This window comes from Thalassospira sp. TSL5-1, assembly GCF_001907695.1.
Lineage (GTDB): Bacteria > Pseudomonadota > Alphaproteobacteria > Rhodospirillales > Thalassospiraceae > Thalassospira.
Genome location: NZ_KV880642.1, coordinates 1 through 57,671 on the forward strand (window position 1 = coordinate 1; position 57,671 = coordinate 57,671).

At 54.5% G+C, this 57,671-nt stretch carries 44 protein-coding genes (1 of these 44 running past the window's edge); 23 read left to right on the forward strand and 21 right to left on the reverse strand.

The window, feature by feature from the left end:
* Positions 1-248: 248 nt before the first annotated feature.
* Genes LF95_RS20875 through LF95_RS20885 form a run of 3 tightly spaced genes read right to left on the reverse strand, consistent with a single transcriptional unit; the run spans position 249 to position 3,114 of the window.
* Positions 249-548, reverse strand: coding sequence for an antibiotic biosynthesis monooxygenase (locus LF95_RS20875; RefSeq protein ID WP_073957147.1), 300 nt, complete (start codon positions 546-548; stop codon positions 249-251).
* 54 nt (positions 549-602) lie between these two features.
* Positions 603-2,168, reverse strand: a complete 1,566-nt coding sequence (lsrK, locus tag LF95_RS20880) for an autoinducer-2 kinase (RefSeq protein WP_073957148.1) — start codon at positions 2,166-2,168, stop codon at positions 603-605.
* Between the two features lies 1 nt (position 2,169).
* Positions 2,170-3,114 carry a sugar-binding transcriptional regulator gene (locus LF95_RS20885; protein ID WP_073957257.1) on the reverse strand — a complete coding sequence of 315 codons (945 nt, stop codon included), beginning with the start codon at positions 3,112-3,114 and terminating at the stop codon, positions 2,170-2,172.
* A gap of 232 nt (positions 3,115-3,346) precedes the next feature.
* Between LF95_RS20885 and lsrA the strand changes: the two genes are divergently transcribed.
* The 5 genes from lsrA (at position 3,347) to LF95_RS20910 (ending at position 9,305) form a co-directional block, all read left to right on the forward strand.
* Positions 3,347-4,861, forward strand: coding sequence for an autoinducer 2 ABC transporter ATP-binding protein LsrA (gene lsrA / locus LF95_RS20890; RefSeq protein WP_073957149.1), 1,515 nt, complete (start codon positions 3,347-3,349; stop codon positions 4,859-4,861).
* Positions 4,854-5,921: an autoinducer 2 ABC transporter permease LsrC gene (gene lsrC / locus LF95_RS20895; RefSeq protein ID WP_073957150.1), complete on the forward strand. Its 1,068-nt coding sequence runs from the start codon at positions 4,854-4,856 to the stop codon at positions 5,919-5,921. The genes lsrA and lsrC overlap by 8 nt, the downstream gene beginning before the upstream one ends.
* Positions 5,918-6,919: an ABC transporter permease subunit gene (locus LF95_RS20900; RefSeq protein ID WP_073957151.1), complete on the forward strand. Its 1,002-nt coding sequence runs from the start codon at positions 5,918-5,920 to the stop codon at positions 6,917-6,919. The genes lsrC and LF95_RS20900 overlap by 4 nt, the downstream gene beginning before the upstream one ends.
* A gap of 11 nt (positions 6,920-6,930) precedes the next feature.
* On the forward strand, positions 6,931-7,959 hold the full coding sequence (gene lsrB / locus LF95_RS20905; protein ID WP_143182133.1) for an autoinducer 2 ABC transporter substrate-binding protein LsrB: 1,029 nt from the start codon (positions 6,931-6,933) through the stop codon (positions 7,957-7,959).
* 98 nt (positions 7,960-8,057) lie between these two features.
* Positions 8,058-9,305, forward strand: coding sequence for a class II aldolase (locus LF95_RS20910; RefSeq protein ID WP_073957153.1), 1,248 nt, complete (start codon positions 8,058-8,060; stop codon positions 9,303-9,305).
* A gap of 151 nt (positions 9,306-9,456) precedes the next feature.
* Here the strand turns inward: LF95_RS20910 and LF95_RS20915 are convergent, their stop codons facing one another.
* From LF95_RS20915 to LF95_RS20930, 4 genes are all read right to left on the reverse strand, one after another.
* Positions 9,457-10,233 carry an ATP-binding cassette domain-containing protein gene (locus LF95_RS20915; protein ID WP_073957154.1) on the reverse strand — a complete coding sequence of 259 codons (777 nt, stop codon included), beginning with the start codon at positions 10,231-10,233 and terminating at the stop codon, positions 9,457-9,459.
* A 72-nt stretch (positions 10,234-10,305) separates the two neighbouring features.
* Positions 10,306-11,247: an ABC transporter substrate-binding protein gene (locus LF95_RS20920; protein ID WP_073957155.1), complete on the reverse strand. Its 942-nt coding sequence runs from the start codon at positions 11,245-11,247 to the stop codon at positions 10,306-10,308.
* A gap of 43 nt (positions 11,248-11,290) precedes the next feature.
* Positions 11,291-12,277: an ABC transporter permease gene (locus LF95_RS20925; protein WP_252509852.1), complete on the reverse strand. Its 987-nt coding sequence runs from the start codon at positions 12,275-12,277 to the stop codon at positions 11,291-11,293.
* Positions 12,278-12,682: 405 nt separating this feature from the next.
* Entirely contained in the window at positions 12,683-13,576 is an 894-nt protein-coding gene (locus LF95_RS20930) for a GntR family transcriptional regulator (protein ID WP_073957157.1), read from the reverse strand.
* Between the two features lie 199 nt (positions 13,577-13,775).
* Between LF95_RS20930 and LF95_RS20935 the strand changes: the two genes are divergently transcribed.
* From LF95_RS20935 to LF95_RS20945, 3 genes are read left to right on the forward strand one after another with little or no spacing between them, the layout of a single operon-like run.
* Entirely contained in the window at positions 13,776-14,783 is a 1,008-nt protein-coding gene (locus LF95_RS20935) for a zinc-binding alcohol dehydrogenase family protein (RefSeq protein WP_073957158.1), read from the forward strand.
* Positions 14,773-15,897: a mannitol dehydrogenase family protein gene (locus LF95_RS20940; protein ID WP_073957159.1), complete on the forward strand. Its 1,125-nt coding sequence runs from the start codon at positions 14,773-14,775 to the stop codon at positions 15,895-15,897. The genes LF95_RS20935 and LF95_RS20940 overlap by 11 nt, the downstream gene beginning before the upstream one ends.
* Positions 15,894-17,396 carry a UxaA family hydrolase gene (locus LF95_RS20945; protein ID WP_073957160.1) on the forward strand — a complete coding sequence of 501 codons (1,503 nt, stop codon included), beginning with the start codon at positions 15,894-15,896 and terminating at the stop codon, positions 17,394-17,396. The genes LF95_RS20940 and LF95_RS20945 overlap by 4 nt, the downstream gene beginning before the upstream one ends.
* 110 nt (positions 17,397-17,506) lie before the next feature.
* Here the strand turns inward: LF95_RS20945 and LF95_RS20950 are convergent, their stop codons facing one another.
* The 6 genes from LF95_RS20950 to LF95_RS20975 all read right to left on the reverse strand — a co-directional run bounded on the left by LF95_RS20950 (position 17,507) and on the right by LF95_RS20975 (position 23,605).
* Positions 17,507-18,400, reverse strand: coding sequence for an HpcH/HpaI aldolase/citrate lyase family protein (locus LF95_RS20950; RefSeq protein ID WP_073957161.1), 894 nt, complete (start codon positions 18,398-18,400; stop codon positions 17,507-17,509).
* On the reverse strand, positions 18,397-19,644 hold the full coding sequence (locus LF95_RS20955) for a CaiB/BaiF CoA transferase family protein (protein WP_073957162.1): 1,248 nt from the start codon (positions 19,642-19,644) through the stop codon (positions 18,397-18,399). The genes LF95_RS20950 and LF95_RS20955 overlap by 4 nt, the downstream gene beginning before the upstream one ends.
* 108 nt (positions 19,645-19,752) lie before the next feature.
* The gene (locus LF95_RS20960; RefSeq protein ID WP_073957163.1) at positions 19,753-21,258 is read right to left on the reverse strand and encodes a tripartite tricarboxylate transporter permease; all 1,506 of its coding nucleotides are present in this window, start codon (positions 21,256-21,258) and stop codon (positions 19,753-19,755) included.
* Between the two features lie 36 nt (positions 21,259-21,294).
* Positions 21,295-21,774, reverse strand: coding sequence for a tripartite tricarboxylate transporter TctB family protein (locus LF95_RS20965; protein ID WP_073957164.1), 480 nt, complete (start codon positions 21,772-21,774; stop codon positions 21,295-21,297).
* Between the two features lie 27 nt (positions 21,775-21,801).
* Positions 21,802-22,761, reverse strand: a complete 960-nt coding sequence (locus LF95_RS20970; RefSeq protein WP_073957165.1) for a Bug family tripartite tricarboxylate transporter substrate binding protein — start codon at positions 22,759-22,761, stop codon at positions 21,802-21,804.
* Positions 22,762-22,852: 91 nt separating this feature from the next.
* Complete coding sequence (locus LF95_RS20975) at positions 22,853-23,605, reverse strand: IclR family transcriptional regulator (RefSeq protein WP_073957166.1); 753 nt, start codon at positions 23,603-23,605, stop codon at positions 22,853-22,855.
* A 311-nt stretch (positions 23,606-23,916) separates the two neighbouring features.
* On the opposite strand from LF95_RS20975, the gene LF95_RS20980 reads away from it, so the two are divergent.
* From LF95_RS20980 to LF95_RS21010, 7 genes are all read left to right on the forward strand, one after another.
* Entirely contained in the window at positions 23,917-24,996 is a 1,080-nt protein-coding gene (locus LF95_RS20980; RefSeq protein ID WP_073957258.1) for a LacI family DNA-binding transcriptional regulator, read from the forward strand.
* Positions 24,993-26,012 (forward strand): ABC transporter substrate-binding protein, encoded by a 1,020-nt coding sequence (locus LF95_RS20985; RefSeq protein ID WP_073957167.1) that lies wholly within the window; start codon positions 24,993-24,995, stop codon positions 26,010-26,012. The genes LF95_RS20980 and LF95_RS20985 overlap by 4 nt, the downstream gene beginning before the upstream one ends.
* A 131-nt stretch (positions 26,013-26,143) precedes the next feature.
* Complete coding sequence (locus tag LF95_RS20990; protein ID WP_073957168.1) at positions 26,144-26,971, forward strand: ABC transporter permease; 828 nt, start codon at positions 26,144-26,146, stop codon at positions 26,969-26,971.
* A complete protein-coding gene (locus LF95_RS20995; RefSeq protein WP_073957169.1) occupies positions 26,968-27,747 on the forward strand; it encodes an ABC transporter permease in 780 nt (259 codons plus the stop codon). Before LF95_RS20990 ends, LF95_RS20995 begins: the two co-directional genes overlap by 4 nt.
* The gene (locus tag LF95_RS21000; RefSeq protein ID WP_073957170.1) at positions 27,740-28,774 is read left to right on the forward strand and encodes an ABC transporter ATP-binding protein; all 1,035 of its coding nucleotides are present in this window, start codon (positions 27,740-27,742) and stop codon (positions 28,772-28,774) included. Before LF95_RS20995 ends, LF95_RS21000 begins: the two co-directional genes overlap by 8 nt.
* Positions 28,774-29,703: a nucleoside hydrolase gene (locus tag LF95_RS21005; RefSeq protein ID WP_073957171.1), complete on the forward strand. Its 930-nt coding sequence runs from the start codon at positions 28,774-28,776 to the stop codon at positions 29,701-29,703. Before LF95_RS21000 ends, LF95_RS21005 begins: the two co-directional genes overlap by 1 nt.
* Positions 29,700-31,487, forward strand: coding sequence for an adenine deaminase (locus LF95_RS21010; RefSeq protein WP_073957172.1), 1,788 nt, complete (start codon positions 29,700-29,702; stop codon positions 31,485-31,487). Before LF95_RS21005 ends, LF95_RS21010 begins: the two co-directional genes overlap by 4 nt.
* Before the next feature lie 59 nt (positions 31,488-31,546).
* Here the strand turns inward: LF95_RS21010 and LF95_RS21015 are convergent, their stop codons facing one another.
* Together LF95_RS21015 and LF95_RS21020 are read right to left on the reverse strand one after the other, a co-directional pair.
* On the reverse strand, positions 31,547-32,014 hold the full coding sequence (locus LF95_RS21015) for a GNAT family N-acetyltransferase (RefSeq protein WP_073957173.1): 468 nt from the start codon (positions 32,012-32,014) through the stop codon (positions 31,547-31,549).
* Positions 32,007-32,951 carry an alpha/beta hydrolase family protein gene (locus tag LF95_RS21020; RefSeq protein WP_073957174.1) on the reverse strand — a complete coding sequence of 315 codons (945 nt, stop codon included), beginning with the start codon at positions 32,949-32,951 and terminating at the stop codon, positions 32,007-32,009. The genes LF95_RS21015 and LF95_RS21020 overlap by 8 nt, the downstream gene beginning before the upstream one ends.
* Positions 32,952-33,112: 161 nt before the next feature.
* Between LF95_RS21020 and LF95_RS21025 the strand changes: the two genes are divergently transcribed.
* Complete coding sequence (locus LF95_RS21025) at positions 33,113-33,628, forward strand: cupin domain-containing protein (protein WP_073957175.1); 516 nt, start codon at positions 33,113-33,115, stop codon at positions 33,626-33,628.
* Here LF95_RS21025 and LF95_RS21030 read toward each other — a convergent pair.
* Together LF95_RS21030 and LF95_RS21035 are read right to left on the reverse strand one after the other, a co-directional pair.
* Positions 33,607-34,527, reverse strand: coding sequence for a LysR substrate-binding domain-containing protein (locus LF95_RS21030; RefSeq protein ID WP_215905722.1), 921 nt, complete (start codon positions 34,525-34,527; stop codon positions 33,607-33,609). The two genes, LF95_RS21025 and LF95_RS21030, sit on opposite strands and share 22 nt — an antisense overlap.
* Before the next feature lie 58 nt (positions 34,528-34,585).
* Positions 34,586-35,179, reverse strand: a complete 594-nt coding sequence (locus LF95_RS21035) for an RBBP9/YdeN family alpha/beta hydrolase (RefSeq protein WP_073957177.1) — start codon at positions 35,177-35,179, stop codon at positions 34,586-34,588.
* A gap of 132 nt (positions 35,180-35,311) precedes the next feature.
* Here LF95_RS21035 and LF95_RS21040 point away from each other — a divergent pair, with 132 nt between their 5' ends.
* Positions 35,312-35,782, forward strand: a complete 471-nt coding sequence (locus tag LF95_RS21040) for an Lrp/AsnC family transcriptional regulator (protein WP_073957178.1) — start codon at positions 35,312-35,314, stop codon at positions 35,780-35,782.
* 46 nt (positions 35,783-35,828) lie between these two features.
* Here LF95_RS21040 and LF95_RS21045 read toward each other — a convergent pair whose 3' ends face one another.
* The 4 genes from LF95_RS21045 to LF95_RS23575 form a co-directional block, all read right to left on the reverse strand.
* A complete protein-coding gene (locus LF95_RS21045; RefSeq protein ID WP_073957179.1) occupies positions 35,829-37,142 on the reverse strand; it encodes an HlyD family type I secretion periplasmic adaptor subunit in 1,314 nt (437 codons plus the stop codon).
* The gene (locus tag LF95_RS21050; protein ID WP_073957180.1) at positions 37,129-39,588 is read right to left on the reverse strand and encodes a type I secretion system permease/ATPase; all 2,460 of its coding nucleotides are present in this window, start codon (positions 39,586-39,588) and stop codon (positions 37,129-37,131) included. Before LF95_RS21050 ends, LF95_RS21045 begins: the two co-directional genes overlap by 14 nt.
* A complete protein-coding gene (locus tag LF95_RS21055) occupies positions 39,585-41,117 on the reverse strand; it encodes a TolC family outer membrane protein (RefSeq protein WP_073957181.1) in 1,533 nt (510 codons plus the stop codon). The genes LF95_RS21050 and LF95_RS21055 overlap by 4 nt, the downstream gene beginning before the upstream one ends.
* 108 nt (positions 41,118-41,225) lie before the next feature.
* Positions 41,226-50,924, reverse strand: a complete 9,699-nt coding sequence (locus LF95_RS23575; RefSeq protein ID WP_073957182.1) for a bluetail domain-containing putative surface protein — start codon at positions 50,922-50,924, stop codon at positions 41,226-41,228.
* Between the two features lie 380 nt (positions 50,925-51,304).
* Between LF95_RS23575 and LF95_RS23580 the strand changes: the two genes are divergently transcribed.
* From LF95_RS23580 to LF95_RS21090, 6 genes are all read left to right on the forward strand, one after another.
* Positions 51,305-52,075: a helix-turn-helix transcriptional regulator gene (locus LF95_RS23580; RefSeq protein WP_073957183.1), complete on the forward strand. Its 771-nt coding sequence runs from the start codon at positions 51,305-51,307 to the stop codon at positions 52,073-52,075.
* Between the two features lie 86 nt (positions 52,076-52,161).
* Positions 52,162-52,932 carry a helix-turn-helix transcriptional regulator gene (locus LF95_RS23585; protein ID WP_073957184.1) on the forward strand — a complete coding sequence of 257 codons (771 nt, stop codon included), beginning with the start codon at positions 52,162-52,164 and terminating at the stop codon, positions 52,930-52,932.
* Between the two features lie 41 nt (positions 52,933-52,973).
* On the forward strand, positions 52,974-53,744 hold the full coding sequence (locus LF95_RS23590) for a LuxR C-terminal-related transcriptional regulator (RefSeq protein WP_073957185.1): 771 nt from the start codon (positions 52,974-52,976) through the stop codon (positions 53,742-53,744).
* Between the two features lie 110 nt (positions 53,745-53,854).
* Entirely contained in the window at positions 53,855-54,637 is a 783-nt protein-coding gene (locus LF95_RS21080; protein WP_073957186.1) for an ImuA family protein, read from the forward strand.
* A complete protein-coding gene (locus LF95_RS21085) occupies positions 54,537-56,252 on the forward strand; it encodes a Y-family DNA polymerase (protein ID WP_073957187.1) in 1,716 nt (571 codons plus the stop codon). The genes LF95_RS21080 and LF95_RS21085 overlap by 101 nt, the downstream gene beginning before the upstream one ends.
* A 7-nt stretch (positions 56,253-56,259) precedes the next feature.
* Positions 56,260-57,671, forward strand: the start of a protein-coding gene (locus LF95_RS21090; protein WP_083607879.1) for an error-prone DNA polymerase. Its footprint extends 2,068 nt past the window's final position; the window shows 1,412 of its 3,480 coding nt (coding positions 1-1,412); its start codon is at positions 56,260-56,262; its stop codon lies beyond the right edge, outside the window.

Sequence of the window (57,671 nt, forward strand, 5' to 3'; positions counted from 1 at the left end):
CTGTAAACACCTTTTTTGAAGAAAATGTGATTTTTTATAAAAACGGCCAAATTCCGCCATTTTTCATCGCGCGTTATCCTGGATTTTGAGAACACCTCCCCCACACGCCGTATAAAAAAAGACCCCGGAAGAAACGGGCAGTAAGATGGAGGACGGACAGCCACAGACAGACACGTCAAAAGCGAAAAAGGCCCTGCCGCGCAGAACGGCAAGGACCTTTTGACATATATATGGCAAGGACCGGCAGATTAGAGGTAATCGGCCATCTCGGCATTATAATAAGTTTTGGTGCGCGGGCCGGTGATGATCGGGTCAATCCGGCGGACACATTCCTTGTAATGCGGGGTGTTGCGATGCACATCTAGGGCCGCATCATCGCGGAAGACTTCATAGATGGTGAATTTATGCGGATTTTCGGGATCGCGCAGAACATCAAAGCGCAGATTGCCCTCTTCCTTGCGCGAGCCTTCGTAATTGATCCGGAAGGCTTCGATGAATTCATCGACATGGCCTTCTTTAACATCAATATGAACCATTTGTACGAGCATAGTGTTTCCTGTGGTTATGAAGATTGATTTCAAGACAATAAGAAGAATGAGCGCTTAAAGCCCCGGCGCCTTCCACATTGAGGTGGTGACACCCTGATCAACAAGGGCCAGTTGCGCGGCATAGGCTGCGGCCCAGCGATCACCAAGGGCGTCGTATGAAGGCTTTAAGGCAAGATCGGGCTCAAAGGTACGGTCCCAGTTCACCCATTCACGACCAAGACCCGCAAGGTCCTTGTAAAACCCGGCCCCCACGGCAGCCGCACTGGCACACCCCAAGGCGGTTGCTTCCTTAACCTTCGGCGTTTTCACCACCAGCCCGGTCACATCGGCCAGCATTTGGGCCCAATGCGGACTTTTGGCCGCCCCGGCCGCAAAAACAATATGGTTGGGCACCGTCCCGGCAAGATCGAAGATCGATTTGAGATTGCGTGCCGCAACCACGCAGGCATTTTCCTGCAAGGCCCGAAACAAAACGGCCTTGCCGGATTTCTCGGGATCGAGGCTGAGATTAAGGAAAGACGGTGCCGCGTGATACCAGGCCCCATAGCGCATGACATCGGAAAAAATCGGGATCACACCATAAGAGCCCAGCGGCACATTGGCCGATTTCTGTTCGAGCAGGGTGTAAGCCTGACCGGGATCATCGACAGCGGCGAGTTCTTCCTGGCCGAACGTATCGCGGAACCAGCGCATAACCGCGCCGACAAAGAAACTGATCGCCTCAGCCTGGTTAAGCCCGGTGATAACATGCGGATTAATGCGCACATTCATTTCCGGGTCGATCAAACTGGACTCGACATTGACAATTTGCTGCCAGAAGGTGCCCCCCATAACGGCGCAATCGCCAATCGCAGTAACACCCAGCCCGACGGTGCCCATCTGGCAGTCCCCGCCGCCGACCACAACCGTTACATCGGTTGAAAGGCCGGTTTCGGCACTGGCCTTTGCCGTAACCGTGCCCACAGCCGTACCGGTTTCGCAGGCTGGCGGGAAAATATCGTCACGCAAGCCCAAACGAGACATGGCCGATGGCAGCCAGTCGCGTTCGCGCAAACCAAAAATGCCCGTGGTCCCCGCATTGGAGGGATCAGACGCAATCACCCCGGAAAGGCGGGCCACAACCCAGTCCGACAACATACAGATTTTGTCGATGCGGTCGTAAATATCGGGCATTTGCTGGCGCAGCCATAACAGGCGCGGCAAGGCCCCCAGGGCAAAGGTTTGACCGGTTTGGTTGTACAGATCCTGCTCGACGCCGGGGAAATCGGTTTTAAGCTGGCGCACCTGATCAACCGCACGGCCATCGACATTGGCGCAAGCCCAGATTTCGCGACCCTCGCGATCAAAGGCGACAAAGGCTTCGCGCATACTCGTCGCGCTGACGGCGGCAATATGTGAACCCGAAATACCGGCAGCTTCCAAGGCGCCCTGAATGCAGCTACATATAAGTGCCCAGTTGCCTTCAACATCAAAATCCATCGAACCGGGATAGCGCGGGTCGGTTTTATGCCACCATTCGCGCTGCATAGCGCCCAGCTGATTGCCATCGCGGTCAAACACCACCGCACGGCCACTGCCGGTTCCGGCATCAATTGCCAGAAGATAATCACCTTTTGTCATGTCAGTTTTCCTCCAGCAACTTTTCGGCGGTTTTTTCATCGGTAATCAGGATATCGACATATTTGCCCGTCAATGCGGACTGAATAGCCCGCACCTTGCTTAGCCCGCCGGCAGCCGCAATGACATTTTCAGAATTTGACAGGGCAGCAAGACGCGCGCCCACCACACGATGATGCAGCGGCAGATCAAGTGCCTGGCCGTTATCATCAAAAAACTGACAAAGGATATCACCAACCGCCCCTTTGCGGCGCAAGGGTTCGACCTCGACCGGGGTGATATAGCCACTGCGCACCACGGTGGAGTCGACATTCAGCTCGCCAATACCAACCAGCTGATAAGCCGCATTCAGCGCCATTTCCAGGACAGCCGAAATCGCGGGTTCCGCCATCAGAGCAGAGGCCACACTCTGATCAGAGACAAGCAGAGGCGCAGGCACAAGATGCACACTGCTGCCCCAGTTTGCTGTGCGCATGCCATCAACATAGGTGGCAACACCACCGGTTAAACTGACAAGCGAGACATTGCGTTCATTGGCCATGTGCCCGAGGCGCTGGATGGTGTGACTGACCGTTGCCCCCCAGCCCACTGCAAGCAAATCATCGGGACGCAACCGCTGCATGAGAAATTGTGCTGCCGCCTGACCGAGGCGTTCGCTAAGATCCCCGCCTTCCAGATGGGGAATAACGCGGACTTCACGCAGGCCCCAGTGATCCTGAAGACGCTGTTCATATTCAAGGCAACCCTGATGGCGGGAATTGATGCGCACCTGAATAATACCGGTTCGACGGCCACTTTCCAGCAGGCGCGAAACCTTGATCCGCGAAAGCCCCAGCTTGTCGCCGATTTCGCCCTGGGTCAAACCATCATTATAATAGTACCACGCAATACGGGTAAGCGTTTCCTCCTCCGCGTCCGCGTAGCTCCGGTCCGTATTATCTGACACCATGAACGCCATCCCAAATTCGTGTTATTTGTTCAGATGATTATCCAATAAACAAATGATCACGTCAACTGCCCCGAATTGCAAATTTCGCAAAAACTCGAAAATCTAATGAAACCCATACTAATCAGACAAAAATGACGCATTGCACAATAAAAATGGGCAATAATTCATATTGACGCCCCTGCCTTGTTGTGATCACATGTTTACCAGAAAAACAAATGAACAGGCTCCAGGGATGGAACGGAACAACCAAGACGTAGCAGCCGTTCGCGTAAACGACATATGGAAATCATATGGCGGAACGGCAGTTCTCAAAGGTGTGGACATCACCCTTCTGCCCGGTCAGGTCCATGCCCTGCTCGGTGGTAATGGCGCAGGCAAATCCACATTAATGAAATCCATCGCCGGGTTGGTGACCCCGGAATCGGGCAGTATCGAGATCAATGGTCAGGTGCTGAGTAATCCGTCTCCGGCAGCAGCCCAGGCATTGGGGCTTTATCTGGTGCCGCAGGAAGCACAAATCCTTCCCAACCAGTCGGTGCTGGAAAATATCTGCCTTGGCCTCCGATCATCGGCAAAAAACCTGCGCAGCGATATTGAAAAGCTGGTCGATGACCTTTCGGTCCGTCTGGACCTGGATGCCCAGGCAGCCACCCTTGAAATTGCGGACCGGCAGATTGTTGAAATTCTGCGCGGTCTTGTGCGCAAGGCACGGGTTCTGATTCTGGATGAGCCAACATCGGCCCTGACCCCGCATGAAGCCAATGCCCTGTTTGACCGCGTCCGCCAGCTTCAGGCGCAGGGGGTGGGAATTTTCTTTATTTCGCACAAATTACGCGAAATTCGCGAAATTTGTGACGTCATCAGCGTGTTGCGTGATGGCGCCATTGTTCTTTATGGCACGCTGGATGACTATGACGACCACCAGATCGTCGAAGCCATGACCAAATCAGGCGGCGGCGAAACCGCATCCGTCCACGACCCGATACGCCAGCGCAACACCGATTTCAACCTTGCCAGCAATGTGCTGGAAGTTGCGGGTTTCTGCGGCGAAGGTTTTCGCGATATTACGTTTGATGTTCGCGCAGGCGAGATTGTCGGCCTGGCGGGCGTTGTGGGTGCCGGGCGGTCCGAACTGGCCGAGACCCTGTTTGGCTTGCGTCCGTCGAGCAGTGGAACGGTAAAACTTCAGGGCCAAGACCTTGTTGATCGTTCGCCGCGCAAATGTGTGGATGCCGGGCTGGTGTACCTGCCCGAGGATCGCCAGCAAAACGGCCTGTTCCTTGAGGCATCACTGGCATGGAATATGTCGGGCTACACCATGCACCGCATGGGATTTTTCCCCAAAGGCAAACGCGAAACCGGTGAATTTTCCGAATTTCGCGATGCCCTTGGCATCAAATGCGAAGGGCCGGGGCAGGCTGCCGGGCGTCTTTCTGGTGGGAACCAGCAAAAGGTCCTGCTGGCCAAATGCCTTGCCGCCAACCCGCAGCTTTTGATTTTGGATGAGCCGACACGCGGCGTTGACGTGGCCGCCCGCAACGACATTTATCGCCTGATCCATCAATTGGCGGAAAAAGGCCTGGGCGTGGTGCTGATTTCGTCGGATTTCGATGAAATTGAACAACTGGCAGACCGCGTGATCGTGATGGCGCACGGCCATCAATGCGGTGAACTGGCAAGCCAGGCCATCAATGTTGATGCCATCGCCCATTTAGCCTTTGACTCCGGAGCGGCCAGCCATGCTTGATTTCTTTGCCCGCAACCGTGTTGCCACCCTGTTTGGCGTGACCGTTCTGGCCTTTGTCCTGATCGGGATGGCGGCCCCTGGCTATCTGTCGCTGTCCACGGCATCGGTCATTATGTCCAACAGCCTGGTGCTGATGACGGTCGCCCTGGGGACCATGCTGGTGATTTTGACCCGCAATATTGATGTATCGAGCGGGTCTGTCCTGGGTTTAAGTGCCGTTATTTTGGGCCTTTTGCTTAATGACGGTATGGGCCTCGCCCCCGCCATTATCATCTGCCTGTTGTGCGGGGCGCTGGCCGGCCTGTTTAACGGTATTCTTGTTACCTTGTTCAATGTGCCATCGATTATTGCAACCTTGGGCACGCTGGGCCTGTTTCGCGGCATCATGCTGATCCTGACGGGCGGCAAATGGATCGAGGAATTACCACAATCCCTTAAATTTCTGGCCGAAAATGGCAGCCTCGGCATTTCGGTTTTAACCGTAGCAGTGCTGCTGGCCCTAGCTGTGGTGTGGGTCATCACCCGCCATACGCGCTTTGGTCGCTATTTTTATGCTGTCGGGGACAACCGCCAGGCCGCCCGCCATCTTGGCATTCGCGTTCATCTGGTTCAAATCAGCGCCTTTGTTGCCGCTGGTACGCTCGCCGCGCTGGCCGGAATCATTTTTGCCGCCCAAATCGGGTTCATTCCCAATCAGGCTGGCAATGGCGTGGAGCTTAAGGCGATTGCGGCCAATGTTTTGGGCGGGGTCAGCCTTCTGGGTGGCAGCGGGACGGTACCTGGTGTGTTTGTTGGCGTGATTTTCATGACCTCAATCGACAGTGCCCTCGTCTTTTTAAAAATTCCAGCCTTCTGGAACGACTTTATCGCAGGTGCGGTTCTGTTGCTGGTGTTGTTGCTTGATGGCCGGGTCCGCATTGCGGTTGAAAAAGCCATTCGCGCCAAACGTTATGCCGTGCACGCCCCCAATACCGCGCAAGGCGCAACCAACACTGCCAATACTGCCAAAACACCCTCGCCCACCCCATCGACACCCGGCCCGCAGGAGCACGCACAATGAAACGTTTCTTTCTGCGCTGGGAAATGGCGCTGTTTGGGATGCTGGTTGCCGAATTTGCCATTTTCGGCGCCCTCAATCCGAATTTTTTAAACCTGTCCAACCTGCTTTACAGCACCAGTGACTTTGCCCAGATCGGCATTATCGCCCTGCCGCTGACGATTGTGATTATTGCAGGCGGGATTGACGTCTCCTTTGCCTCCACCATTGGTTTATGCGCCATCATTTTCGGCATCGCCAATTTCTTTGGCCTGCCGCTAGCGTTGTGTATCGCTGCCGCCCTTGGGGCAGGTGCGCTGGCCGGGCTGTTCAATGCCGGGATCATTCATCTGTCGCGCATCCAGCCACTGGTGGTGACACTGGGCAGCCTTTATCTGTTTAGCGGGGCGGCAACCGTGCTTTCGGGTGTTGTTGGTGCGGGGGGTTATGAAGGTATTGGCAATTTCCCCGACAGCTTTACCGGCTTTGCCTATATCGATGTTACAGGATTACCCGCACCGTTCCTGGTTTTGCTGGCCGAGGCGATTATTCTGTTTGTCATTTTACATTTCTCGCGCTTTGGCCGGTCGGTTTTCCTGTGCGGTCTAAGCGAACATGCCGCCCGTTACAGCGGGCTACCCATTCGCACCATTCAAACCATCACCTATATGATGACCGGCATTTTTGCCGGCGTCGCCGGGCTGGTTTTATCGGCCTATTTCGGATCAGCCCGTGTCGACCTTGGTACCGCAACCCTGTTACCTGCCATTACGGCAGCAGTTTTGGGTGGGGCCTCCATTTATGGCGGGCAAGGGTCTATCATCGGCACATTTCTGGCAACGCTTGTTATTGGTTACCTGCAACAGGGCCTGCAAATGAGCGGTGTCCCCAGTCAGATTTCCAGCGCGCTCTCTGGTGCGTTGCTGGTGGTTGCGGTCGCATTGCGCCACGGAAGCGCCTTGCTGACCAGCTTTGTCGCTGCGCGAATAATGGCGACGAACCGGAAACGCGCAGCATCATGAGGAGGAACGACATGTTTGGACGTCACTTTAAATGGACTATCGCTGCTGCGGTTACAGGGTCCTTGCTTGCTGCCGCATCGCCTGCCCTGGCCGAAAGCCAGATTGCCTTTATTCCGAAACTTGTTGGCGTGGGCTTTTTCACCAGCGGCGGCAATGGTGCGCTGGCAGCCGGTAAGGAACTGAACGACAAGGTCACCTATGACGGCCCGACGGAACCGAGTGTTTCCGGTCAGGTGCAGTTTGTGAACAACTTTGTCAATCAGGGCTATAATGCCATCATCCTGTCGTCGGTTTCGCCCGATGGTTTGTGCCCGGCGCTAAAACGCGCCATGCAGCGCGATGTGCTGGTCATGACCTGGGACAGCGACGTGAAGCCGGAATGCCGCAGCTATTATGTTAACCAGGGGACCCCGGAACAGTTGGGCGGCCTGCTGGTCGATATGGCAAATGACGGCATCAAAAAAGAAAAGGCCAAGGTCGCCTTTTTCTATTCCAGCCCGACCGTGACCGACCAGAACGCCTGGGCGAATGCTGCCAAGGCCAAAATTGCCAAGGAACATCCGGGCTGGGAAATTGTCACCACCCAGTATGGCTATAACGATGCGCAGAAATCCCTGCAAACCGCCGAAAGCATTCTGAAAGCCTATCCGGACCTGGATGCCATTATTGCCCCGGATGCAAATGCCCTGCCCGCATCGGCACAGGCCGCCGAAAACCTGGACCGCGCAGGCAAAGTCACCATCGTTGGCTTTAGCACCCCCAATGTCATGCGCCCCTATGTCAAACGCGGCACGGTGGAACGGTTTGGCCTGTGGGATGTAACCGAGCAAGGCAAAATCTCGGTTTACGTTGCCGATCATGTCCTGAAAAACGGCCCGATGAATGTTGGCGACAAACTTGACATTCCCGGTGTTGGCACGGTTGAGGTTTCGCCCAACAGTGTTCAGGGCTATGACTATGAGGCCAAAGGCAACGGCATTATCCTTCTGCCCAAACGGACCGTGTTTACCAAAGACAATATCGACGATTTCGACTTCTGATTTCGGCAATACGGCACGGCACCGCTCTCCCTCGGTGTCGTGCCTTTTATTTGTTATTGAATTTCATCTTTCAAATTTCAGCCTAACGGATATGCCCGATGCAAAATTTATGGAACGATCAGGACGCCCAAAGCTATATTGACCAGGCCATTGCCAACGGCCAGCCTGCCGATTTGGGGTTGCGGGTTTATACATCGCGCATTATCGGCCAGGTGCCCGATCTTGTTTTGCATGGCGGGGGAAATACGTCGGTCAAAATCACCCAGGATGACGGTACCCGTATCATCCATGTCAAAGGTAGCGGCTGGGACCTTGAAACCATCGAGGCACCGGGGCTTCCGGCGGTATATCTTCAGCCGCTACACGATGCCCGTCATCAGGGCCGCCTGAGCGACCCGGAAATGGTCGCGCTTTTGCGCAAAAACCTGCTGGAGGCCGATGCCCCGAACCCGTCGGTTGAGGCGCTGTTGCATGCTTACCTGCCCGACACATTTGTCGATCATACCCATTCAACGGCCGTTCTGGTACTGGCAGACCAGGATAATTCCGAAGAGATCATGCGCGAAATTTACGGCGACCGCCTGGCATTCCTGCCCTATGTGATGCCGGGTTACGACCTGTCGATCGCCGGGGCGGATCTGTTTGACCAGTTCCCGGATTGCCAGGGGCTTTGGCTGAAAAATCATGGTCTTTTCACCTTTGGCGCAACGGCCAAAGAATCTTATGACCGCATGATCGGTTTTGTCACTGAGGCCGAAAATTACATTGAAGCCAAAGGCATTAGCCTGCCCGGGCCGGAAAAATCGGACGGCAGCCTGAACGAAACCCTGCGTGACAAGCTGCAATCCGCCCTGCAAAAAGGCGAATCACCATTTGCCAATGCTATTGCGATGGATTTCCGCACCACACCGTCTATTCGCACCTATCTGACCAATCCGGCACTGGAAGACATTGCCATGCGCGGGACGGCGACACCAGACCATGTTATCCGGATCAAACCGTTTCCGATGATCATTGATGAAAATGCGAATGAAAGCACCATTTCTGCCGCAATTGAAGATTATCAGCGAAAATACAGTGCCTATTTCAATCGCAATGCGCCCAATGCCAGCGAACCAAAAGTGCAACTGGACCCGTGGCCCCGCATTGTTCTGATCCGAAATGTGGGTCTTGTCGGCCTGGGCAAGGATGCGAAAGCGGCAGCCATTGCCGGTGATTTGGGCGAACAAACCGCCCGGATCATTAATGCGGCCGAAAAAATTGGCCGTTTCCAGCCGATCAACGAGGCGGATCTGTTTGATATGGAATATTGGTCACTTGAACAGGCCAAGCTGCAAAAGAAATAACCTTACAGATGCAGTCATGCTCTGTGCGCCACCCGGCATAAACCGCCAGCCGGGTGGCATTTTTTTATGACAATCCCACACCACCCTAAAAAGAAAATGCCACGGAAATCATCCGTGGCACATTGAACTATTGCGGCGTGATTTCAGGCCTTTATGCTGGCATACGGCTGCGCGGGGCCCAATTGTCGGGCAGTTCGCCTTTGATGATCAGGCTTAGAATATCGTCCTTATTGACATCTTCAACCTGATGTTCGCCAACCTTGCGCCCGTTTTTCATCACCACAATGCGGTCGCACAATTCACAAACATCATCCATGTCATGGCTGATCAGGAAAATGCCGATGCCTTTTTCGCGCAATTTTTCAATCAGCTCTGCCACCATCGCCGTTTCCGACGGGCCAAGGGCGGCGGTCGGTTCATCCATAATGACAATGCGGGCATTGAAATAAATCGCCCGGGCAATCGCAATCACCTGGCGCTGACCGCCAGACATATTCATCACCGCCTCGGTAATATTGCGGAAATTGGGGTTAAGGCTGCGTAAAGCCTTGCGGGTTTCTTCTTCCATTCTGCGGTCATCAAGCATCCCGAACCGGGTTTTAAGCTCCCGCCCCAAAAACAGATTAGCCGGCGCATTCAAATGATCGGCCAAGGCCAATGTCTGGTAAATGGTTTCAATCCCGCAATGGCGGGCATCAATCGGGCTGGACATTTCAACCGCACTGCCCTGAATTTTGATTTCCCCGGAATCATAGGCCATTGCACCGGATAAAATCTTCATCAGGCAGGATTTACCGGCACCATTATGCCCCAAAACCCCGACGACTTCGCCCGGATACAGGTTTAGCGACACATCCTCAACCGCGTGGATACCGCCAAACCGCTTGACGATGTTGTTCATTTCAACAACGGGGGAAAGGGCATTCATCCGAATTTCTCCTGGATATTTCAAGCGCGGCGATGTTGCACCAGCCCGGCACAACATCGCCTGATAGCTTAATTAGTACAGAACGTTCTGAGCTTCGGGGGTGTCGAGATTGTCCTTGGTGACAAGAACAACACCAGTATTGATGAAGTTGTCGACTTTTTCGCCCTTCAGCAGCTTGGCAATGGTTTCAATGCCTTTTTCACCCATCTGGTAGGAACCCTGAACGGCAATGGCATCCAGCGTGCCATCACGCACAAAGCCCTGCAGGTCTTCGTTGCCGTCAAAACCAATGGCGACAAGCTGGCCCTTTTTGCCAGCCTGAACGATGGCGCGACCCATGCCAATGGCGGTCGGTTCATTGGCCCCAAAAATGCCCTTAAGGTCCGGGTTGGCAGCCAATACGTCGGTCGTCTGGTTCAGGGCCTTGGCCATTTGCGATTCCGAATAGAACGGGCCAACAATTTCAAGTTTGGAATTGGCTTTGATATAGTCGGTAAAGCCGCCCACACGGCCAATTTCCGACCCAACACCGGCCACATAGGACATGATGGCAATTTTGCCGGTTGTCCCGACTTTATCGATCATCTGCTTGGCACACAGCTCGCCTGCCTTGCGATTATCGGTAGAGAGGAAAGCCTGATAATATTCCTTGCCCGCATCAGACAGGGCTGAATCAACGATGACAACCGGAATACCGTTTTCATATGCCTTTTTTACTGACGGCACCAACGCGTCCGGGTCGGACGGGGCCAGCACGATACCGGCAACTTTGCGGTTAATCGCGTTCTGCACCATGTTGACTTCATCGGCGACAGCCGATTCCGTTGCCGGGCCCTGGAACGACATTTTATAGCCGTCCAGTTTATCAATCGCACTTTGTGCGCCTTTATGAACGTTCTGCCAGTAATTGGAACTTGTGGTTTTCACAATGACGGCAATTTCATTGCTTTGGGCGGCGGCAATGCTGGTCATTCCCACCAGGGCAAAGGCAGCCCCCAATAGTAACTTTTTCATCTTTTTCCTCCACTGAACTGATTATTATTAGGCTTGGATAAAATCACCGGCGATTGCGCAGATGATCGACATAAACGGTCCCGATGATCACGCAACCGATGATGATTTGCTGGATGAATGACGAAACACCATTCATGTTCAGGCCATTGCGCAAGATGCCAATCACGAATGCGCCAATCATGGTGCCCGAAATCGTGCCCACACCGCCCATCAGCGACGTGCCGCCAATCACCGCAGCAGCAATGGCATCGAGTTCATACATGACACCTTCATTCGGCTGGGCCGTAACCAGACGGGACATCAGGATGATCCCGGTAATACCGGCGAGAAAACCCGATGTGGCATAGGCAAACATTTTGGTGCCATTGACATTGACACCAGCAAGGCGCGAGGCTTCCTCGTTCGACCCAACGGCATAAACATGACGCCCGATTGACAGGCGGCGCAAAATAAACGCCACCACAATCGCCATCAGGACCATCAACACCACCGGGTAAGGAATGCCGGGGAAAATCATATGCGGCAGGCCATTGGCCCCTTTTTCCAGCATACGGAAAAACGACCCGTTACCAAGTTCGCCAAAGGCCTCGCCCAACTGCGAAACCGGCGCGGCCCCGGTAAGCTGCAGGGCAACACCACGGGCGATCATCATCATGCCCAGGGTGGCGATAAAGGGGGCCAGTTTCAGCCGCGTCACCACCAACCCGTTGATGATACCGCACAATGTGCCAACCAGCACACCAACGCCCATCCCGGCATAAACAGGCCATCCGGCCTTGACCAGCAAGCCTGCCACCGTCCCGGAAAGCGCCAGCACCGAGCCAACACTCAAATCAATCCCGCCGGTCAGAATAACAACTGTCACCCCGATCCCGAGAAACGCAATCGATGTTGTCTGCAACGACACCGTCATGGCGTTACCCAGCGAGAAAAACGCATCGCTGGTCAGGGAAAATGCAACAATCAGAACCACCAGGCTGAACAGGGCGGCAAATTTCTGGATCAGATCTTTGCGCTCGTCTCCCGACATGTTCATCCAGAAGAAGAATGATGACGGGTTTCTCGGAGGCGGCGTTTGCTCCGTGGTTCGTTCTGGCGTCACGACGTATGTCTCCCGGTTGTAAATATCGATCATGCGGCCCGCCTGCGCGCTTAACGCATTCGCAAAAGCAGAGCCTGTAATGCACCAATCAAAACGGAAAGACGCGGCAGATTTGCATTCTGGCAATGACCGAGAAACAGCCCGCCAACAGTACCTTAATCTGGCCGATAACGAGGACGCCTACCCTATTCTGATTGTTTTTTATCGTTAAAATACATTTTTAGCGCAGGCCTAACGCTTGTCAAATGTTTTGCATGGATTAAAAACATTTTTCTGTACAAAAGGCCAAAGTGGGCATCCCGGTGCGCATAGCGCCACCGTCAGAAGGCCTGATTAATCCCAGGAAACAGACGCCAGCAATGTCCGCCGGGCAGTTTGCAAATGTTCACGAAAACGAATGCGCCCAACGTCAAAGTCCCCGGAAATCAGGGCATCAATCACGCGCAGATGCTCCTCAACCGCATCAGCATTGCGGCCTTTTTCGCCGGTTTTGTTCCAGCGGTAATGATAATGAAAAATCAGCGCCACCAGATCGTAAAAGTCATCGGCAAAACGATTGTGGAAGGCGGAAATGATCAGCCGATGGAATCGGTCATCAAGACGGGGGAACTGCATGTAGCGCCCGTCCATATCTTCCTGCAAATAACGATGTTCATTACCAAGAGCTGTCAGTTTTTGCCAGTTGGCATGATCTGCGGGAAGCTGGACAAAGGTGTCAAAGGCACGCAGCTCGAACATTTCGCGCACATCAAACAGTTCCATCGCAAAATCACGGGTGAAACCGTTCAACACCCAGTAACGATTGGGCTTTTTCTCGATCAGGCCAAAGCGGGAAAACCGGATCAGATATTCCCGCACCGATGACGCGCTGACGCCAAAATTTTTGGCAAGCTCGCTTTCGCGCAAAACCGTTCCCGGTGCCAGATCGCCGCCAACAATATATTGCATAAAGGCCGGTTCGATCAGATCGGCGGTCGGTCGCGTCTCGCTGGCCTGAAAATAATCCGCCTTGACCGGCAGCCGCAAAACCGTTTTATCCCGGCCTTTCCAGTGAATGATTTTTTCTTCGGAAAGATGGTCCAGAACAGCGCGTACCGTGCTGCGGCTGATCGACCATTTTCCCGCCATTTCCTTTTCCGGCGGCAGGCACGCCCCTTCACCAAGCGCGACAATATAATCCAGGCAGGCGTTATAGGTTTCCTTGTATGTCCGATTGGTTTTCGCCACGTTCTTTCCCGTCTCCCCGCACGTTCACCTGAAAATGCCCACTGTTGCCACGAAACGCAATTGCTTTGTCATCGAAGAAACCGTAGGCATTGGTATTTTATTCATAAAAAACGATTGACGGCAAATCGAACTTGTTTTTTATGTATAAAATACAATTTGGTCCATCCAGAGCCAGAACACAGATAACAGAGAAGCAGCCATGACCCTGATGAAAACCATCCTATGCGAGAAACCGGGCACGCTAAGCAACGGGTCTGCCCCGTTTCCAACGAAAAAGGCGGGGCATATCCGTGTTGCGATTCGCGCGATTGGCATTTGCGGCACGGATTATCACATTATGGAAGGCCTTCATCCATTTTTGCAATATCCCCGGGTCATGGGGCACGAATTATCGGGCATAGCACTTGATCCCTCGTCAAACGGCGAAATTGCCGAAGGCGACCTTGTGGTCGTCAACCCCTATGTGACCTGTGGCACCTGCCATGCCTGCCGTATTGGCAAACCCAATTGCTGCATGTCGATTTCGGTGCTGGGCGTGCATGGTGATGGCGGCATGTGCGATCAAATCAGCGTACCCGAAGGCAACCTTTACCCAGCAACGGGCCTTTCCGCCCGCGATGCGGCCATGGTGGAATTTCTCGCTATTGGTGCCCATGCGGTCAGCCGGTCGCACATCCAGCCCGGCACCAAGGCGTTAATTGTTGGCGCTGGCCCCATTGGCATTGGCACGGCCCTGTTTGCCAGCCTTACCGGGGCCGAAATCACCCTGCGTGATACCAGCCAGCAGCGCCTTGACCGTGCCTGCGCCATCGTCACAGGCTCCAAGGGGGTTTTGGTCAATGATGCCAATGCCGACCTGCCCGAAGATGGCTTTGAAACCGTGTTTGATGCCACCGGCAACATCAATGCCATGAATGTCGCGATTAATGACCTGGCACATGGCGGCACGCTGGTCTTTGTCGGCGTGGTCAAAGGCGAATTGCGCATTGATGACCCGGAATTCCACAAACGTGAAACCACCCTGATGGGCAGTCGCAACGCCCTTCGCGCCGATTTTGACAAGGTCATGAGCCATATGCGCGCCGGTGACGTGCCGGTTGATCTGCTAAACACTCACGAAGGATCGTTCGATAACGGTGTGGAACAGCTGACAAGCTGGCTGCATGACCGCGAAGAAATCGTGAAGGCGGTTCTTCATGTCCGCTAAAAGCCCCACCCCGATTTTGCAGTTTGGCACCAGCCGGTTTCTTCAGGCCCATTTTGACCTGTTCGTGGACGAGGCATTGACCAACGGCAAGGCCATCGGCCCAATCACGGTTGTACAATCCAGCGGGGCCAGCACCCGCAGTGGCCGCCTGGCAGCCCTGGCGGCAGAGGATGGCTATCGGGTTAAAATACGGGGCCTGGATGCTGGCGCAACTATAGACCGTGAACAACGGGTATGTTCGATCACGCGCACCCTCTCAACCGCAACAGACTGGCCCAAAATCGTTTCGATTTTTGTCAATGAAGTCGAATATCTGGTATCAAACACCGCCGATGCCGGCTACGCCCCGCAAGCGGTCGATAAACAAAACAACTTTGACCAGCGCATGTCCTTCCCGGCAAAATTACGCCTGTTGTTAAAAGAACGGTTCCTGGCGCATGGTCGCCCGTTAACGATCATGCCAATGGAGCTGATCCCCGACAATGGTGCGGTCCTGCGGGCCTGCGTGTTGGCACTGGCCGAAAAGGATGACAGCGACTTTCAGGACTGGTTGCAAAACCGCATCCTCTGGGTAAACTCGCTGGTGGACCGGATTGTTTCCGAACCAATCGACCCCGCCGGGGCAATTTGTGAGCCCTATGCCCTGTGGGCGGTTGAAAATCAGCCCGGGCTTGTTCTGCCATGCGAACATTCTGCCATCGAACTGGTCGATAGCCTTGGCGAGATCGAAGCCCTGAAACTGTTTATTCTTAATCTCGGGCATACATGGCTTGCCGAACGCTGGCAGCAACAGGACAGCAATCCGACAGTATCGGTCAAGGCGTTTCTGGAAGATGACGAAACCCTTAGCGCCCTGCAAAACATGTATGAAACCGAGGTGATGCCCGGTTTTGCCGCTGCAGGCATGGAAGAACGTGCACAGGCCTATCTTGCAACAACGCTGGATCGTTTCCGCAATCCGTTTCTGGATCATAAACTGGCAGACATTGCCCAAAATCATCGTCAAAAAATAGAGCGCCGTATCCGTGGTTTTGTCGATTGGGCCCAAAGCCACGGCGATACCACACAAAAACCCGCGCTTACCGCCATGATCAACAAGGTTCCCGCACCATGAAGATTAACGCCCTTCGCCTCAATGACACCGACAACGTGCTTATTGCACTTATGCCTTTAAAAACCGGGGATCAGTCGTCGCCCGGAATTGATGTTGCCGAGGATATTGGCGCTGGCCACAAATTTGCCGCGCGCGACATCACCAAAGGCGAACAGATTGTGAAATACGGACAGGTGATCGGCGTCGCCACCGCCGACATTGCCATTGGCACACTGGTGCACAGCCACAACCTGGCAATGGGCGAAGCCCGCCTGGGTGCAAACAAGGCCGAAGCCCCTGTCCTGCCGCGCCCGGAACGCGATACCTTTATGGGCTATCGTCGTAAAAATGGCCGGGTTGGCACACGAAACTATATCGGCATTATCTCCACCGTGAATTGTTCGGCCACGGTATGCCGCGCCATTGCCGATGCGGCCACCCGCACCTTGTTACACAAATATCCCGGCATTGATGGCTTTGCCCCGATTGTGCATGACCAGGGCTGTGGCATGGTCAATCGCGGTGAAGGCTATGACATTCTGGTGCGCACCCTTGCGGGCTACCGTGATCATCCCAATTTCGGCGGTGTGTTGCTGGTCGGGCTGGGATGCGAGGTCAACCAGCTTAGTGCTTATGGTGAAAAGGAAGACCCCGACACCGCCGCGCGCTATGCCAGCTTTAATATCCAGTCTGCTGCCGGGTCGGCATCGGCCGTGCGCAAGGCGGTCGAGATGCTGGATGGTATTGCCGCTGTTGTCTCCAAAGACCAGCGCGAAACCTGCCCGGCCTCCGAACTGGTTTTAGGGATGCAATGTGGCGGATCGGACGGTTTTTCGGGGCTGTCGGCCAATCCGGCGCTGGGCGTTGCCAGCGACCTTCTGGTGGCGGCAGGTGGCACCAGCCTGCTTTCCGAAACACCGGAAATTTTTGGCGCCGAACATTTGCTGATCGCCCGGTCGGATGCCGAAACCGGGGCCCGTATTGCCGGGATGATCGACTGGTGGAAAGATTACGCCGAAAAGAACGATGCCGAACTAGATAACAATCCCTCTCCGGGCAACAAGCGCGGCGGGCTGACCACCATTCTGGAAAAATCGCTGGGTGCTGTTGCCAAATCGGGCCGTGCGCCGGTGGCCGATGCCATTGGTTATGCTTACCCGGTGCGTAAAAACGGCCTGGTTTATATGGACAGCCCCGGTTATGACCCGGTTTCCGCCACCGGTCAGGTCGCCAGTGGTGCCAATATCATTGCCTTTACCACCGGTCGCGGCTCGTGCTTTGGGGCAAAACCGGCACCGTCGCTCAAGCTGGCCTCCAGCAGCACCCTTTTTGCCCGGATGCCCGAAGACATGGATATTGATTGCGGCACCGTGATTACCGGCGAACAAACCCACGAAGAACTGGGTTTGCAAATTTACAACACCCTTCTTGATACAGCTTCGGGCGCCAAAACCAAAAGCGAAGATTTTGGCTATGGCGACAACGAATTCGTGCCCTGGAAGATCGGCGCGGTTCTTTAACGGTTTATCTTATAAACAGATGAACCAAACGCCTTGCGAAAACCGGGAAGCAATAAAGGCTGTTTCCCGGTTTTGCCTTGTCCGGCCTTCAGGCCTTCATCATTGCTGATTTAAACCAGCCCAAAACGCCGGGCGCGGGCCAACAGCCTTTCGGCGCGTTTGCGCATGGGGGCATCAATCATGCGGCCTTTCAAAACCGCCGCCCCCTTACCTTGTGCCGCTGCGGCCTCAAGGGTTACCATCACCTCGCGGGCATGGGCAATTTGCTCAACGCTGGGGGAAAACGCCTGGTTCAAAACCGGCACCAGTGCCGGATGCACACAGGTGGACCCTTCAAAGCCAAACCGGGCCGCGCGACGGGCAATTTCCAGGGTTTTTTCAACGTTGGAATAATCTGCCGCACTGTCGAGCAAACCGTAAGGCACAAGCCCGGCCTTTCGGGCGGCAAATACCAATTGCTGGCGCGGCAATAACAGGGTTTCAGGGTCTGGTTCCATCCCGGCTTCTGTTGCAAAATCTTCGCTGCCCAGCAACAAACCAACAGCCCGCGACGACGCCGTGGCAATATCACTGGCGGCAAAAAAACCCGCAGGGGCCTCGATCATCGGAATGAACTTGATGCTTCCTGGCGCAATGCCGCGCTCGACTTCCAGTTCATCAAGGGTTTCGGCGAGCAAAGCCACTTTGTCAGGCCTGTCGGCCTTGGGCAGCAAAATGGCCTTTAAACCCGGCTGAACGATTTTTTCCAGATCGGGAATGGCCTGTCGCAGGCTGGCATTAATCCGCACCAACACATCACTTGCACCATCAACCATATTGGCAATGGCCTCTGCACAAAGGTTACGTGCATTTTCCTTATCAGCGTCCGGAACGCTGTCTTCAAGATCCAGGACAACGCCATCGGCGCCGCGCTGCTGGGCCTTGCCAACAAATCGCGGATTATTGGCGGGTACATACAGCAATGATCGCCACGAACAAGGGGATTGATCCTGCAAAACCGTCATTTATCCTTACTCCGACTAACCAGACCACTGTCAAAGGCGGCTTTGACCCGGTCATCATCATATCCAATATCGCGCAGGATCTGTTCACTATGTTCGCCCAGCCGGGGGGCCGCAAAACGGATGGTCCCCGGGGTATCAGACAGGCGCGGCACCGGGCTGTGCATGGCGATTTCACCAAGGTCATCGTCAGGCACATCAACATAAACACCACGTTCTATGAAATGGCGATCCTGATGAATATCAACGATATTATAAAGCGGAGATGCCGTGATTTCGGCGGCCTCAAATATTTCCATCACTTCATCGCGGGTATATTGGCCAATCCAGTCACCAACAATTTTATCAACCTCTGGCCGATGGGCAACACGCGCCGCATTGGTGGCGTAGCGCGGATCGCTGTTCATGTCGTCCCGGCCCATAAGACGAAACAGGCGTTCCGCCATCCGCTGCATCGACCCTGAAAGGGCAACATATAACCCGTCTGCCGTTTGATAAACATTGCGCGGGCTTGATGTATTTGACCCATTGCCAACCCGTGGCTTGGCCTTGCCCGTCAGGGCAAAGTCCAGGGCTTCGGGGCCAAGGGTAGAAATGATCGGCTCCAGCAGCGACAGATCAATCACCTGCCCCTGCCCGGTATCATCGCGCACCCGTAACGCCGTCATCACCGAAAACGCGCCATATAAACCGGCGATCATGTCGGCCAGGGCCAGGGGGGGCAATAACGGGCCGCCATCGGCCTCGCCATTACGGTGCGCAAAGCCCGACATGCCTTCGACAATAGTGCCAAAACCCGGGCGCGGGCTGTAAGGTCCGGTCTGGCCAAAGCCGGATACCCGCAAAATTACCAGACCGGGATGATCCTTGCGCAATTGATCGGGGGCCAGGCCCATTTTTTCCATCGTGCCGGGGCGAAAATTTTCAATCAGCACATCGGCATGGGCGATCAGGCCGCGCAAAATGTCAATCGCGCCGTCCTTTCGAAAATCCAGGGCGATGCTGCGTTTATTCCGCCCGTAAACCTTCCAGAACGACGACACACCTTCACTTTGCCAGGCGCGTAACGGATCACCCGATGAAACCGGTTCAACCTTGATAACATCGGCACCAAAATCAGCCAGTTGCAGCGATGTCATATTGCCCGCAACAAGGCGCGAAAGATCAACAACCACAAGCCCTTTCAAAGCACCGCTTTGTTCAGGCGTGAAGGCTGCTTTACGCCAATGTGATGTTGGTGCGTCCATGCCAATTCAGTCCTTTAATTCTAAAATATATTCTTAAAACTCGATCAGGTCAGATCAGGCCGCGACCAGACAAAATGCTGGTCGCGGATCTTTATTGTTTGGTCCGGGCTAGTCAGTCCCGACCTCGCGGCGACGCAAAAACTGCTTGCTGATGATGCTGGCGCAAACCACCAGAACCATGAACACAACCAGCGCCAACGAAACCGGACGGTCGATAAAGATGCTCCACGACCCCTGGGCGATCATGATTGACTGGCGGAAATAGTTCTCTGCCAGCGGGGCCAGCACCACCGCAAGAATGAACGGGCCGGTCGGATAGTCGTTTTTACGCATCAAATAACCGACGACACCGAAAATCAGCGCGATCCAGATATTGAACGTGCCGTAATTCAACGAAAACGCCCCGACAATGCACAAGCCGACCACAATGCTCGGCAGATGTTTTTGCACCAGACGCAACAGGTTCACAAATAACGGGATCAACAACACATTTGATGCCAGCAAAAAGAAATTTGCCAAAATCAGACCGGCAATCATCGCCCAAACGACATCGCCCGACTGAATCATCAAAAGCGGACCAGGCTGCAAACCAAACATGATCAACGCGCCAAGCATAATCGCCGTTCCGCCTGACCCGGGAATACCCAGCGTAATAAGCGGAATAAGCGAGCCCGGAACGGCGGCATTGTTCGATGCCTCGGGGCTGGCAAGGCCCGCAATGGCCCCCTTGCCAAAATTTTCGGGGGTTTTCGACAATTTACGTTCCAGCGCATAGGCCAGAAAGGTTGCAATTGTCGCACCGGCACCCGGCAGGATGCCAATGAAAGTCCCCAAAATCGACCCGCGAAGAGAGGGTGCCGAGGCTTCTTTCATCTCTTTCCGGCCGGGAATGTAGTCGGAAAAACGGAAGTTCGGCTTACCCAGATTAAGGACGATTTTACGCTCAAGGTTATAAAAAACCTCGCCCAGGCCATAAAGGCCAATGATGATGGCAACAAAATCAATGCCTTCGATCAGCTCGGGCACAAACGCAAACCGGATATGGCCGGAAATGTAATCACTGCCAAAAGTACTGACCAGAAACCCGAAACAGGTGACGATCAAGGCCTTGAAAACATCCGCACCGGCGAGCAGCACAATCGTACTCAGACCCACCAGCATCAGCATAAAATATTCCGGCGGACCAAGAAAAATCGCATATTCGGCAACAACCGGCGCAAAGAAAACCAGAACGGCCAAACCAAAGAAGCCCCCGACAAACGAACTAATTGCCGAAATACCAAGGGCAAGTCCGCCCTTACCCTGGCGCATCATCGGATAGCCTTCAAGGGCCGTAATAATCGCAGGGGCATCGCCGGGCGTATTGATCAGGATCGATGTAATACGCCCGCCATACATGGTGCCCATATAAACACCGGTCAAAAGACACAGACCCGAGGCATGGGGCATTCCAAAAGTCAAAGGCAGCATCAGCGCGATACCGGCGGATGGCCCCAGTCCTGGCAATGCCCCGATAACGGTTCCGATAATCCCGGCAAGGAAAATCAGAGCAATATTGTGAAAGGTCAGCACGGTTTCAAAGCCGCCGCTGAGACTGGCGAGAGTATCAAGCATGACTGTTTCCAGAACAGAAGTTCAAGGGACGGGCGATCAATGAAGCGGGATGCGAAGCCAGATCGAGAAGATCAGATAAATTACCGCCAGCACAATCAGGCTGACCGCAACCGATTTAAGCAACCCGTGACCGGAAAACCGCCACGACAAAATCACAAGCAAAACACCAAGCGGGATCAGAATGCCAACGAACGACATGGCATAAATGCACAGCGCAATCGCAACAATCGCCCCCACAAGCATGAACGCACTTAACGTTTCAACACCGCCATTTCCCTCGCCATGCGCGCCATGACCACCTGTGGCTTCCGATGTTACAAAACCGCGTTTTGAACGCACCACCGTGCGAATGACAAGTCCTGCAATCAAAACCAGCAAGGCAATGGAAATATTAAGAGGAATAAAACCAGGACCAAATGTGGTGCCGGTTGAATAGGGCATGTCAAAACTGCCCCAAAGGAGGCTGCCGGAAGATACCGACAGCCCGCCCAGAAGAATGATCTCCGAGATTTTCATGGAGAACTCCGTTTTTTCGGAAATTTCTTACTTGATGATCCCGAGTTTCGTCAGAGACGTTCTGTATACTTCGTTCATACCTGCGAGATATTTTGCAAATTCATCCGGGCCCAGAAAATCAGGCACAATCGAATTTGGCACGATATAGTTGGTCTGCCATTCTTCGGTTTCGCTCATCGCCTTGACCATCTTCAGAAGATAGGCTTTTTCTTCTTCACCAATGTCGCCTGCTGCTACTACACCGCGAAACAGGCTCAGGTTAATGTCATAACCCTGTTCAAGAAATGTCGGCACATCCGGAAAAAGACTGACACGTTTTTCAGTGCTAATCGCCAAAGCATGAAAACGACCGGTTTTGATAAAATCCCCAACCGGACCAGTATTGGTAATGGCAAAATCAATCTGATTGCTCAGCAATGCTGCCGTAACTTCCCCATCACCCTGAAAAGGAATATAATTCAGTTTCTTGCCAAGCGCTTCTTCAAGCTTGATAACGACGATATTTTCAATCGACCCCGTGCCACTGCCACCTACATTCAAAACCTTGTCGGCTTTTGCAATATCTTCCAGGGTTTTGTAGGCACCTTTATCATTTACGACCAGCAATTCCGGGTCTATGCCCAAACGCGCAATCGGCGTGAAATTGGTATAATCAAGATTAATATTCGATGTCAGTGGCGTCGTCAGAAATGACGACGTGGCAGACATCAGAAAATGACCATCCCCTTTGTGCGAATTCAAATACCCAAGAGCCACAGCGGAACTGCCACCAGGTTTGTTAACAACGTTGATCGGAACTTCCGACAAATCATTGTCCTGAATAACCTTCGCCATAGCGCGCAGCATGGTGTCATGCCCGCCCCCCGGGCCATAACCCGCGACAAATTCGATCCCGCGCGACGGAAAATCTGCGGCCTGAACAGATGAAGCAAATGACAGGGCAACAACCCCGGCCACAGCACCTTTCAGTAATTTTGCTAGAAACATTTTTCTTTCCTCCCATATTTTTAATAAGCAATTTCGTCCCTGTTTTCTTTCAAGGATAAAATTGCGTCGACTTCTCGCCACAAAACCCGCCTTAACGGCTTTCGCGACGTATTTCTGACACTGCAGCCGAAGCCTGTTGTGCTGCCTTGATAACGACCGAAAGGATTTCGTCCTGTCGTGCCGCAATTCTTTCGCGTGGACCTGCAATGTTCAGGGCGGCTACCATTTGGCCATTGCGATCAAAAATGGGAGCTGCAATACCCGCCGCCCCCTCGATCCGTCCTTGTAAATTCAGAGAATAACCGTTGATCCGCACTGCGTTGATCTGCGCCATCAGAACATCGGCATCAACATCATCATGAGTTGAGGCAAGCCTGACGCAATAGGCCTTCAGATCAGCATCCGACAGCCCCGCCAACAACACCTGACCGGTTGCAACATGAGCAGCAATACGCGCGACAGAGATATCACGGTCATAGCGTATTTCGCGCGCTGGCAGCATCTTGTTAAGATATCGCACCTGCTGCGCATCATTGAACACGCCAATGAAACCGGTTTCATCCGTCATACGAACCGCTTCGCGCAAACTGCTCTCGACAAGACGCAAAACCGTTCCCCATGCACGCCTATCGTCACTGACTTCACCAGGCAAACGGCGAATGTGATACAGGCCGGCATCATCGCGCATCACATAGCCGTGCCGCACCAATGTGCGCAAAAGCATGAGCGCACTGCTTTTTGGCAAATCCAGATCAGAGACAAGATCGGTCAATGTGCGACCGGCAGATTGGCAAGCCAACCATTCGATCACTTCAAGGATACGTTCCGCCCCACGACCGGTCATTGTTTCCTCCGTATTTTCATAGTTCAGTATTTTGAACTTGTTCATTATTATGAATAACGCTAGGATCCAACCATGTAAGCTGTCAAGAAAAACCTGTTTGCCAAGCAATACATGTTGCAGCACACAACAGACAGTCGATTAAAATCTATTTTTTTCAGTTACTTACATTCTCCGCTGACAAATTTATTCGCATTTGCGGTAATTTTCGCCTGCGCCTGCCCCAATTTCTTCTCGACTCTTTAAAAAGACTCGACTAGCGTTTGGTTAATCGATTAATCATCGTTTTTGCAAACGTTACATTCGAGCATAAAATGGCTGGCAAGCGGACAGGCCCAAATCTGACCAAAATAGGCGAGGCCCTTGGGGTTTCTTCGGCCACCGTTTCCAATGCCCTCTCGGGCAAGGGGCGGGTGTCGGCCGATCTGGTTAAGAAAATCCGCAAAAAAGCCAGCGAAATGGGCTATGTCCCCAGCCGCGCTGGGCGGGCCTTGCGCACAGGACGATCCGGAGTCTTGGGGCTGGTTCTGCCCGATATTGGCAATCCGCTTTTCCCGCAAATTGCCCAGGCGATGGAACGTGCGGCGGCGGCCAATGATTATGGCGTGCTGATTGCCGATTCCCGCGACGACGTCACCACCCAGACCGATGCCATCGGCCGGCTGATCGAACGCGGAGTAGACGGACTTATTGTTATTCCCCGCCGTGGCACACGCATTGGCACGGTGGGCTGTCCTGTCGCAATGATCGATACGCCCTCCACCCCTGGCAACACCGTATCGGCCGATCATTGGAATGCTGGCGAACAAATTGCCCGCCATCTGATGGATCTGGGCCATAAAAACATGCTGCTTTTGGGCAATGACCCGGCATCGAATGTGCAAAATGACCGCATTGGCGGCATGAAGGCCGCCTTTAAGCGCGATATTGCGTGCCAAACCGTCTGGCTGCAGCCGCTTTTACGCAAGGATGGCGCAACAGCATCCCTGCACCTGGCCGAACGGATCGCCGAAGGTGTGAGTGCGATCGCAACAGTATCCGACCTGTTGGCCTTACGGGTTCTGACCGAACTTCAAACAGCAGGCTTTCAGGTTCCCACCCAGGTGAGCGTGACCGGCTTTGATGACCTGATTTTTTCGCCGGTTATCAGCCCCGCACTAACCACATTGCGAATGAATATGGTACAAATTGCCAATATTGCAGTTGCCGCCCTGATAGATGAAATCAATGGCAACCGTGATCCCAAGTCCAAAACACCCTCGCAAAAAAAACGAACGGTCCCCGATACCGTCATGGCTGATACGTCCAGGGTTCCGATGGAACTGATCATTCGGTCCTCCACCGGCCCCGCCCCTCTTGACCAAACACCCGATTCCAATGGAGAGACGTTGTGAAAAAACTGCTGCTGGCTTCCTGTGCACTGATGCTGTCGCTTAACGCGGCGCACGCCGACGAAAACAAACTGACAATTTCGGTTTACGGCTTTGCCCAGGATGCGTTTAAGGAAATCCTCTATAAACCGTTCGAGGAAAAATGCGGTTGTGAACTGGTTGTTGAAACCGGCAACTCGGTCGAGCGCCTTGCCAAAATGGAAGCCAACAAGGATAACCCGGTTGTCGATCTGGCTGTTATGACATCCCAGGATGCGCTTGCGGCAAACCGCAAAGACCTGACCGACACAATCGACACTTCCAAGCTGGAAAACTTTGACAAACTTTATGACATCGCCAAAGACCCGAACGGGGATGGTCACAGCGTTGGTTACACCTTTTACAGCACCTCGATTGCCTATCGGTCCGACAAGGTTGACATTACATCCTGGAAAGACCTGCTTTCAGACAAACTGGCGGGCCATGTCGCCCTGCCCAACATCACCACCAGCCAGGGGCCGCTTGTGCTTTATATGCTGGGCAAGGCCATGGGGGATGACGATGCCAGCCTGAAGGCGCCGATCGAGGAAGTCGGCAAGCACAAGGATGACATTGTTACATTCTACGTGCGTTCTTCCCAGCTTGTGCAATTGATGCAGCAGGAAGAAATCTGGGCGGCCCCCATTGGCCGTTTCGCCTGGAAGGGCTTTTCCAAAATGGACCTGCCGATCAAATGGGCAACCCCGAAAGAAGGCCAGTCAGGCGGCATGAATGTGATGGTTCTGACCAAAGGCAGCAAGCATCGTGACCTTGCCCTGCAATTCATGGATTTCTGGCTGTCAACCGACATTCAGACCAAACTTGCCGAAGGCCTGGTCGATAGCCCGGCCAACAAGGATGTCAAGGTTTCCGAAGAAATTGCCGATAACCTGACCTATGGTGCCGATACGGTGGCCAACCTGCATTTGATCCCGTCCGACGTCATGATTGATCATCGTGATGCCTGGCTGGAACAGTGGAACGAAAAAGTCGGCCAGTAAAACAAGGGCGGCAGGGTACCATCGGGTACCCTGCCATCTTGCGACAACGTCCGCGAAGTGCCGAATAAAAACAAGCCCCCGTCGTGCCATCAGGCAAGGCGTCCAATGACCACCCCGACAGAGCACCCAAAATGTTTCAAAACCGGGCCGAAGCCATTGCACTGGTCCTGCCTGCCGCCGTTTTTGCCGGAGCCGTTTTTCTGGTTCCCGTGATGATCCTTCTGTCCGAAGGGTTTCGCACGGCTGATGGCTGGTCTATCCAGGCCTATATTGATTTCTTTTCCCATTCGCTTAATCAGGCGGTGTTTTTTCGCACCCTGAAACTGGCGGCAATGGTGACAGCGGCATCGGCCGTCATTGGCTATGCGGCGGCCTTTGCCATTGTCAACCTGCCTGCCAAGGGCAAGGGCCGTGTCACCGGGCTGGTGGTTTTACCGCTGATGATTTCACCTGTCGCCCGAACCTATGCCTGGCTGGTCATTTTGGGACGTACCGGTTTTGTCAACAAGGCGCTAGTGGCCGTTGGCCTAAGCGATGAACCCATCCGGTTCCTGTTTACCGAAACCGCCGTTTTCATTGGCCTGCTGCAACTGTTTTTGCCGCTTATGATCATTTCGCTGATCAGTGCGCTGGAAAACATGCCGCGCGATGCCGTGCCTGCCGCCCGGGTTCTGGGTGCCAACTGGTTGCAGGTTTTTACCCGCGTGATTTTGCCGCTCACCCGCGAAGGGCTGGTTATTGGTGGCACCCTGGTTTTTACCGGCTCCATGACCGCCTATATCACCCCGGCCATCCTGGGTGGGTCCAAGGTTTTGATGCTGGAAACCCTGATGTATCAGCGCGTGACCGTTGCCAATGATTTTGTATCGGCCAGCGTGATAGCCCTGATCCTGATCGTCATGGCCTTTTCGGCGAACCTGCTGCTCAAACGTTTGGCAACGGCGAGGAACAAGAAATGACATCACGCCTGTTTTCCCCCATCGTTTTGCTGCTGGTGCTGGCGTTTTTGATCGGCCCGTTTGCCATTATTATTGCCGCGTCGCTTTCCGCCGGTGAAACCCTTGCCTTTCCGCCACAGGGCCTGTCGCTGCGCTGGGTGTTCAAGGTTTTTGAAATCGAAAGTTTCCGTCAAAGTTTTGGCATTTCGATGTTTCTGGCCATTGGCGGTACCCTGATGGCGCTGATTTTGGGCGTTCCCGCCAGCTATGCGCTATCGCGTTACAAGGTACCGGGCACCGAAACCATCCGTACCATCGTATCATCGCCCATTATTGTGCCCGGCATTATCGTGGGTTTGGCGCTGCTGCGTTACTTTGTCGTGCCGTTTAACACCGGCATTCTGTTTGCCCTGTTTGTCGCCCATACTGCGCTTATTTTGCCCTATGCCGTGCGGGTTGTTTCCGCCAGCCTGACCAATTTGCGATCCGACATCGAAGAAGCCGCCGTTTTGCTGGGGGCATCGCGCATGGGGGCATTTTTCCGCGTGGTGTTGCCCAATATTCGCGGTGGTATTTTGGCGGCCTTCATTCTGGGTTTTGTCACCAGTTTTAATCAGGTGCCGGTGTCGCTGTTTTTATCCGGGCCCGGTGTGCGCACCCTGCCCATTGATATGCTGGCCTATATGGAAATCACTTACGACCCGTCGGTTGCGGCGCTGTCGGCCCTGCTGGCTTTCATGTCGCTGGGTATTGTGTTTCTGGCCGAACGTTTCCTAGGATTTTCCCGCTATGTCTGATGCAAAATTTCTCAGCCTTGAAAAACTGACCCTTTCTTATGGCAAAAACGTTGCCGTGCCAGAAATGGATCTGGACATTGGCAAGGGCGAACTGGTGGCCCTGCTGGGCCCGTCGGGCTGTGGGAAAACCACCACCATGCGGGCCATTGCCGGTTTGCTGGCCCCGTCATCGGGCACCATTCGCCTGGATGGAGTGGATATTACCAGAACGCCTGCCAACAAACGGCCTGTCGGGCTGGTATTTCAGTCCTATGCCCTGTTTCCGCATTTAAACGTTTATGAAAACGTGGCCTTTGGCCTGCGCCTGATGGGGGTTAAGGGCAATGATCTGGATACGCGGGTTAAACAGGGCCTAAAAACCGTGGGTCTTGAAAAATTCACCACCCGCAAACCAGCCGAACTTTCGGGCGGGCAACAACAGCGTGTGTCGCTGGCGCGCTCAATGGTCATGGAACCCAAAGTCCTGCTGCTAGACGAACCCCTTTCCAACCTGGATGCCCGCCTGCGCCTTGAAATGCGCACCGAATTGCAGCGCGTGCAAAAGGAAAGCGGTGTGACCATGATTTTCGTCACCCACGACCAGGTCGAAGCCCTGGCAATGGCGGACCGGATTATTGTGATGAAAGACGGCCTGATCGAACAGATCGGCACGCCCGAACAAATTTATAACAACCCGGTTTCAGATTTTGTTGCCGATTTTGTCGGTTTTGAAAATGTCTTTGCCCTGCATAACGGCATGCTGAAAACCGGCGATCAGGAAATTGATCTGCACGGTACGGTTCCCTGCAATACCAAAGGGCTTGCCTGGCGGCCGGGTACCATCGCCCTGGGCTCCGGCCCCTATCGCGGCACGGTACGCGGTACATCCTTTGCCGGTGGCACACGGGAATATCTGTTAGATACCCCGCTGGGGCAAATCAAGGCCGAATGCGACGCCAGCCTGCCGGTTCACCCGTTTGGCAGCGACGTTGCCTTTGATTTAAATGTAAAAAAGGCAGCGCCGCTTGCGCGCTTTGGGGGCCTGTAATGGGTATCTGGATTGACACCGACATGGGCTTTGACGACATCGCCGCTGTGCTGTGCGTCATCCACGGTGGCAAGACAATTGATGGCATGTCGCTGGTGGCGGGCAATTGCCCTTTGCCACAGGTTGCCCGCAATGCTGCCGCAGCCGCCAGCCTGTTTGGCTGGCAATTCCCCATTCATCAGGGGCGCGATTGCGCAACACTAGGAACGCTTGAAACCGCCGAACGCATCATGGGGCCCACCGGCATGTTATCCGTTGGCAAAACTCTGCCCGATGCCACGTTAAAACCGGCCAAGCCAGCCTTTGATGCCCTGTGTGAATGGCTGCAAAACCCGGCCCCGGCAGGGAATGCACGTCACATCCTGGCCCTGGGGCCGCTGGGCAATATTGCCGCCCTGTTGCTGGCCCGGCCAGAACTGGCCGCAAAAATTGACCAAATCACCTGGATGGGCGGTGCCGTCAGCCTGGGCAACCACACGGCATCGGCGGAATATAACGCCTTTGCCGACCCGGAGGCCCTGGCAATTGTGCTGGCCCACACGGTTCCCTTTCGCATGGTGGACCTGGATTTGTGCCGGCAGGTCCTGGCACAACCCGATGATGTTCCCGCCATTCGCCATGCCGGGGGCCAAAATGCCGCCCTTCTGGCCGACCTGACAGAAGGTTACATCACAATCGCCCTAAAACGGGGCCGCACGGCAATGGCCCTGTTTGACCCCTGTGCCGCCATCGCGCTGACCAATAATGACGTAATCGAATTTGCCCCGGCCCATATCACGGTTGATTTAAATAGCGGCCCGTCGCGGGGACGCACGATTGTTGATCCAAGGCCAGCATCGCCCAAGAACGGCGCCTATGCGGTGCGTGTCAATGCCACGGCCGCCCGCGACATGATTTTCAGCGCCCTGCAAGCAGAAGCAAAAAAATGAACACCAGAACCAGCGAACCAGCCGACCTGAATAACGAAGCCCTGCGCAGCCGCGCCATTGCCGCCGCCAGAGGCGATGCGCCCTTTGATGTGCTGATCATTGGCGGCCAGGTTGTTGATATGGTCACAAGCGAAATTCGTGCGGCCGATATTGGCCTGGTTGGCCCGCTGATCGCCAGTGTGCATCAACCCGGCCAATTTAAACAGGCGCAACAAACCATCGATGCCAGCGGGAAATTCATTACCCCGGGCCTGATCGACACGCATTTGCATGTTGAAAGTTCGATGGTGACACCGGCCATTTATGCGCAAACCGTTGTGCCGCGCGGTGTAACCACCATTGTCTGGGACCCGCATGAATTGGGCAATGTCCTGGGCAAGGACGGCGTAAAATGGGCCGTTGATGCCACCCGTAACCTGCCCTTGCGTGCGCTGGTTTTGGCCCCTTCCTGCGTTCCGGCGGCACCTGGGCTTGAAATTTCGGGTGCGGATTTTGACGGCTCGGCCCTGGCCGATATTTTAAGCTGGCCGGGCATTGCCGGTTTGGCCGAAGTCATGAATATGCGGGGTGTTATTAACCGCACCAGCCGTATGACACATATCATGCAGGCCGGGCTGACATCGGGTAAAATGGTGTGTGGTCATGCCCGTGGGCTGAGCGGAACCGACCTTCAGGCCTTCATGACCGCCGGTGTCAGTTCCGACCATGAACTGACCTCAAACGAAGATTTGATGGAAAAATTGCGCGCCGGTATTCATGTTGAAATGCGCGGGTCGCACGATCATCTTTTACCGGGGTTTGTCAAAACCCTGAACGAACTGGGCTTTATGCCGCAAACAGTATCGCTTTGTACCGATGATGTTTTTCCCGATGATTTGGCACAAAAGGGCGGGCTGGATGATGTTGTCCGCCGGTTGGTATCCTACGGCATGCCTGCCATTTGGGCCTTGCGGGCAGCAACCCTGAACGCGGCATCGCATCTTAAGCGCGATGATTTGGGGCTGATTGCTGCGGGCCGACGGGGTGATATCGTCCTGTTTGATGATCTGGAGAATTTCTCCGCCAGCCATGTTTTTGCCAATGGCAAACTGGTTGCCAATAACGGTGACATCTGTGAACCCGCCCCGGCAAAAGACCCTGGCATTTTGCATAACACCATGAAAATCCCGGCCCTTTCCGCCGATGATTTCCGCATCCGTGCCAGTGGCAACAAGGTGCGCCTTGCCACCATTGACCAGCCCCGCTTTACCCGCTGGGGTGAAGTTGAGGCCCCGGTCAAGGATGGTTTTGTCATCCCGCCCGAAGAAGCAACCCTTATCGCCGTTGCCCACCGCCACGGCAAAGCCGACAGCCAACCGCGCGTTGGCCTGCTGACCGGCTGGGGACACTGGCGCGGTGCGGTATGCACCAGCGTTTCGCACGACAGCCACAACCTGACGGTTTTTGGTGGCAATGCCGAGGATATGGCCGTTGCGGCCAATGCCGTGATTGCCGCAGGCGGCGGCATGGCCGTTGCCTCGAAAGGCAAAATAGACGCCCTGTTGCCCCTGCCGCTTTGCGGGTTGCTAACCGAAACATCGATGCAGGAAACTGCCGATCAATTTGCCGCCATCCGCGCGGCAACCGACAAGATTGTGGACTGGAACCCGCCCTACCTTGTGTTCAAGGCTCTGTTTGGCGCCACGCTGGCCTGCAATATCGGCCCGCACCAAACCGACCGGGGCATTGCTGATGTGATCAGCGATACGGTGCTGGAAACACCGGTTCTGGAAATTCTGTCCTAAAACCAGCCGGGCTATGGCGCGTAATCCGCCATAGCCCGAACTGCATATAATCAGGCCAATCAAGCCGTATCAATTTTATATAAAACCGCATCCACACGGTCTGTCAGGCGGTCATACAGGCGCTGGGCACCAATATTATCCCCGGCGGTAAGCCAATATAAACGGCCCCAATCCTGGTCTTTGGCAGCCTTGATCACGGCTTCTATCATCTGGCTGCCAATACCATTGCCCCGCTGATCACCCGAAACCCACAAATCTTCCAGATAGGCGACATTGCGCAATGAAAAGGTATGCGGATGCACAATGATGTGCGCCAACCCTGCCACGGTGCTGGCATTTGCCTGATGCCCGGATGGATCCACCGCCAGCCACGCCTGCATGGGGTGATCCGGGTCCAGAATGCGCTGCCATAATGTATCGATAACGTCGTCTGTCATGTCAGGTGCGCCAAAATGGACGATATTCTGGCGCCACAATGCCTCCCAACCGGGCCGATGAGACGGTTTTGCCTGCAAAATTTCAATCATGTTTTTCTTTCTGATGCGACATAAGGATGGTCCCTGGCGTGTCATCTGGCAAGCTGCCATTTTGAAGCCAGTGTAGTGCAACGGGCCATAAACTGGCTTCAAACCGGTCATGAAAAAAGGCGAAATGACCAATCGCCTCAACACCAACATCCCCCGGCGCAATGCGCAAATGAGTCCGGTTTGAGGCGCGATAATATCCAAGCAGCCGTTCAACGGCGGCAACCGTACCAAACGGGTCGTCCGTCAGGCCAATTGCCAGTAATTCGGCATTGATAGCGGCAAAATTCTGCTCCAGCCGGGCGGCGGCAACAGCCGATGACAGGCTTTTTTCCACACGGGGGCCCATTTTGCTCCAATCGCGCACCACATGGGCCGGTACATCTTCCAGCCAGCCCAGCCTTGCGCCGGGGAAATACCCGATAGACCGGGTAAGGAGCGGCATAAAAACATGCCATTTCAGATACATGCGGCGGCGGAGTTCCCGCGCGTAATCGCGCCAATAGGCAAATTGCGCACCCACTGTGACCACATGTTTAAACATATGGCTGGACGGTGCCAGGCCCAGGGCAAAACCACCAATCGAATGACCCACAGCATAAACGGGCTGGCGGGGGAACCGCACGCTGGCATAGTGCAATATGCTTTCAACATCAAAAAAGCCCCAATCCCCCCAACCGGCAGCAAAACCGCGCAAACGGGCAGGCCGGGATTCTCCGATACCACGATAATCAAATGTCAGAACATCAAACCCGTTACGGTGCAAATAGGCGGCAAAACGGGCGTAATATTTGCACCGCACCGCTGTTGCCGCACAAATAATAACAACCGGGCGACGCCATGCTTCATCCCGGTTGTCACATCGCCATTCAAACCCGGAAATCGCCACGCCATCCTGTGTATGGGTGGTAAAGCGAACCGGGTCTGCTTTTTGCATCATGGCAGTCCCCCTTTCGCCAAACCCAAACAGACACGTCGATAGTGACCGGCATTGGCGGGCAAATGCAATTGATGTTTTCTCGTGACAAGTTGAGACATCCTCAATTGCAAACTACCCCCGGATTGATCTTTGATAACGGATCATATTATCGGAGACGCGCCATGAAACAGGACAAACCCGCTTCCTGCCCCGTTATTCACCTTGATAATCTTGAGCTCACACCGCAAACAAACGGGCAAAATTTTGCCGCCGCCTTTGCCGCCATTGCCGCCCCGCTGGGCGCAAGCAAGCTGGGGGCGCGGCTGGTCGATGTTCCAGCGGGTAAAAAGGCATGGCCCTTTCATTGCCATCATGCCAATGACGAAATGTTTGTCATTCTTGCTGGCGGCGGCACCTTGCGCTTTGGCGACACTCACTGGCCGGTCGGACCGGGGAGAGTCATTGTCTGCCCGGCAGGTGGGCCGGAAACCGCCCATCAGCTGCAGGCCGATGACAATGGCCCGCTGCGCTATATCGCGATTAGCAGCATGAACGAACCCGATATTCTGGAATACCCGGATTCCGGCAAGGTGGCCCTTTTTGCCGGTGCCGCACCGGGGGGTGACAAGGCAAAACGCCGCCTGTCGCTTAATTTTGCAACCCGCGATGCGGTCGATTACTGGGAGGGCGAGGTGTGAGCAGAGGTATGAGCGGGAGCTTGATCAACAATATCCAACAGCCATTGTCGCAAATTGCGCAATCGCCGGTCCCGTTTCAGGCGGTCGGGATAAACCAGGTAATATCCGGCACCCGATGCAACCTTGTGCGGCAATAACGGGGCCAGTCGGTTTGAGGCAATATCACTGGCGGCAATTTCGCCGCTGGCAAGTGTCATACCGGCCCCGTCAATGGCGGCACGCAAACCCAGCCCGGCGGAATCAACATATGTTATTGCAGCGGGCGTAACAGGCCCGCCGGGCAGCGTTGCATTCCAGTTGGCAAAATTCCCGCGCCGATGCTGGGATAAAAACAGGTTGGCCTGGCCGATCCGTGCGCGAATGTCATCTGTACTGCCCCGCGCCATTTCGGGCTTGCCCAGAAGCGTCACGCTTTCGTTAAACAGCAAATCCGCCGCAAGGCCGGGCCACTGCCCCTGCCCGTGGCGAATGGCACTATCGGCGACACCCGCCTGCAAATCCACCGCCTGCTGACTGGTGGAAATCAGCAATTCAAACCCTGCCTTTTCAAAAGGATACTGAACCAAACGGGGCGAGAGCCAATGCGCGGCAAATGTCGGCAACATGGATAAGCGCAACGGCCCCAGCACAGATTGATCTCGCAAATTGCTCACGGCATGGATAATCCGGCCGAAACCATCCGTTAAATCGGGTACCAGTTTTTCTCCGGTTTCGGTCAGTTCCAGCCCGGCCCCGGCACGGCGCAGCAGTTCGACACCCAGAATATTTTCCAGTATCCTGATCTGATGACTGATCGCAGATGGCGTAACCCCCAATTCAAATGCGGCATCCTTTACCGATAAATGCCGTGCTGCCGCCTCAAAGGCGCGCAAGGCATTCAATGGCACATTCAACCGCATCGATTTTTCCGGGTGATCCATCCTGTCTGACTGTTCCCTGGATATGAATACAGAATTCTTACAGCCCTGTGCCGAAATGGCAATGTGATGTCAAACCCGCGCAAAATGCGGTTAACAAATCCTGGCCCTGGGGCCAGTCACCAAGATTGCTGGCGGTATTGATGTGCCCTAACGCTCCGGCCATCACGCAGGCGGCACGCCAGTCTTGGGCGCAGCGTTTGACATAATCCACCGCCCCGTAAGGGTCATTCTGGCTTCCGACCAGCAAGGTGGCAAACGGCAATGGGTCGCGGGGGACAGACTGAAATGATGCCGCCTGCGACGGAAAGGCCGGGCCGTCAGGATCTGGTACCGCCACCAGAAACGCCCCCAAAACCTGATCGCTAGCCTTATCAGCCCGCTGTGCCGCCCAGTGGGCCACCAACAGGCAGGAAAGGCTGTGTGCCACCAGCACGGCAGGTTCTTCGCCGATATGTTTTAGGGCATCATCAAGGGCGACCAGCCAGTCTTCAAGCCCGGGTTCATCCCAGTTTGGCGGTGACAGGCGAACAACCTTGCGGTTTTCCGCACGCCAGCGGCCTTCCCATATGCTTTGCCAGTGGTCATCCCCAGACCCGCCAATACCGGGCAAAATCACAATCGGGTTTTGCATCTATGCCATCGCTGAAAAATCCATCACTGATGGCGTTAATTATGGCTAATATTCACAAAACGTATATGGCAAGTCATCGGTAGATGTTTGAATTTTCCGATGATTTAACGGTTTTCAGCGGGATTACAACAGATGAAACAGCCCACAATCGACCGGCTTGATATTGCGATTATTGAAGCCCTGCAGGAAAATGCCCGCACCCCGCTGTCGGAACTGGGGCGGCGTATTGGCCTGTCACAACCCGCCATGTCCGAACGGGTCAAACGGCTGGAAGAACGCGGTATCATTACCGGCTATGGCGCACGCATTGACCCGGCGGCACTGGGATTGGGGTTAATGGCGATTATCCGCCTGAAAACCACCCATGAACATATCCAGCCCTGCCTGCGCGATTTTGCCCGCATGCCCCATATCATCGAAGTGCACCGCCTGACCGGCGAGGATTGTTTTATGTTAAAGGTGCTGGTGCCAACACCGGGCGACCTTGAATCCATCGTTGATCGCATCGCCCGCCACGGGGCGGTTACAACATCGCTGGTTTTGCGGTCCGAACCGGCCAAACCGATTGGGTCGGCGCTGATACAATATCGACATCCCGGATAACGGGCGCAGCACCACCACGGTTCTACCGCGCCCAAAACCGGTACGATCAGCTTTCGGTAAAGGCGTTTTTCTTGACCTTGACCACCGGTTCGACAAAGTAATTCAAAACGGTTTTACTGCCGGTCAGAATATTGATTTCCGCAATCATGCCCGGAACAATATCCAGCGGCTTGCCGCTGGCATCGGTCAGGCGGGAAAACACCCGCACCACCACCGGGTAAACCGGCTCCTTTGTTTCGGGCAGCTCAATGGCATCGGCGCCAATGGTTGAAAGCTCCCCATCGAGCGAGCCATAGCGGGCAAAATCATAGGCCGTCAGCTTGACCTTAACCCGCTGGCCCGGATGCAAAAAGCCGATATCGGCGGGTTTGATATGGGCTTCGACCAGAAAATCATCATCAACCGGCACAATTTCAACAAGCGACTCACCGGGCTGGGCAACGCCGCCAATGGTGGTTTTTAAAATCTGGTTCACAATGCCATCCACCGGGGAGCGGATCTCGGACCGTTCCACCTTGCTGGCATAGGCCGGAAGGCTTTGTTCCAGTTCGGCCAGCTCCGCCGTTGCTTTGGAAAGTTCCTGCAATGCCTCCTTGCGGAAGGTTTCGTGCATGGTTTTGAACCGTTCGGCAATTTCAGCCAGCGCCAGGTTTAACCGTTCTATACGGATTTTTGCGGTCTGCTGTTTGCCCTGCAATTCGGCATGGGTGCGCTGGAGCTGAATTAGCGACAGTTTCGGTTCGATCCCGCGTTCCACCAGCGGCTGGATCATGCTGATTTCGGACTGCGAAAAAACAAGCCCTTCGGTCGCGGTATCAAGCTCGCTTTGCGCCTCGCTCATTTCCTTGATCTTCTGGCGCTTTTGCTGTTCCAAAACCGCCAGTTCGGATGCCAGTTCGGACCGGCGGCCTTCAAAAAGGCGTTGCTGGGTCAGGGTCACAGCAGGGGCGCTTTGTTCCAATCCCGGCGAAAATGCAAGGTCAGCCCCCTTGATTTCTGCCGTCAGGCGTTCAATCTGCGCCTGCAGGGCGAATTTTTTCTGTTCAAGCTGGTTATATTCGCTTTGTGAGGCCGTGGTATCAAGTACCAGCAACAAATCGCCGCGTTGTACCCGCTGCCCTTCATGCACCAGCATATCCTTGATCATGCCGCCGTGCATGGTTTGCACCTTTTGCAAATCCTGCGATGGAATAATTTTGCCCGACCCGCGTGTGACCTCGTCCACCTCGGCCACAGCGGCCCAACTGACCATGCAGGCAAGGAACAGACCAATCACACTCAACAAAGCCCAACCGGAAAAAATGGATTTGCGACCATTGATCTGGCGGATAATGGCGGCATTCAAATCACGCTTTGCCATTGCCGGTCTCCTTTTCTTCCATCATCGCGGTGTCTTCTCCCGCAACTCTGTGGCGCACAATTCTGGCGAAGGGACGACGTTTTGTTGCACCAGAATTTATCGCCGTCACAGAAGCCGGTTTGTCTTCAGACGAGGCGTCTTCACCGGGGCGCGGGGATGAACTTTCTGCGCCATCTGTTGTTGGCGGTTCTGGCTTGTCATTATCATCTGTGGCCCCCGCCGCTGCCGGGGCCTGTTTATTGACAATCGATTTGGGGCCACGCGCCACCACCGCCCCGGCATCAAGCACCAGCACCGTATCAACCAGATCCAGCATACTGGGCCGGTGGGTGACAACCAGAATGGTTTGGTCCTTGGCTTCTGCACGCAGGCGGTTCACCACCAGTTGTTCGGTTTGCATGTCCATCATGCTGGTGGGTTCGTCCATCAGCAAAACCGGGGGTGCCCCCACCAGCCCGCGTGCCAGCGAAATGGATTGCCGCTGCCCGCCCGACAGGCCCTCGCCACGTTCCTGGATCATCAAATCATAGCCACTAGGGTGGCGGCTGATAAAATCATGCGCCCCGGAAAGGCTGGCTGCGCGCAAAATTTCTTCGTCATTGGGGCGAAAGGCCCCGACCGAGATATTCTGTTTTACCGTGCCGGAAAAAAGCCAGGCATCCTGCAACACTGCTGAAATATTGGCCCGCAAATCTGCCGGGTCGATCTGGCGAATGTCGGTGCCATCAATCAGGATCGATCCGCTATCAGGTTCATAAAGCCCCAGCATCAGCCGCAAAATCGTGCTTTTACCCGATCCTATCCGCCCCAGAAGGGCGATTTTCTCGCCCGGTTCAATCACAAACGATACATCGCGCAGGGCCGCGACATTTTGCCCGGGATAGGAAAAATTGACATTCTGAAATTCAATCCGCCCCGCGAGGCGCGGACGCGACAAATAATGCCGCCCATCCTGGCGTTCGGTAGATTGTTTCATCAACCCGTTCAAATTGCGATAAGATGTCCGCACCTGGTTTAGCCGTGTTAGCGTTTGTGCAATTTGCCCCAGCGGGGCCAATGCCCGCCCCACAAGGATCACGGAACCGACAAGCGCACCCATCGAGGTTTCGCCCGCCGCAATCAGGAAAACGCCAAACACGACAATGCCAATTTGCGAAATCTGCTGAGCTGATGCCGTCATATTCACAACCATATGTGAAATACGGCGGCTGCGCGCGCCCACACCGGCCTGGAATTTCAGGCTGTCTTTCCAGCGTTGGCGCATCAGGCGGGCCGCGCCCGATGTTTTTACCGTTTCCAGCCCGGATATGGTTTCCACCAGCACGCCCTGCTTGGTCTGCCCTTCTTCAAAGGCGGACTGGGCATAACGCGCCAACAGGGGCTGCACGGCAATGCCCAGAATGATGATGGTCGGCACCGCAATGGCCGGGACCAGCACCAGCGGCCCACCAATGCCGTAAATAACAAACAAAAACAGCACGATGAACGGAATATCCACCAGCGCGACCAGCGAGGCGGAGGTAAAAAATTCGCGCAATGTTTCAAATTCGCGCAGGGTATTGGCAAATGCCCCCGATGACCCGCGCCGATCCTTCATTTGCATTTCCAGCAAATGATCAAAAATCTCGCTGCCAATTTCTTGATCGGCCTTTATCCCTGCCCGGTCGATAAAATGCGCGCGCAGCATCTTGATGATGAAATCAAAACAAATGGCAAAACCGACGCCGACCGTCATTGCAATCAGCGAATCAATCGCCTCGTTGGGGAGGATGCGGTCATAAACCACCATCGTAAATAGCGAGACCGTCAGGCTTAAAAAGTTGGTCAGGGCGGCGGCAATAATCACCTGAAAATAGATCGGTTTGTTTTTACCCAGCGCCGACCAGAACCAGTGCCGACCCCGTTTTTCCAATTGATGGTCTACATGGCGGCTTTCGCGAAAATAGGGGCGCACGGCAATGCCAAGGCCGCTAAACACCCCGCGCAAATCGGCAACCGACATCATCACTGGCGCATCGCCATAATCCGGGTCATACACCGCCAGCTTGTGCGGGCCTTCGCGGCTGACAATCACAACAACCTTGCCGTCATCCAGAAAGGCTGCAACCGGCAGGGTTGTGTGGGTCAGGGTTTCAAGTTTCACATCACCCGCAATGCAGGCCAGCCCGACCTTGCGCGCCATCTCGGCAAAGCCTTGCGGGCCGGTTTCCTGCATGCCATCGGCCAGATTGCGGAAATGATTGACCGTGACCGACATGTCGTAATGGCGGCATAAATAAACCAGACACTGTTCAACATAATCGACCCGGTTTGGCGCTGCCCCTGCCCCTGCCCCTGCCGGAGATGACGCAGCACTTTCGCTGTGTACATCATCTTGCACATCATCCGTCGCATCCTGTTTGGATGTACCTGTTACCGGCTTTAAACGACCTAGCGATTGGTTCATTGCATCCCCCAGCCAAAATCTTCCAGACCGAAACGGGGCAACAGCTCGCCGGTCAGGGACAACAACACATAGCGCGACAGGTCCGCCATCACGCGGGCATCAATCAGGGCACTGGCGGTCTGGTAAAATTCGCGCTGGCTATCCAGCACATCGACCAGATCCCGCCGCCCGATTGAAAACAGATCCAGATAGGTCAGGAAGGTTTCTTTCTCGGCCCGGGCGGCCAATGACAGGGCATGCAGGCGCTGTTCGCGGGTGGCAATATCGCTAAGAGAGCTGGCAATCTGGCGTTCCAGTTCCAGGCGCGACTGGCGTTCGCGTTCTTTGGCCTGCGACAAACGGTTTGATGCCCGGCTTTCGCGGGCCTGGTCGCTGCCGCCGTCAAACAGATTATAGCTAAAGCGCACATAAAACCGCATTTCATTGTCGCTGCCACGCGGTTCGGACAGGTCATATTGCCGCCCTTCCACCACCACCGAAACCTTGGGGTACCAGGCCGCCTTGCTGGCATCATATTCAAAGGAGGCCGCCCGTGTGCCCGCCTCGCTTTGCGCAAGGGTCGGGTTGTGACCCAGCGCATATTGCAGGGCGCTCTCGGCATTTTGGGGAATATCGGGAATGTAATCCGGCCGGGTCCTATGGGTCGGCATATCGCCAAAAACTTCCTTATAGCTGGCGCGCATCCGCGCCAACTCACCGGTCAGTTCGGTCAAATTGGCATTGGCTTCTGCCAGGCGGCCTTCGGTGCGATACACATCTGCCGTTGTGCCCGCCCCGCCCGCGGCACGGTCATTGACACTTTTGAAAATCAGTTCATGCCGGTTCCGATTATCAATCGCCAGCAACACCTTGGTTTGCAGGCGGACAATATCAAAATAGGCCGAAATCGCCCGCAGGCAAAATTGCTGGGCGGTGTCGCGGGCGGCATGTTTGCTGCCGGTGACATTCTCGCGCGCCGCATCAATGCGGTTAAAGGTTTCACCGGCATCATATAAAAGCTGGCTGACTGATAACACCCCGTCCGGGTCGTTATCCGCCCCTGCCCGGTTATCAGCCCGCGAAACGTTATATCCCCCCTCCAGGGCAAAATCGACCTGCGGGTACAGCGCGCCATCTGCTTCATTCAGGCTGTCATTTGCCTGGCGGGCGCCATAAAGGGTGCTTTGGATTGAGGGATGCGTCTCTACTGCCTGGCGCACCTTGGCAACAAAATCATCCGGTTGGTCCGATGGTGTTTGTAAATTGCTTTTTTCCCCGTTTTCGGCAGAAGCCGCCCCAGGCTGCTGCAAAAAACCATTCACCAGCCGTTCAGACCCATTCATGCTTTTGGCAATTTCACGAAAAAGCGGCGTCATCGCCGTGCTACCGGCAGCATCCTCGCCAATTTTGCGTGCCTTTTCCTCCTGTACCGCGATCGCAGCAGGGTTAGCCCCGCTTTCCCCGGCAGGGGCAGCGAGCAGGGTGGCCGACCATAAAATTGTGCCGATCATCCCCATCATCAGCACCAAACAGGCAAGTTTATTTTCCATCCCGGGTAAAATACCAATTCTGTCTGAGTTACAGGCAAAGACTGTTCGTCCCCGAAAATGACAGGGGGCAAGAATACCACCCCCTGCCCCCCAATTTCGGGTCCGGCCTTATGTTTCCGAATAGAAAAGATCTGAAACGCTGGCAGTGTTGATGTCGCCAGTAATCCCCGTCACATTGATAAACAGGTCTTCGGACATGTTAACGGCCCCATCTCCGTTATCGACAACCAGATATGTTCGGTCTTCAACACTGTCGGTCGCCTGGACAAACATTGCCGCCCCGTTACCGATCTCAAGCCCTGAAAACATGCTTTCGTCAAAGGTGGTGACAGAGACTGAATCGCCCACCGAGACCCCGGTCGGAACGATGTGCCCGCCGCCCAAGGCAAACAAATCGAACTTGTCTTCGCCAATTACAAAGTCGGTAATCACATCGGTCATGGAAGCAATACTGTCGGATGCCACACTTGCCGTATCTTCAACACCATTGTCGGATTCCGAACCGGCCTGATAGGCGGCAATGGAATGGCCGTTTATCGCCTCGTCAGACGCAACAAAAAGGTTGGTGTCATCCTCGACCCCGACGGTGTATCCATAACTGCGCAAACTGTCGGCAAAGCGGGAAATGATGTCCGAAAGGGTATCATTTTCCTGCACCGGCTGGGTCAGGGTGAAGTCGTCAATCGCCAGCACGAAGGTACCGTGATCGGTCAGGGACGAAACGGAATTACCAAAATCCTCGAAATCAAAGATCACAGCGTCAAAGGTATCATTCTCGCCCTGTGCCGGGTCGATATAGGACGAATTTGGTCCCAGATCGCCCAGGAAGGTGGCATCAAAACTGAAACTGGACCCGACTTCCTTGCCGACAAATTCAATCGCACCGCCATTTACCGTTATGCTGTCAAAGAAGGTTGCATTGACATCCCCATCGGCGCGGGCGCTCGCGGCATCCTGCGCCTTGATTTCGTCGATAAAGTCCTGGATGCTTTTGGCCGCATTCCCCGCCGTAACGGCCGTTGAAACATAGGTTGTTTCGGTTCCGCCACCACTTGCCGTAATGGTCAGCACGGCCGAGAGGAAGCTGCCTGCAACATAATCCGCATCATCAGTTGAAAGGGTCAGCGTCCCGGTTTGGGCCGTGCCGGAATCAGCGGCAACATCCACATTAAAGCTGTCGCCAGCATCGGTTTCGATAAATACCGACCCGCTTGTGGCGCGAATGGTGCCGGAATGATCAAAATCAACCGTTTCCCCCTGCGGGATGTGCAGGAACAGACGATCAGGCAGGTTTTCGCTATCACCATCCGTATCAAGGGCAACGGCATCCACCACATCAGCATTTTCATCCAATGTATAGGCAGCTTCAGCCCTGGCAGAAATCTGAGTGGCAAGCTGGAACAGCAGGCTGCCCGGGGTGTCCCCGTCGCTCATCTGAACCTGAAAAACCTCATCCCCCACCGTCAGGCGCAGGAAGTCGCCCGGTTCCGGCATGGTGGTATCGGTAAAGCTGAAAGCAAACAGATCTTCCGAGGTCGGCTGCTGGCTATAGGCATCCCCCTGGGCATAGGTTTTCGCATCAACCGTTACATTGGCATCCACACCGGCAATTTGCAAAACACCGTCCTGCACCCGGGCATGATAATTATGCCCGCTGTCACTATTGATCACGCTGGCAATGTCGGACAAAACGCTGTCGATTGAGGTTTCACTTTCATCGGCACGCGCGCCATAGGCATAACCGTCAATCACCACCTCGAAGTAATCACCCTGAGCCGGTGTGTAATCCGGATATTCAACGGTCACGGCATCGCCGCCCAGGCTCATGGCAAATATATCGTTGCCCGCCCCGCCAGACATCACATCGGCACCGCTGCCTCCCGTCAGGTAATCATCGCCGCCATTGCCGATCAGGGTATCGTCGCCGTTTCCACCCTCGAGGGTGTCATTCCCGGCACCGCCCATCATGGTATCGTTGCCGTTAAAGCCGCCATAATCGCCATCCACGGGGTCATTGCGCACTTCACCTTCAACAATCAGGCTTTGTTCCGATGTCAATTCCGACCCGTCGATAACGACATCATTGGTGAAGGGGACATCAACATCATTATTATCATAGACGCGACTGACCACCGAAATATCGCCAACTGTACCATCCATATTGGCATCTGCGCTCGATGCCAGTCCGGCACCGATTTTCAACACATTGCCCGGTGCATCATCGCGCAATTCAATGCGGTCAATATGGGTGATGGTCACATTGCCATCACTCAGCGCCTGATCGCTCAGGTCGTAACTGCCCGCTGCGGAAAGCAGCAAACGGTCATTTGTCGCGGCTTCCAGGGTGCCATCAATCATCAAACCCGCCGCAAGGGCCGCCGTTGTGATGTAAAACCGGTCCCGTCCGGTGCCGCCAATCAGGGTGTCGGAACCGCCGTTATAATAAATCCGGTCATCGCCAGCCCCGCCATTAATGGTGTCATTTCCCAAGCCCCCGCGAATGCGATCATCACCGGAAAAACCGCCATATGCCAGGCTGGTTTCATCATCGATCAGAATTTCACCCTGAAAATGAATGGACTGACTGGCCGAGAGATTGCGGGCATCCACAGTCACACCGGCGGTCATGGGAACATCGGTTTCGGTCTCCCCGTCCACAACGCTGGCACGCGAGACGATCTGGATATCGCCCAGGATGCCATCGCCATTGGCATCTGCCGTGGAAACAACGCCATCCCCCAACACCAGTTCATAGCCGGACGCATTATCGCGAAATTCAATGCGGTCAATCTGGGCGATCTGGATATTGTGATTTCCGAGGTTGCTATCGCTCAGGTCATAAGCTGAGGCCTGAGCGAAAATCAGACGATCATTAGTATCGGCCTCTGCCGTGCCCAACACGTCATTATCAACGTCGTAATCGCCGCCAACAATGATGCTGCCATCCGTAAGGTCACTGGCCTGGTCGATATAAAGCCGGTCGGTTCCAGCACCGCCGATGAGGGTATCCACGCCGGCACCGCCATGAATACGGTCCGATCCATTGCCGCCAAACAGCACATCATCGCCATCATTACCGTTCATGCGGTCATCGCCATCGCCTGCGGCAATGAAATCTCCACCGGCACCGCCCAGGATCGTATCATCACCGCTAAAGCCACCATAGGTTTCAAGGCCTGTATCTGCGTCGTTCTGTCCAACATGAACGTCGCCATCAAACTGCAAAGAGTCTGTTCCTTCCAGCGCAGTCCCATCGACAAAAATGCCGTTGGTGATGGGCGATGATGTCAGGCCGATCTGGCTTTCATTATCCACATAAACGCGGCTGGTAATGCGAATGTCACCTGTGTTGCCATCACCATTGGCATCCGCCGTACTTGCCAGATCATGGTCCAGAACAAGTTCCAGCCCTGCAGCGTCCTGCGCAATATCGATACGGTCAATATTACTAACCGTGACATTGTTGAAATCGACATTGCCTCCTTCGGCCAGATCAAGGATCAGCCTGTCATTGGAAACCTTGGCACCTTCGGTCGATGATCCACCGTTCCCGTCAATTACCGAGCCAACAGCATCGGTAACGTTGGTGATATAGAAACGGTCGGCACCGGCACCGCCAATCAGGGTATTAATCCCATTGCCTGCATAAAGCCGGTCATCACCATCGCCCCCATCGAGGTAATCGTTGCCGTCCTCGCCATACAGCCGGTCATTGCCCGCCCCGCCAAACAGGGTATCGTTACCCGCGCCGCCATAAACGGTGTCATTACCGCTAAAGCCACCATAGGTTTCAAGGCCGGTATTGGCGTCGTTCTGTCCAACATGAACTTCGCCGTCAAAAAACAGGCTGTCGGTCGCTTCCAGCCCACGGCCATCGACAATAATGTCATTGGAAATCGCCGATGCCGTCACGCCGATTTCACTTTCGTTATCCACATATACGCGACTGTTAACGCGAATATCGCCAAGAATATCGTCCTGGTTATTATCCGCCGTCGATGCCAGGGCATGATCCAGCGTGATGGTCAGCCCGGCGACATCTGATCCAACATCAATTCGGTCGATACCGGCAATTTGCACATTGCTGGCTGTCAGATCAACCGCCTGCGCTCCCCCGCTATCGGCAAGCTGAACAATCAGCCGGTCCTGCCCGGTATTGCCCACCGATGTGCCATCGCCAGAAAGTGTAAGGCCATTGGCAAGGTCCGCCGCCGAGGTCAGATAGAAGCGGTCCTTCCCATCGCCGCCGATCAGGGTATCGCCATCCCCATCAATAAAGAAGCGGTCATCGCCCGCCCCCCCCATCAGGGTATCAACACCGGCACCACCCGTCAGGGTGTCATTGCCCTCTTCACCCAGCAGAACGTCATTTCCGCTGTCCCCGGCAAGCGAATCATTCCCTTCACCGCCCATCAGCGTATCATTGCCGGTTCCGCCAGTAATGGTGTCGTTACCGCCATAGCCAAAGAATGCACCACCTGCATCACCGTTATCGAGAATATCGGCACCGGACGACCCCATAATGGTGCCATCAATCAATTCACCAATTGCAACATCCGACAGTGCAGCTTCAAGGTTGGTGGCAAAATTGTCGTTATAGGCAACAAGGGCATCATAGGCGGCATCCTGAAAGTTGCCGTTGCCGTCAAACAAATCATTGATCAGATCTGCCAGGGTAGAACCCGCTGCCGACTGAATTTTAATCGCGGAAATCAGCAGGGACAGGGCATCAATATCGGTCGGGTTTTGAAGTTCTGATGATGTTGGCTGCAACTGGTCAAGCGCACTGATGGTATTGCCCACCAGTTCGGCAATTTCGGCAAACACCGTACTTAAAGGAATGTTATTACTGCCAACTGTCTGGCTACCATCAAAGTTTTCGCTGCCAACAATGGCATTGCCAGTCGCGGTAATCAGGTCGGTCAGAACCGTTCCATTGGTCCAGTCAACTTCTGTCCCATTTTCGATGGCGGCGGCAATCTGGCGCATGATTACTTGCGAGATTTCGCCAAGGCTGGACTCATCCCCGCCATTGTGCAACACGGGCTGCAACGCCTTGGCAAGTTCGCTGGTGACGACCAGAACTTCGGTTGCCGCAATTTGCAAGGACGCGGCATTTGCCTTTTCGGCAGCCGTGGCACTGTCCGACGTTATTGTCGCGACGGGATCTGTCGTTAACAAGTTGGTTCCAGAAAGCGCCGTTGCATCCAGGCCAAAACCGGCAATCACGTCGCTTTGGGCGGCCGCACTATCGGCAGCGGCATCGCTGGCAACAAGATGGTGCATAACCGCGGTTAGACCGGTGGCAACGGTGGCATTTTGCCCGGCAGAAACCAGCAACTCCCCGTCAAAGGACTGACCGGTCGTAAGATCGGTCCCGCCGGTGATGCGCACGGCGACATCTTCGGGCAGAATGCCGGTAAACTGGAAATTGCTGATGCTGTAATGACCGTTTTCATCGGTCGTCCAGGTCTGCTGACCTACCTGATTGCCATTTCCATCCACCAGCATGACGGTGGCATTGGCAAGATATCCATCAAGCGCAACACCGCTTTCATTGTAGGTCACACTGGACTGATATTCGACATCACCGCTCAGCCCGGACTGATCAATTGTTGTGCCTTCCGGGATCGCCACGATAACATTGCCGCTGCCATTGGCGGAGAAATTGATGGTCAGTCCATCCACATCCTCGGCCTGAATGATGACATTTCCGGCCCCGTTCACCTCGATTTCATCAATGCCATTCAGGTCAAGCTCACCGATTGTAAGATCGCCATTTGTGGTATCAAACACCAGCTTTACGGTAGTGCCCGAAAGCGTGCTGAAATCATAATCACCACTTTCAGCAACCGTCACATTGACGTCACCGGTTGCATTAATCGCCACATTTTTCCCGGCAATATCCTCATAGGTCAGATTGACAGCGGAGGTATCGCTCTCGCTAACCGTGATGGAAATAGTACCGGTCTCAGAGGAAAGTTTTGCCAAATCGCTGGCGACATTCGCACTGCTGGCATCGCTTAGGGTAATATTGCCGGTGCCGGTAGCGGCAAGCCCGCCAAGCTTGCCCAGGTCCGTTTCCGTGATCGACAGATTTTGATCTGCCGCCGCAGAAATGCTGATGCTTCCACTCGCAACAGTCAGATTATCCAGAACGGCGCTGACATCGCCCGAAACCCCGGTAACGGTGATATTACCCGTTCCCGTAACCTCAACCGACCCATAGGAGGCCGCTTCCGCCTGGGTCAGGGTCAGGCTTTCACCATCGGCGGCAATAATGCTTATCTTGCCCGTATCAACGGTGATTTTGGCGACATCGTTAGTCAGGGACGCTGCGGTCACATCGGTTAATGTCACGCCGCCCGAACCGGTAACGGTAAACTGGTTGATGCCTGCCAAAACCGTCTTGGAAATCAAAAAGTTTTCACCCTCTGCACCAGACAGAATCAGCCCGCCATTTGCCGAAACTTTGGCAAGGTCAGCTGCAAAATCCGCCCCGGTCAGCCCGGTGATGGTCAGTGTTCCGCCATCGGCAACATTAATGGCTGCCAGATCATCCAACTGCGCCTTGGTGACGGACAGGTTTTCACCATCGGCCCCGTTCACCGTCAATTCGCCAGTCTCGGTAACGGAGAGTTTCGCCAGATCCGCCTCAAGACCGCTGGCCGTCGCCCCGTTCAGAACGATATTGCCATCACCCGTTGCTTCAAGGCTGGCAAGTTCGGCCAAATCAGATTCCGCAATCGTAAAGCTCTCGCCCGACGCCCCGGTGATGGCAAAGCTGCCAGTCTCGACTGAAATGGCGGACAGGGCAGCAGCAAGACGTAGCCCTGTTACACCCGAAAGCGTCACATCGCCTGTTCCAGTGGCGTTCAGGACATCAACATCATCCAGGTCATTTTGCGTAATGACAAAACTAGTCCCGGCTGCCCCATTCACGGTCAGGGTGCCATCAACCGATGTTTTGGTAATCACATCACTTAACGAGGATGCGCTATATCCATTCAGGGTCAAATTGCCGCTACCCGTCGTGGAGATGCTGTCGATTTGGGCAAATTCAGCCTGCGAGAGAACAATATTTTCGCCAGAGGCGGCGTGCACAGCAAAAATACCGCTACCAACCGTCACCTTGCCAATCGCCGCCGAAACGCCGGTCGCGGTTACGCCTGTGAGCGTTACAGTGCCGCTGCCGGTTGCCTCGAACGCAGCATAATCGGTCAATTGCGCTTCACTCAGGCTGAAACTTTCATTTTCCGCGCCGGAAACGGAAATCGTGCCGTCAACGACACTCAGCTTTTGCAGGTCAGCCGCCACAGCGCCCTGATAGGTAATGGTACCATCACCCGTTGCGGCAAAGGCGGCATAGTTATCAAGAAAGGTTTTATCAAAGACAAAATCTTCACCCGCAGCACCTGTAAGCGAGGTTGTGCCATCAACCGTCAGCTTGGCAAGGTCGGTCGTCAGATCGGCGGCCGTCAAGTCAGTTACGTTCAGATTGCCCGAACCCGTGGTGGTGAAATGGGCAAGCTGGTCGATAAAGGATTTTGTAAGGCTGAAATTCTCGCCGGATGCCCCGGTGATCGAAATTTTCTCGCTACCGGCTGAAAGCTGCCCGAAATCATTTTCAAGGTCCGCACTGGTCGCCCCGCTCAAGGCAATTTCGCCGGTGCCACTCACCGTCAGGGTTGCGATCTGGTCAAGCTGGGCTTTGGTAATGGCAATGTTCTCGTCTGCGGCGGCCACCAGCGAAATCGTTGATCCCGTTGCAACTGTCAGCTTGGCCTGAATGGCCGAAATATCATCGGCATTGTCAAGGCTGGTGATCGTGATGGTTCCGGTACCCTGGGCGGTCAAATGTCCCAGATTTGCAAGCTGGTCATCGGTAACGGAGAAACTTTCATTCATCGCCCCCGTCACATTGATCACAACGCTATGGCCCGTCGTATCAATCTTGGCAAGGTCATCGGTAAGCGCCGAACTGGTGGCACCACTATAATTAATGGTGCCGTCATCAACATTGAAATCGAGCGCGGATAAACGGCCCAACAGCGTTTTGGAAAGCGCAAGTGTATCGCCGCTTGAGACTTCCGCCGAAATCGTTCCGCCTGTTCCTGTGGCAAGTTTTGCAACCGATGCGGCCAGATTTCCTGTCGTCGCCCCGGTCAGCGAAATCGTGCCCGTTCCCGTTGCCGCCAGACTGTAAAATTCGGCAAGGTTGGTTGCCGTAATCGTGAAATCAATATTTTCGGCGCCGACAACGGCAATTTGCGCCGTTGATTCTGCCGCTTTAATATCACTGACCAGCGTGTAAAAATCGCTGTTGGTACTTTCATCGAGATCAGAAATGCCGGTAATACGGAATGTAAACAGGCCCGTCACCGCGCTGTCCCCATCCGATGTCGGGATGAAATCGCGCAGGGTCTGGAACGATCCGACAATGGTGGTGCGCGCATCACTTGCGCCGGTCAGGGTGGTGACGGCACCAAAATCATTGATGATTACAGGGCGACCAACACCTGAAAGATCAAGCGAAGTAACAGTATTTGTATCAGGAATGGTCAGCGTGCCGCCGTTATAAACCACGGACCCGCCACCCTCGGCGTCCAGTGTCAGGGTGATATTTCCCGATGTCGGCAGGTTGGTAAAAGACAGTGCCCCCTGTTCTGTCACCGAAACCGTAAAAGACCCGACCCCGCCATTGCTCAGCGCAACATTCTGCGCCTTGGCCGCCTGGGCATCGGCATCATATTCGGCTGCCGTTTGCGACAGGCTGCCGGATGCCGCCCCTTCCTGAATAGCATTTGCCGCTTCGCCCTGGGCGATATACTGGCTTTTGACAATATCGTCAGTCGTCGCGGCATTCTGAATATTGGTGTTACTGGCCGAAATGATCGAGGCCGTGTCGCCCGAAAGCGTGGTATCCACCCCGGCATTTTGCAGCACGTTGTTAATCGCCGAACTGTCAAGGGTTACGGTCGTATTCACCCCTTTTAATGTCGCCGCCAGCGCATCAGCCACAGATTTAATGGCATCAGCTTCCGACTGCCCCCCGGAAGCGCCCGTAATGGCCTTGGCCCCCATCGTCAGAATGTTGGCAACCTGAACCCCGGCCTTGAACAGCTCGGTATTGTTGGTCGCAACCGGGTCCACCGTTTTCAGATCTTCTGTAACATTAAAAGCCGCCTTGACGGCATTAAGGGCATCGGTTTCGGTTTCACCTGAATCAATCAGGCTTTGCACCAGGGTTGTCAGTGGTGTCACCACCGTCGAACCATCCGGTGCCGTCAGTTTGCCGTTAAAGGCAAGGCCGGTGCTAATGTCGGTACCACCGGTGATCTGGATCGCACCTGAGCCCGTCAAACCGGTGAAATTACCATTGGCATCGGTGGTTACGGTATTGCCCGATCCATTCACGCGCGAAACGGTTGCCCCGGAGATATAACCGTCGACCACGCGCCCACCGGACCCGCCGCCAAAAGCACTACCAAGACCACCTCCCCCGCCGCCACAGGCAGCCAGCGGCAAAATCAGCGTTGAAACGATACCCAGCTTAAGGTTGGCCTGATATTTCTTTTGCCAGTCGGCAATAAATTCCAAAAACGCCTTACGGCCCCGGGGAATTTCAATTTCACGTGTTTGCTGCCCTGCAAAAACATCAAAATCAACATCCTGATGTGCAACACGAATAGAGGGCAGAAAATGACCTGCCAAAAAGGCTGCATTGGTATCGCGATCAATTGCAGCGACAAGCTCACCCACGACTGCTTGTGCAGACGCATCAACACTGTTCATATTTGAAGTCATAACGAAATTTCCCGTTTTTGCTGAAAGTGCGTTCAAACACTTTTCAAACACGTCCCCGAATGCCTGTTTTGATAATCGGCCTCATGTCCCAAAGACCGATCAATCCGTTTCGCAGGTTTGTGAAGTCGACCGCATGGTCTTTTTCACAAACACCCCTAAAGTATAGTTTTGAGAACTATTCTTCAGGGTCTTCATTCTATACCAAGATACAGCAATTACTTTATCCAGACTGAAAACTGCGGAAATGAAGCAAATTCTTCATTATACCTTTGCAGTCAAATACCCCGTTTTTTCTGGAAGCCTGGTTATTTTCGTCTTATAAATTCTTAGAAACAATCTATGGAAAACCATAGGTGTACAATTTTACCGGAATGGCGGGGATGGCTCTTCAACTGAATAACGATCTTTTGGATCTGTTAAATGCGCTGGACAATGCGCTGAATGTTCCAGACGCATGGCAGGCAGGACTGGTCTTTTTCAGGAAATATGGGGGTAATCAAATTACCTATACCCATGAAAGGCAGGATGGCAGCATCGTCTTTCTCACCACCCTGCCGGACTGGTGGATGACCTATTATCTTGACAATGATTATGCCGACCTGGACCCGTTCATTGACGTTGGACGCACTTATTTCTCGCCAACCCGGTTTGATACCAAAGCAGTTGATCTGCCAGTTTCCCTGTCAGCATCAGCGGCCCAAATGCTTCAGGAATTTGCCGAAACCGGCTCGAGTAGCGGATTTGTCATCCCGACCATGACACCTTCGACACTGACAATCAGTGGCTTCAACATTGCGAACACAATGAACAAGCACGAATTCTCCCTATTTTATAGCGACAAGGAAAATGCCCTGGCCCTTGCGGCCCATGCCGTGCATCAACGCTGCCAGGAACTGGATCCGCAACTTTCCAAAACCGATGTTCATCTGGCACCACAAAAAAGCGGCTATTACCCGCTTCTCAGTCCGCGGGAACGCGAATGTCTGCTGTGGCTGTGCAAGGGGTTGCGCAATGATGCCATTGCAGATCGGATGGGCATTAGCCGTGTTACCGTTGAAATGCACTTGCGCAACTGTCGCCAGAAACTGAATGCCCGCACCCGGGAACAGGCCGTTGTGACCGCCATCAAACGCGGTTTCATTACGCCTTAAATACTCTTTCCCGGGGCTGTGACATAGCGGGTTTGATCAAAGAACAGGGAATACTACAGGCTTGCAACTTTGCCGGAATGACAGGGATGAGCGTGAACCCGCATAACGACCTTTTTGATCTGTTAAATGCCCTGAACAATTCGCTGAATGTTTCCGACGCATGGCAGGCAGGGCTTGTTTTTTTCCAAAAATATGGCGGCACCCAGATCAGCTATGCCCGTGGCAGACAGGATGGCAGTATCGCCTTTCTCACCACCGTTCCCGACTGGTGGATAAACCGGTATCTCGAGAATAACTATGTCAGCGTGGACCCATTCGCCGACATTAGCCGCGCTTATTTCACGCCAACCCGGTTTGACACCAGATCCGGCACTTTCCCGATTTCGCTGTCCGAACCAGCCACCCGGATGCTTCGGGAATATAGCGACACCGGGGCAAATGCCGGTTTTGTCATTCCCACAATGACACCCTCGACATTGCAGGTCAGCGGTTTCAATATTGCCAATTCAATGAACCCGCAGGAATTTTCGCAATTCTATCGCGACAGGGAAAATGTCCTTGTTCTTGCCGCCCATGCCGTGCATCAACGATGTCAGGCACTGGACCCGCAATTGTCCCAGCCAGAGATCCATCTGGCATCGCAAAAAGACATTCATTACGCTCCCCTTAGCACACGGGAACGCGAATGCCTGCTGTGGCTGTGCAAGGGATTGCGCAATGATGCCATTGCAGATCGCATGGGCATTAGCCGTGTTACCGTTGAAATGCACTTGCGCAACTGTCGTACAAAACTGAATGCCCGCACCCGGGAACAGGCGGTTGTGACGGCTATAAAACAGGGGTTCATTACCCCATGAAACCACAGGCTTTGATTTTCACCAACTGACAATGAGCAGAGATGATCTCGGACCCGAATAACGATCTCTATGATCTGTTAAACGCCCTTGAGAATGCCCATAATGTGCCTGCCGCCTGGCAGGCTGGCTTGCGGTTTTTCAGAAAGTTCGGAGCCCGTCAAGTCACCTATGGCTTTGAAAAACCGGATGGCAGCATTGTTTTTCTAACCACCCTTCCCGATTGGTGGATGCACCATTATCTGGACAACAATTATGGCAGCTGCGATCCGTTAATCGATGTTGCCCGAGCCTATATTACACCCAGAAAATTTGAGACGCCCTTCACCAATTTCCCCGTTACCCTTTCGTCCAAAGCCAGACAAATACTCAATGAATTTGGTGAAACGGAATCAACTGCCGGGCTGGTCATTCCGGGAATGCCCCCCATGCCGCAGCAATTAAGCGCCATGGTAATTTCCAATACAATGGATACGGAAGAATTTTCAAAATTCTATCGCGGCAAGGAAACCACCCTAATTCTCGCTTCCCACGCCTTACAACAGCGGTACCAGGAACTTGATCATCAATTTAACCAAACAGATGTTCACCTGGTACGAGAGAGAATCACGCATTATCCCGCACTCAGCCCACGGGAACGCGAATGCCTGCTTTGGCTGTGCAAAGGATTGCGCAATGATGCCATTGCAGACCGGATGGGCATTAGCCGTGTTACTGTTGAAATGCACTTGCGCAACTGTCGCACAAAACTGAATGCCCGGACCCGGGAACAGGCGGTTGTGACTGCCATCAAGCAGGGATTTATCACTCCCTGAAGCAGGATTATCCCTCCCCTCGCAGATAGATCAGGCTTTCATCTTGACTCTGGCCCATGCGTTATTAGATAAAAGGAACAAAATAGGAACATTTTAGCAGGCACACTTCCATGACCAGCCGATTGCAACAGGCACGCGCGGCCCTTTTGCGGGCCGAAAAACACTGGCAAGGCCATGCTGCCTGTGTCAATGGCGGGCAATCGGCGCTGATCCGGAAGGCCTTCAATGGTATTGACCTTGGCAACCATTTCGCAGCTGGCGGCCTGATGCCCACCGGCCTGCACGAAATTATGACCGAACATCGTGACAGTGGGGCATCGGCCCTAGCCTGGTATATGGCCGGTCTCACACCCCATATTCACCAGCCTGCCAAACAAAGCAAACCCGCCACCCTGTTATGGGTTCAGCACCGCAAGGCGCTGGATCAGGGCCAGGTTTACGCCCCTGCCCTGTTTGCAAAACAGCCCAATCCGCAACCCGAGCTGGTGATGATGAATATTGACCAGCAGCAAACCGCCCTTTGGACCTGCGAGGAAGCCGCCAAATCCGGGCAGATTGGCAATATCATATTAGAAACAACCGACTACGACCTGACCACTGCACGCCGCCTGCAACTGGCCTGCGAGGCAGGGTCCTGCCGCCTGATTGTGCTGCGCCATCACCGGGCCGGGCAAAAAATTGCTCCATCGCCAGCATGGTCGCGCTGGCACATCACGCCACATGGCATTTATCGCAAACTCAGCCTGATCGGGGGACGCGGGGTTCGACCGGCCAGCTGGAAAGTCTGTATCGATGAAGCAACGCTTCGTATATCTGTGGCTGCCCTACTGGAAAACCGACTGCCACCAAAACCACACGCCATCCCTGAAATCCGATACCCGGTCCACGCCTGAGGATGCGGTAAAAACCGGGGTTTCACCGGCCAAAACGCCCCCCTTTGTCGTCACCCGAAATGACCACAAGGGTGTGCTGGTGTGTGGCCTAACGGTACAGGCCCGGGCATTGGGCATATTGCCCGCCATGCGCCTGGCCGAAGCCCGCAGCATTGTGCCGGACCTTATCAATATTACCGAAGAACCAGCCCTTTATGAACACTATCAGGCCCGGATCATGCGCCACCTGGACCGTTACAGCCCCTGGATTGCGGCGGACCGGGCACTGGCACGCGAAAACCTGGCCGGGCAAAACGGTTTCTGGCTGGAAATGACGGGCGGTATTCACCTGTTTGGTGACGAGGAAACCCTGATGGCGCAAATCGAACGGGATTTACGCCATATGGACTTTGCCTGCCAAACCGGCATGGCCGATACCGCCGGGGCGGCCTGGGCCTGTGCGCAATTTCTGACCGACCAGCCCCTGCGGACCCTCTCGCTCCCGGCGGATCATGCAAAGGCCCGGCAATTGCCGGTTGCCGGGCTGCGTTTATCAACAGCCACGCTGGCGACCCTGCACCGGCTGGGTCTTCATCGCATTCACGATTTGGCCGATTTGCCCCGCGCGACCCTGACCACCCGGCTGGGGCCGGAGGTTTTACAAAGGCTGGACCAGTTTTATGGCCGCCTGCCCGAACATCTGAATTTTCATTTACCCAGCCAGCCCTGGCTTATACGCCAGCAATATGGCGAACCGCTGGGCGATGCCGCCAATCTTGAAGCCGCCATCACGCAGCTTGTGCAGTCCCTGTGCCAGGATTTGCAAGCCCATCACAAAGGATTGCGGCGGATCATTTTGCGCTGCATCCGGGTGGACGGGCACACCCATACCGTTGCCATCACCACCAGCAGCGCCTGCCAGTCCGCCCCGCATTTATTGCATCTTCTGGCCGAAAAGCTGCCCGGTGTTGATACCGGCTTTGGCATCGAGGAAGTGATTGTCTTTGCCCCGTGGGTGGAAAACATCGCCTTTCGCCAAATCAGCCTTGAGGCACAGCATCACACCACCTGCGACAATATCGCCTTAAACGAATTGTTTGACCGTATTGGTCATCACCTGGGCCCCAAAGACCATCTTTATCGCCCGGACCACCATGCCAGCCACCTGCCGGAACTGGCCGTGGGTAAAAAACCTGTTTCCGCCAAAGGAACATGCCCGCGCCTGGCAGAATCCCCCCTGCCCGCACGCCCGATACGGCTGATTGACCCGCCAGAGCCAGTTCAAGTTATTTCCCGTGCCGCCAATGGCCTACCCCTTGAAATACGCTGGCGGCGCATGGCCCTGAAGATTGAGAACCTGAAGGGACCCGAACGGATTTGCCCCGAATGGTGGCATCATTTGGATCAGGTGGGTTTCGCCCTGGCCGAGGAAACCCGCGACTATTTCCATATTCAGGATCAGACAGGCCGCCAATTGTGGCTTTGCCGCCAGCTTGTCCGGCGGGATCGGCATATTGAGGACGAAAACGCGCCGCCTCATCCTCCCTCAACACAGCCGGATTTTTCATTCTCCCGCCCTGCAACGCTTCCCCTGCCCGACCCGGATTTATGGTCGGTTCATGGCCTGTTTGCCTGAGGTTTGCATGGTTGATCATCGCCAAAACTTTCCAACCAATACCAGCACGGCAACCGCAAACAACCAGCGGGAAACGCCGCTGCCGAACCGCAACCTGACCCACACGATTTTTCAGGGGGATACATCACAATGTCCGCGATATGCCGAACTTCAGGTGAGCAGCAATTTTTCCTTTCTGCGCGGGGCCTCCCATGCCGAAGAACTGGTTTTAACGGCGGCGAGCAAGGGATTATACGGCCTGGCGATAACCGACCGGAACAGCCTGGCCGGGATTGTGCGGGGGTTTAGCGCCCATGAACCCTGGCAGGATCATTTGCACTATATTGTTGGCTGCCGGTTGGATCTGGGCGATGCCCCATCGCTTTTGTGTTATCCTACCGACCGGCAGGCCTATGCCCGGTTATGCCGCCTTCTTACCCTGGGCAAACGCCGTGCGCCCAAGGGCGAATGCGAACTTTATCTGAATGATGTGATCGAACATCGTGAAGGGTTGCTGTTCATTGCCGTGCCGCCCCAGGTGCCCGATGATGAATTTTACAGCCATCTTGAAAGTTTCAAAGCCCACTTCCCGGACTGTTTATGGCTGTCGGTGGGTCGGTTTATGGACGGATTTGATGCCCACAGGCTGGCCTTTACCGAGCATGTTGAAAAAAGCCTGAACATTCCGGTCGTTGTGACCAATGATGTGCATATGCACATCCGGTCCCGTAAACCGTTGCAGGATGTGCTTACCTGCATTCGCCATCACTGCCGGATCGAGGATGCCGGATACCGCCTGTTTCCCAATGGCGAACGCCATATCAAATCCCCCCGGGAAATGGCGGCCCTGTTCCCCGATCATCCGCACTGGCTGGAGCGCAGCGTTGAAATCGCCCAACAATGCCGCTTTCATTTGCGCGAACTGCAATATGAATATCCCGATGAAAATGATGGTTCTGGCGAAACCACCCAACAACGCCTGACCCGCCTGACCTGGGAAGGGGCGCATCAACGCTATCCCGATGGGATCCCCGCCAAGGTGGAAGGCCTGTTAAAGACGGAACTCGCCCTGATCGACGAGCTGGGTTATGCCCCCTATTTTCTTACAGTGCATGACATTGTCTCCTTTGCCCGCTCAAAGGGCATTTTATGCCAGGGTCGTGGCTCGGCGGCCAATTCATCGGTGTGTTTTTGCCTGCACATTACTTCGGTTGATCCGGCAAAGGTGGAGTTGCTATTTTCACGTTTCATCAGCAACGCCCGGCGCGAACCGCCCGATATTGATGTGGATTTTGAACATGAACGCCGCGAAGAAGTCATTCAATTCATCTATCAGCGTTACGGGCGTGACCGCGCCGGGCTGACGGCCACGGTCATTTCCTATCGGTCGCGCAGTGCCCTGCGTGATGTTGGCAAGGTTTTTGGCCTGTCCGAAGACAG

Coding starts and splice junctions, on each gene's coding strand:
- LF95_RS20990 (WP_073957168.1), top strand. CDS start 26,144: ATGTTTCAAAACCGGGCCGAAGCCATTGCACTGGTCCTGCCTGCCGCC.
- LF95_RS21085 (WP_073957187.1), top strand. CDS start 54,537: ATGAAGCAACGCTTCGTATATCTGTGGCTGCCCTACTGGAAAACCGAC.
- LF95_RS21030 (WP_215905722.1), bottom strand. CDS start 34,527: ATGCGGTTGAATGTGCCATTGAATGCCTTGCGCGCCTTTGAGGCGGCA.
- LF95_RS20900 (WP_073957151.1), top strand. CDS start 5,918: ATGAAACGTTTCTTTCTGCGCTGGGAAATGGCGCTGTTTGGGATGCTG.
- LF95_RS20925 (WP_252509852.1), bottom strand. CDS start 12,277: ATGTCGGGAGACGAGCGCAAAGATCTGATCCAGAAATTTGCCGCCCTG.
- LF95_RS20995 (WP_073957169.1), top strand. CDS start 26,968: ATGACATCACGCCTGTTTTCCCCCATCGTTTTGCTGCTGGTGCTGGCG.
- LF95_RS21080 (WP_073957186.1), top strand. CDS start 53,855: ATGACCAGCCGATTGCAACAGGCACGCGCGGCCCTTTTGCGGGCCGAA.
- LF95_RS21020 (WP_073957174.1), bottom strand. CDS start 32,951: ATGATGCAAAAAGCAGACCCGGTTCGCTTTACCACCCATACACAGGAT.
- LF95_RS20980 (WP_073957258.1), top strand. CDS start 23,917: ATGGCTGGCAAGCGGACAGGCCCAAATCTGACCAAAATAGGCGAGGCC.
- LF95_RS21010 (WP_073957172.1), top strand. CDS start 29,700: ATGAACACCAGAACCAGCGAACCAGCCGACCTGAATAACGAAGCCCTG.
- lsrB (WP_143182133.1), top strand. CDS start 6,931: ATGTTTGGACGTCACTTTAAATGGACTATCGCTGCTGCGGTTACAGGG.
- LF95_RS20920 (WP_073957155.1), bottom strand. CDS start 11,247: ATGAAAAAGTTACTATTGGGGGCTGCCTTTGCCCTGGTGGGAATGACC.
- LF95_RS21005 (WP_073957171.1), top strand. CDS start 28,774: ATGGGTATCTGGATTGACACCGACATGGGCTTTGACGACATCGCCGCT.
- lsrA (WP_073957149.1), top strand. CDS start 3,347: ATGGAACGGAACAACCAAGACGTAGCAGCCGTTCGCGTAAACGACATA.
- LF95_RS20885 (WP_073957257.1), bottom strand. CDS start 3,114: ATGGTGTCAGATAATACGGACCGGAGCTACGCGGACGCGGAGGAGGAA.
- LF95_RS20950 (WP_073957161.1), bottom strand. CDS start 18,400: ATGACGGTTTTGCAGGATCAATCCCCTTGTTCGTGGCGATCATTGCTG.
- LF95_RS20960 (WP_073957163.1), bottom strand. CDS start 21,258: ATGCTTGATACTCTCGCCAGTCTCAGCGGCGGCTTTGAAACCGTGCTG.
- LF95_RS20940 (WP_073957159.1), top strand. CDS start 14,773: ATGTCCGCTAAAAGCCCCACCCCGATTTTGCAGTTTGGCACCAGCCGG.
- LF95_RS21045 (WP_073957179.1), bottom strand. CDS start 37,142: ATGGCAAAGCGTGATTTGAATGCCGCCATTATCCGCCAGATCAATGGT.
- LF95_RS21040 (WP_073957178.1), top strand. CDS start 35,312: ATGAAACAGCCCACAATCGACCGGCTTGATATTGCGATTATTGAAGCC.
- lsrC (WP_073957150.1), top strand. CDS start 4,854: ATGCTTGATTTCTTTGCCCGCAACCGTGTTGCCACCCTGTTTGGCGTG.
- LF95_RS20975 (WP_073957166.1), bottom strand. CDS start 23,605: ATGACCGGTCGTGGGGCGGAACGTATCCTTGAAGTGATCGAATGGTTG.
- LF95_RS23580 (WP_073957183.1), top strand. CDS start 51,305: ATGGCTCTTCAACTGAATAACGATCTTTTGGATCTGTTAAATGCGCTG.
- LF95_RS20970 (WP_073957165.1), bottom strand. CDS start 22,761: ATGTTTCTAGCAAAATTACTGAAAGGTGCTGTGGCCGGGGTTGTTGCC.
- LF95_RS21035 (WP_073957177.1), bottom strand. CDS start 35,179: ATGCAAAACCCGATTGTGATTTTGCCCGGTATTGGCGGGTCTGGGGAT.
- LF95_RS20875 (WP_073957147.1), bottom strand. CDS start 548: ATGCTCGTACAAATGGTTCATATTGATGTTAAAGAAGGCCATGTCGAT.
- LF95_RS21050 (WP_073957180.1), bottom strand. CDS start 39,588: ATGAACCAATCGCTAGGTCGTTTAAAGCCGGTAACAGGTACATCCAAA.
- LF95_RS20915 (WP_073957154.1), bottom strand. CDS start 10,233: ATGAATGCCCTTTCCCCCGTTGTTGAAATGAACAACATCGTCAAGCGG.
- LF95_RS21055 (WP_073957181.1), bottom strand. CDS start 41,117: ATGGAAAATAAACTTGCCTGTTTGGTGCTGATGATGGGGATGATCGGC.
- LF95_RS20945 (WP_073957160.1), top strand. CDS start 15,894: ATGAAGATTAACGCCCTTCGCCTCAATGACACCGACAACGTGCTTATT.
- LF95_RS23575 (WP_073957182.1), bottom strand. CDS start 50,924: ATGACTTCAAATATGAACAGTGTTGATGCGTCTGCACAAGCAGTCGTG.
- LF95_RS21025 (WP_073957175.1), top strand. CDS start 33,113: ATGAAACAGGACAAACCCGCTTCCTGCCCCGTTATTCACCTTGATAAT.
- LF95_RS20955 (WP_073957162.1), bottom strand. CDS start 19,644: ATGGACGCACCAACATCACATTGGCGTAAAGCAGCCTTCACGCCTGAA.
- LF95_RS20910 (WP_073957153.1), top strand. CDS start 8,058: ATGCAAAATTTATGGAACGATCAGGACGCCCAAAGCTATATTGACCAG.
- LF95_RS23585 (WP_073957184.1), top strand. CDS start 52,162: ATGAGCGTGAACCCGCATAACGACCTTTTTGATCTGTTAAATGCCCTG.
- LF95_RS23590 (WP_073957185.1), top strand. CDS start 52,974: ATGATCTCGGACCCGAATAACGATCTCTATGATCTGTTAAACGCCCTT.
- lsrK (WP_073957148.1), bottom strand. CDS start 2,168: ATGACAAAAGGTGATTATCTTCTGGCAATTGATGCCGGAACCGGCAGT.
- LF95_RS21000 (WP_073957170.1), top strand. CDS start 27,740: ATGTCTGATGCAAAATTTCTCAGCCTTGAAAAACTGACCCTTTCTTAT.
- LF95_RS21015 (WP_073957173.1), bottom strand. CDS start 32,014: ATGATTGAAATTTTGCAGGCAAAACCGTCTCATCGGCCCGGTTGGGAG.
- LF95_RS20965 (WP_073957164.1), bottom strand. CDS start 21,774: ATGAAAATCTCGGAGATCATTCTTCTGGGCGGGCTGTCGGTATCTTCC.
- LF95_RS20935 (WP_073957158.1), top strand. CDS start 13,776: ATGACCCTGATGAAAACCATCCTATGCGAGAAACCGGGCACGCTAAGC.